At 65.4% G+C, this 56,933-nt stretch carries 52 protein-coding genes and 1 tRNA gene (1 of these 53 running past the window's edge); 38 read left to right on the top strand and 15 right to left on the bottom strand.

Features of this window, described 5'->3' with window-relative positions; all coding sequences use genetic code 11:
- A protein-coding gene (locus Q0O97_RS06070) for an invasion associated locus B family protein (protein ID WP_294926238.1) crosses the window boundary here: on the bottom strand, nucleotides 1-551 show its 5' portion. Its footprint begins 166 nt before the window's first position; 551 of the gene's 717 nt are visible here — the first part of the coding sequence; the start codon lies at nucleotides 549-551; its stop codon lies beyond the left edge, outside the window.
- A gap of 475 nt (nucleotides 552-1,026) precedes the next feature.
- On the opposite strand from Q0O97_RS06070, the gene Q0O97_RS06065 reads away from it, so the two are divergent.
- A complete protein-coding gene (locus Q0O97_RS06065; protein WP_294926235.1) occupies nucleotides 1,027-2,568 on the top strand; it encodes a helicase HerA-like domain-containing protein in 1,542 nt (513 codons plus the stop codon).
- On the opposite strand, the gene Q0O97_RS06060 is transcribed toward Q0O97_RS06065, so the two are convergent.
- Nucleotides 2,531-2,887, bottom strand: a complete 357-nt coding sequence (locus Q0O97_RS06060; protein ID WP_294926233.1) for a DUF6477 family protein — start codon at nucleotides 2,885-2,887, stop codon at nucleotides 2,531-2,533. The two genes, Q0O97_RS06065 and Q0O97_RS06060, sit on opposite strands and share 38 nt — an antisense overlap.
- 220 nt (nucleotides 2,888-3,107) lie before the next feature.
- On the opposite strand from Q0O97_RS06060, the gene Q0O97_RS06055 reads away from it, so the two are divergent.
- The 7 genes from Q0O97_RS06055 (at nucleotide 3,108) to Q0O97_RS06025 (ending at nucleotide 10,399) form a co-directional block, all read left to right on the top strand.
- Complete coding sequence (locus Q0O97_RS06055) at nucleotides 3,108-4,256, top strand: DUF6456 domain-containing protein (RefSeq protein ID WP_294926231.1); 1,149 nt, start codon at nucleotides 3,108-3,110, stop codon at nucleotides 4,254-4,256.
- A 159-nt stretch (nucleotides 4,257-4,415) separates the two neighbouring features.
- On the top strand, nucleotides 4,416-5,363 hold the full coding sequence (lipA, locus tag Q0O97_RS06050; RefSeq protein ID WP_294926229.1) for a lipoyl synthase: 948 nt from the start codon (nucleotides 4,416-4,418) through the stop codon (nucleotides 5,361-5,363).
- A 158-nt stretch (nucleotides 5,364-5,521) separates the two neighbouring features.
- Complete coding sequence (locus tag Q0O97_RS06045; RefSeq protein ID WP_294926227.1) at nucleotides 5,522-8,191, top strand: HAD-IC family P-type ATPase; 2,670 nt, start codon at nucleotides 5,522-5,524, stop codon at nucleotides 8,189-8,191.
- Between the two features lie 63 nt (nucleotides 8,192-8,254).
- Complete coding sequence (locus Q0O97_RS06040; protein ID WP_294926226.1) at nucleotides 8,255-8,629, top strand: hypothetical protein; 375 nt, start codon at nucleotides 8,255-8,257, stop codon at nucleotides 8,627-8,629.
- Nucleotides 8,630-8,721: 92 nt separating this feature from the next.
- The gene (locus tag Q0O97_RS06035; protein WP_294926224.1) at nucleotides 8,722-9,246 is read left to right on the top strand and encodes a copper chaperone PCu(A)C; all 525 of its coding nucleotides are present in this window, start codon (nucleotides 8,722-8,724) and stop codon (nucleotides 9,244-9,246) included.
- Nucleotides 9,247-9,255: 9 nt separating this feature from the next.
- Nucleotides 9,256-9,867, top strand: a complete 612-nt coding sequence (locus Q0O97_RS06030) for an SCO family protein (protein ID WP_294926222.1) — start codon at nucleotides 9,256-9,258, stop codon at nucleotides 9,865-9,867.
- A gap of 181 nt (nucleotides 9,868-10,048) precedes the next feature.
- The gene (locus tag Q0O97_RS06025) at nucleotides 10,049-10,399 is read left to right on the top strand and encodes a hypothetical protein (protein ID WP_294926220.1); all 351 of its coding nucleotides are present in this window, start codon (nucleotides 10,049-10,051) and stop codon (nucleotides 10,397-10,399) included.
- A gap of 219 nt (nucleotides 10,400-10,618) precedes the next feature.
- Here the strand turns inward: Q0O97_RS06025 and Q0O97_RS06020 are convergent, their stop codons facing one another.
- The 3 genes from Q0O97_RS06020 to Q0O97_RS06010 all read right to left on the bottom strand — a co-directional run bounded on the left by Q0O97_RS06020 (nucleotide 10,619) and on the right by Q0O97_RS06010 (nucleotide 14,235).
- Complete coding sequence (locus tag Q0O97_RS06020; protein ID WP_294926218.1) at nucleotides 10,619-12,967, bottom strand: DEAD/DEAH box helicase family protein; 2,349 nt, start codon at nucleotides 12,965-12,967, stop codon at nucleotides 10,619-10,621.
- An 11-nt stretch (nucleotides 12,968-12,978) separates the two neighbouring features.
- Nucleotides 12,979-13,350, bottom strand: coding sequence for a hypothetical protein (locus tag Q0O97_RS06015; RefSeq protein ID WP_294926216.1), 372 nt, complete (start codon nucleotides 13,348-13,350; stop codon nucleotides 12,979-12,981).
- Between the two features lie 207 nt (nucleotides 13,351-13,557).
- Nucleotides 13,558-14,235 carry an FCD domain-containing protein gene (locus Q0O97_RS06010; RefSeq protein WP_294926214.1) on the bottom strand — a complete coding sequence of 226 codons (678 nt, stop codon included), beginning with the start codon at nucleotides 14,233-14,235 and terminating at the stop codon, nucleotides 13,558-13,560.
- A 157-nt stretch (nucleotides 14,236-14,392) separates the two neighbouring features.
- Here Q0O97_RS06010 and Q0O97_RS06005 point away from each other — a divergent pair, with 157 nt between their 5' ends.
- From Q0O97_RS06005 to Q0O97_RS05985, 5 genes are read left to right on the top strand one after another with little or no spacing between them, the layout of a single operon-like run.
- A complete protein-coding gene (locus Q0O97_RS06005; protein WP_294926212.1) occupies nucleotides 14,393-15,880 on the top strand; it encodes an ABC transporter substrate-binding protein in 1,488 nt (495 codons plus the stop codon).
- A 52-nt stretch (nucleotides 15,881-15,932) separates the two neighbouring features.
- A complete protein-coding gene (locus tag Q0O97_RS06000; protein WP_294926277.1) occupies nucleotides 15,933-16,724 on the top strand; it encodes an ABC transporter permease in 792 nt (263 codons plus the stop codon).
- A gap of 3 nt (nucleotides 16,725-16,727) precedes the next feature.
- The gene (locus Q0O97_RS05995; RefSeq protein ID WP_294926210.1) at nucleotides 16,728-17,648 is read left to right on the top strand and encodes an ABC transporter permease; all 921 of its coding nucleotides are present in this window, start codon (nucleotides 16,728-16,730) and stop codon (nucleotides 17,646-17,648) included.
- A complete protein-coding gene (locus tag Q0O97_RS05990) occupies nucleotides 17,645-18,988 on the top strand; it encodes a M20/M25/M40 family metallo-hydrolase (RefSeq protein WP_294926208.1) in 1,344 nt (447 codons plus the stop codon). Before Q0O97_RS05995 ends, Q0O97_RS05990 begins: the two co-directional genes overlap by 4 nt.
- Complete coding sequence (locus Q0O97_RS05985) at nucleotides 18,985-19,932, top strand: hypothetical protein (protein ID WP_294926206.1); 948 nt, start codon at nucleotides 18,985-18,987, stop codon at nucleotides 19,930-19,932. The genes Q0O97_RS05990 and Q0O97_RS05985 overlap by 4 nt, the downstream gene beginning before the upstream one ends.
- Before the next feature lie 13 nt (nucleotides 19,933-19,945).
- On the opposite strand, the gene Q0O97_RS05980 is transcribed toward Q0O97_RS05985, so the two are convergent.
- Complete coding sequence (locus Q0O97_RS05980; protein WP_294926204.1) at nucleotides 19,946-21,772, bottom strand: ABC transporter ATP-binding protein; 1,827 nt, start codon at nucleotides 21,770-21,772, stop codon at nucleotides 19,946-19,948.
- A gap of 177 nt (nucleotides 21,773-21,949) precedes the next feature.
- Between Q0O97_RS05980 and Q0O97_RS05975 the strand changes: the two genes are divergently transcribed.
- Nucleotides 21,950-22,945, top strand: a complete 996-nt coding sequence (locus Q0O97_RS05975) for a D-cysteine desulfhydrase family protein (RefSeq protein WP_294926202.1) — start codon at nucleotides 21,950-21,952, stop codon at nucleotides 22,943-22,945.
- 53 nt (nucleotides 22,946-22,998) lie between these two features.
- Here the strand turns inward: Q0O97_RS05975 and Q0O97_RS05970 are convergent, their stop codons facing one another.
- The 5 genes from Q0O97_RS05970 to Q0O97_RS05950 form a co-directional block, all read right to left on the bottom strand.
- A complete protein-coding gene (locus Q0O97_RS05970; protein WP_294926200.1) occupies nucleotides 22,999-23,826 on the bottom strand; it encodes a rhodanese-like domain-containing protein in 828 nt (275 codons plus the stop codon).
- A 10-nt stretch (nucleotides 23,827-23,836) separates the two neighbouring features.
- Nucleotides 23,837-24,538, bottom strand: a complete 702-nt coding sequence (locus tag Q0O97_RS05965; RefSeq protein WP_294926198.1) for an SDR family NAD(P)-dependent oxidoreductase — start codon at nucleotides 24,536-24,538, stop codon at nucleotides 23,837-23,839.
- 14 nt (nucleotides 24,539-24,552) lie between these two features.
- Complete coding sequence (locus Q0O97_RS05960; protein ID WP_294926196.1) at nucleotides 24,553-25,347, bottom strand: helix-turn-helix domain-containing protein; 795 nt, start codon at nucleotides 25,345-25,347, stop codon at nucleotides 24,553-24,555.
- Nucleotides 25,348-25,411: 64 nt separating this feature from the next.
- Nucleotides 25,412-27,007 (bottom strand): hydantoinase B/oxoprolinase family protein, encoded by a 1,596-nt coding sequence (locus Q0O97_RS05955; RefSeq protein WP_366125241.1) that lies wholly within the window; start codon nucleotides 27,005-27,007, stop codon nucleotides 25,412-25,414.
- A 14-nt stretch (nucleotides 27,008-27,021) separates the two neighbouring features.
- A complete protein-coding gene (locus Q0O97_RS05950; protein ID WP_294926194.1) occupies nucleotides 27,022-29,076 on the bottom strand; it encodes a hydantoinase/oxoprolinase family protein in 2,055 nt (684 codons plus the stop codon).
- A gap of 422 nt (nucleotides 29,077-29,498) precedes the next feature.
- On the opposite strand from Q0O97_RS05950, the gene Q0O97_RS05945 reads away from it, so the two are divergent.
- The 7 genes from Q0O97_RS05945 to dusA all read left to right on the top strand — a co-directional run bounded on the left by Q0O97_RS05945 (nucleotide 29,499) and on the right by dusA (nucleotide 39,020).
- Nucleotides 29,499-31,007 carry an ABC transporter substrate-binding protein gene (locus Q0O97_RS05945; RefSeq protein ID WP_294926192.1) on the top strand — a complete coding sequence of 503 codons (1,509 nt, stop codon included), beginning with the start codon at nucleotides 29,499-29,501 and terminating at the stop codon, nucleotides 31,005-31,007.
- A gap of 64 nt (nucleotides 31,008-31,071) precedes the next feature.
- Entirely contained in the window at nucleotides 31,072-32,019 is a 948-nt protein-coding gene (locus Q0O97_RS05940) for an ABC transporter permease (protein WP_294926190.1), read from the top strand.
- Nucleotides 32,016-32,828 (top strand): ABC transporter permease, encoded by an 813-nt coding sequence (locus tag Q0O97_RS05935; protein WP_294926187.1) that lies wholly within the window; start codon nucleotides 32,016-32,018, stop codon nucleotides 32,826-32,828. The genes Q0O97_RS05940 and Q0O97_RS05935 overlap by 4 nt, the downstream gene beginning before the upstream one ends.
- Nucleotides 32,829-32,845: 17 nt before the next feature.
- Entirely contained in the window at nucleotides 32,846-34,678 is a 1,833-nt protein-coding gene (locus Q0O97_RS05930) for an ABC transporter ATP-binding protein (RefSeq protein WP_294926273.1), read from the top strand.
- Between the two features lie 36 nt (nucleotides 34,679-34,714).
- On the top strand, nucleotides 34,715-36,043 hold the full coding sequence (locus Q0O97_RS05925; RefSeq protein WP_294926185.1) for an FAD-binding oxidoreductase: 1,329 nt from the start codon (nucleotides 34,715-34,717) through the stop codon (nucleotides 36,041-36,043).
- Between the two features lie 33 nt (nucleotides 36,044-36,076).
- Nucleotides 36,077-37,543, top strand: a complete 1,467-nt coding sequence (gene aldA, locus Q0O97_RS05920; RefSeq protein WP_294926183.1) for an aldehyde dehydrogenase — start codon at nucleotides 36,077-36,079, stop codon at nucleotides 37,541-37,543.
- A gap of 502 nt (nucleotides 37,544-38,045) precedes the next feature.
- Nucleotides 38,046-39,020, top strand: a complete 975-nt coding sequence (gene dusA / locus Q0O97_RS05915; RefSeq protein ID WP_294926181.1) for a tRNA dihydrouridine(20/20a) synthase DusA — start codon at nucleotides 38,046-38,048, stop codon at nucleotides 39,018-39,020.
- Nucleotides 39,021-39,407: 387 nt separating this feature from the next.
- On the opposite strand, the gene mazG is transcribed toward dusA, so the two are convergent.
- Complete coding sequence (gene mazG, locus Q0O97_RS05910; protein ID WP_294926179.1) at nucleotides 39,408-40,238, bottom strand: nucleoside triphosphate pyrophosphohydrolase; 831 nt, start codon at nucleotides 40,236-40,238, stop codon at nucleotides 39,408-39,410.
- A gap of 240 nt (nucleotides 40,239-40,478) precedes the next feature.
- Here mazG and yajC point away from each other — a divergent pair, with 240 nt between their 5' ends.
- From yajC to Q0O97_RS05855, 11 genes are all read left to right on the top strand, one after another.
- Entirely contained in the window at nucleotides 40,479-40,805 is a 327-nt protein-coding gene (gene yajC / locus Q0O97_RS05905) for a preprotein translocase subunit YajC (RefSeq protein ID WP_294926177.1), read from the top strand.
- A 16-nt stretch (nucleotides 40,806-40,821) separates the two neighbouring features.
- Nucleotides 40,822-42,486, top strand: a complete 1,665-nt coding sequence (gene secD / locus Q0O97_RS05900) for a protein translocase subunit SecD (protein ID WP_294926175.1) — start codon at nucleotides 40,822-40,824, stop codon at nucleotides 42,484-42,486.
- A gap of 12 nt (nucleotides 42,487-42,498) precedes the next feature.
- Nucleotides 42,499-43,473, top strand: a complete 975-nt coding sequence (gene secF / locus Q0O97_RS05895; protein ID WP_294926173.1) for a protein translocase subunit SecF — start codon at nucleotides 42,499-42,501, stop codon at nucleotides 43,471-43,473.
- A 1-nt stretch (nucleotide 43,474) separates the two neighbouring features.
- Entirely contained in the window at nucleotides 43,475-43,831 is a 357-nt protein-coding gene (locus Q0O97_RS05890) for an Mth938-like domain-containing protein (RefSeq protein WP_294926172.1), read from the top strand.
- Complete coding sequence (ccmA, locus tag Q0O97_RS05885; protein ID WP_294926170.1) at nucleotides 43,828-44,463, top strand: heme ABC exporter ATP-binding protein CcmA; 636 nt, start codon at nucleotides 43,828-43,830, stop codon at nucleotides 44,461-44,463. Before Q0O97_RS05890 ends, ccmA begins: the two co-directional genes overlap by 4 nt.
- The gene (gene ccmB / locus Q0O97_RS05880; RefSeq protein ID WP_294926168.1) at nucleotides 44,460-45,116 is read left to right on the top strand and encodes a heme exporter protein CcmB; all 657 of its coding nucleotides are present in this window, start codon (nucleotides 44,460-44,462) and stop codon (nucleotides 45,114-45,116) included. The genes ccmA and ccmB overlap by 4 nt, the downstream gene beginning before the upstream one ends.
- Nucleotides 45,117-45,167: 51 nt before the next feature.
- A complete protein-coding gene (gene ccmC / locus Q0O97_RS05875; RefSeq protein WP_294926166.1) occupies nucleotides 45,168-45,893 on the top strand; it encodes a heme ABC transporter permease CcmC in 726 nt (241 codons plus the stop codon).
- Nucleotides 45,890-46,033, top strand: coding sequence for a heme exporter protein CcmD (gene ccmD, locus Q0O97_RS05870; RefSeq protein ID WP_294926164.1), 144 nt, complete (start codon nucleotides 45,890-45,892; stop codon nucleotides 46,031-46,033). The genes ccmC and ccmD overlap by 4 nt, the downstream gene beginning before the upstream one ends.
- Entirely contained in the window at nucleotides 46,026-46,568 is a 543-nt protein-coding gene (locus tag Q0O97_RS05865) for a DsbE family thiol:disulfide interchange protein (RefSeq protein WP_294926162.1), read from the top strand. Before ccmD ends, Q0O97_RS05865 begins: the two co-directional genes overlap by 8 nt.
- Nucleotides 46,569-46,670: 102 nt before the next feature.
- Complete coding sequence (gene hisC / locus Q0O97_RS05860; protein WP_294926159.1) at nucleotides 46,671-47,774, top strand: histidinol-phosphate transaminase; 1,104 nt, start codon at nucleotides 46,671-46,673, stop codon at nucleotides 47,772-47,774.
- Nucleotides 47,771-48,715: a prephenate/arogenate dehydrogenase family protein gene (locus Q0O97_RS05855; protein ID WP_294926157.1), complete on the top strand. Its 945-nt coding sequence runs from the start codon at nucleotides 47,771-47,773 to the stop codon at nucleotides 48,713-48,715. The genes hisC and Q0O97_RS05855 overlap by 4 nt, the downstream gene beginning before the upstream one ends.
- Before the next feature lie 100 nt (nucleotides 48,716-48,815).
- Here the strand turns inward: Q0O97_RS05855 and Q0O97_RS05850 are convergent, their stop codons facing one another.
- Entirely contained in the window at nucleotides 48,816-49,835 is a 1,020-nt protein-coding gene (locus tag Q0O97_RS05850; RefSeq protein WP_294926155.1) for a DUF2125 domain-containing protein, read from the bottom strand.
- A 102-nt stretch (nucleotides 49,836-49,937) separates the two neighbouring features.
- On the opposite strand from Q0O97_RS05850, the gene Q0O97_RS05845 reads away from it, so the two are divergent.
- The 4 genes from Q0O97_RS05845 (at nucleotide 49,938) to Q0O97_RS05830 (ending at nucleotide 53,430) form a co-directional block, all read left to right on the top strand.
- Nucleotides 49,938-50,492 carry a gamma-glutamylcyclotransferase gene (locus Q0O97_RS05845; protein ID WP_294926153.1) on the top strand — a complete coding sequence of 185 codons (555 nt, stop codon included), beginning with the start codon at nucleotides 49,938-49,940 and terminating at the stop codon, nucleotides 50,490-50,492.
- 72 nt (nucleotides 50,493-50,564) lie between these two features.
- Entirely contained in the window at nucleotides 50,565-51,893 is a 1,329-nt protein-coding gene (locus Q0O97_RS05840) for a biopolymer transporter ExbB (protein ID WP_294926151.1), read from the top strand.
- Nucleotides 51,883-53,295, top strand: a complete 1,413-nt coding sequence (locus Q0O97_RS05835) for a peptidoglycan -binding protein (protein ID WP_294926149.1) — start codon at nucleotides 51,883-51,885, stop codon at nucleotides 53,293-53,295. The genes Q0O97_RS05840 and Q0O97_RS05835 overlap by 11 nt, the downstream gene beginning before the upstream one ends.
- A gap of 59 nt (nucleotides 53,296-53,354) precedes the next feature.
- Nucleotides 53,355-53,430: transfer RNA gene (locus Q0O97_RS05830), tRNA-Val, on the top strand.
- A gap of 154 nt (nucleotides 53,431-53,584) precedes the next feature.
- Here Q0O97_RS05830 and Q0O97_RS05825 read toward each other — a convergent pair.
- Nucleotides 53,585-53,776 carry a hypothetical protein gene (locus Q0O97_RS05825; RefSeq protein ID WP_294926147.1) on the bottom strand — a complete coding sequence of 64 codons (192 nt, stop codon included), beginning with the start codon at nucleotides 53,774-53,776 and terminating at the stop codon, nucleotides 53,585-53,587.
- A gap of 613 nt (nucleotides 53,777-54,389) precedes the next feature.
- Between Q0O97_RS05825 and Q0O97_RS05820 the strand changes: the two genes are divergently transcribed.
- Together Q0O97_RS05820 and Q0O97_RS05815 are read left to right on the top strand one after the other, a co-directional pair.
- Complete coding sequence (locus Q0O97_RS05820) at nucleotides 54,390-55,382, top strand: AAA family ATPase (protein ID WP_294926145.1); 993 nt, start codon at nucleotides 54,390-54,392, stop codon at nucleotides 55,380-55,382.
- Nucleotides 55,382-56,260, top strand: a complete 879-nt coding sequence (locus Q0O97_RS05815; RefSeq protein ID WP_294926143.1) for an SIR2 family protein — start codon at nucleotides 55,382-55,384, stop codon at nucleotides 56,258-56,260. The genes Q0O97_RS05820 and Q0O97_RS05815 overlap by 1 nt, the downstream gene beginning before the upstream one ends.
- A 263-nt stretch (nucleotides 56,261-56,523) precedes the next feature.
- Here Q0O97_RS05815 and Q0O97_RS05810 read toward each other — a convergent pair.
- A partial coding sequence (locus tag Q0O97_RS05810) for a hypothetical protein (RefSeq protein WP_294926141.1) occupies nucleotides 56,524-56,933 on the bottom strand: 410 nt, incomplete at its 5' end.

The raw sequence follows: 56,933 nt of genomic DNA, 5'->3' as shown, positions 1-56,933 counted from the left end.
GTCAACTGGCCGCTGTTGCCGCGCTTGAAGCCGTTCAGTTCCTCCTCATTCAGCCCGACGCGCGACAGGCAGCCGATCTGCGCGCAGACCATGAAGGGATAGCCGGTCTGTTCGTTCGAATCGATTTGCAGGCGCAGCCCGTGTTGCAGGTCGGTTTCCAGCGGCGCAACGAAGGTCACGATGGCCGAAACCGGACCTTGCACCGGCACGACCGAGGCTTCGGCCACGGCACCGCCGTCGCTGTCGCGCAAAAGCTGGTAAAGCTCGCACGGGTCCTGGTCGTCGGGGGTCTTGACGCAGCGCATCGTCCAGTCGCCAAAGGTTTCGCGGGCATAGCTCTGGCCGGGCTGAGGCTCGGCGTTTTCGTCGGCAGCCGGGGCGGGGGTCTCGACCGCGGATTCGGCAGGGGCTGCGGGCGCGGCTTCCGTCGCGGCCTCGGGTGCGGCTTCGGTGGCCGTCTCGCCGGAAGCATCCTGGGCGGCCGCCATGCCCGCGCTGCCGGCAATGGCGAAGATCGCTGCGATCAGCGCGTTGGAGGTTGTCTTAACCATGATCCTCTTCCTTTGGTCAAACCTTGACCCATGCGCTTATCATGCGGATGCAGGCTTGTCAGGGCGGATGACTGCCCGGCCCATCACAGATTTGCGCGAATGCGGCGAGGGAATGCCGGGGCGGCGATTTGCCGCCAATACAAAGGGGGGGGCGGTTTGGGGGGCGGTTTCGCGAAGGGGAGTTTTGCGAGGTCCGGCATGAACTGCCGGACCCTTGAGCCATCCCTGCCGGACTTCCGGTCTGATTGCCCGAAAGCTAGAATCACTCTGCCACAAGGTCAACTGTCGGAATCGACAGGTCGCAAAAGGGGATCAATGCGAAAAAAAGTCGCGCCCGAGGGCGCGACAGTCCAACAGGGAGGAAGATCCGCCCGCGCATCGCTGCCCGGACGGTAATCCCAGACTGGCACATTCCTGCGCGGTTTGTATTCTATATATGCGCGGTTATGCGCTTTTTTGCCGATGCAGGGGCTTCATGGCTGATATCGTCGATCTGGATCAGGGCACGGTTTTCGTCGGCGGCGGCGGACAGGCCCATGCGGTGCCGCAGCATCTGCTGCTGAAATACGCCAACCGCCACGGGCTGATCGCGGGGGCGACGGGCACCGGCAAGACGGTGACGCTGCAAACCCTGGCCGAATCGTTTTCGCGCGCGGGCATCCCGGTCTTTCTGGCGGACGTAAAGGGCGACGTCGCGGGCATCAGCCAGGCGGGCGGGGGCGACGACAAGCTGCGCGCGGCCTTCGCCAGCCGGGCCGAAACCATCGGGCTGGACCTGGATTTCCAGGCCTTTCCCGTCACCTTCTGGGACATCTGGGGGCAGAAGGGCCACCCGGTGCGCACGACGCCAGCCGAGATGGGGCCTTTGCTTCTGTCGCGCCTGCTGGGGCTGACCGACGCGCAGGAAGGGGTGATGAACATCGCCTTTCGCGTGGCCGATGAGGAAGGGCTGGCCCTGCTGGACATGAAGGACCTGCAAGCGATGCTGGTCTGGATCGGCCAGAACGCGCGGGACCTGGGGCTGCGCTACGGCAATATCGCGGCGGCCTCGGTCGGCGCGATCCAGCGCCGCCTGCTGGTGCTGGAGGGCGAGGGAGGCGACCTGTTGTTTGGCGAACCGGCGCTGGAACTGGCCGACCTGATCCGGCTGGATGCCTCGGGCAAGGGGGTGATCAACATCCTTGCCGCCGAGCGGCTGATGAACGCGCCGCGCCTTTACGCGACCTTCCTGCTGTGGCTGCTCAGCGAACTTTTCGAGCAACTGCCCGAGGTGGGCGACCCCGACAAGCCGCGTCTCGCCTTTTTCTTCGACGAGGCGCATCTGCTGTTCGACGACGCGCCCCCCGCGCTCGTCGCCAAGATCGAGCGGGTGGCGCGGCTGATCCGCTCGAAAGGGGTCAGCATCTGGTTCGTGACGCAAAGCCCGACCGACATTCCCGACAGCGTGCTTGGCCAGATCGGCAACCGTGTCCAGCATGCGCTGCGCGCCTTTACCGCCCGCGACCAGCGCGCGCTGCGTCAGGCGGCGGAAAACTATCGCGCCAACCCCGCCTTCGACACCGCCGATGCGATCCAGCATGTCGGCACGGGCGAGGCGGTGACATCCTTCCTGCAAGCCAAGGGCGTGCCCGGCATGGCCGAGCGGGTGCTGATCCGCCCGCCCCTGGCCAGCCTTGGTCCCATCGGCGAGGAGGCGCGCGCGGCGATCATGGCCGCGTCGCCCATGTCGCTGAAATACGACGAAAGGCTGGACCGCGAATCCGCCTTTGAACTGCTGGCCAAGCGGACCGAGGCTGCCGCGCAGGCCGACCCCGGCCCCGAGGAAAGCCGCGAATACAGCCGCGCCCGGCGGTATGAGCCGGGCGCAGGCCGCCCGGACAGCCCTGCGCGCAGCACGTCGCGCCAAAGCGATTCGATCGCGACCACCTTCGGCAAGAGCCTTGCCCGCCAGCTTGGCACCCGGACCGGACAGGCGCTGGTCAGGGGCGTGCTGGGGTCGCTGCGGCGCGGGCGATAGGCCCGTCCGGCAGATCGCGCGCGCCAAGCAGCCGGGTTTCCGCAAGGATCGCGATGGCCAGCATGACATGGCGCCTGACGTCGTAATCGGCGCCGTCCGACAGGCGGGAGCCGTTCATCCGCGCCTCTTGCTCGCGCAGGGCGGCCAGCGCGCGCTCGGGCGTGGGCAGCGCCTCGCAGCGCAACAGGCGGCGCAGGTCGCGCGTCCGCCGCCAGCCCTGCTGACCCGCCTGCGCGGCCTGCATCAGGATGCGCGGACGCCGCAAGGTGCGGCTTGCGGGTTTGCCCCTGAAGGAAATGACATTCGATCTTCCGGCCATCTTCGCCCCCGTTTCATCTGAACAGCGGCGAAGAAACCACAACCTGCGGCTGTGTTGCGTCACAGCCCGAAGCAGCGTTCGCAATGGCAAGGATTTTTTAGGTTTTGTTAGGAAATATTACGCAATCCATAATTCGCCCGGCATTTTCCGGGGATTTTTCAAACAACTCACGGAAGAGCGTCTGCCCGCTGTTCCGCAGCCATTCAAAAAGGGATTTGTCATGACAGCTTTGACGGGCGGTTTTGCCATCGACGCTTCGGTTTCCGCGCTGCCGGGGGATGCCGATGCGGGGGGCGGGAACCACGCCGGTGAAATCGCCATATCGCCGCGCGAGGCCGAGGACCTGCGGCTGTATCGGCGCCATACCGAGGGGGGCGAATCCATCCGCTCGCTGGCGCGCGAGGCGGGTTGCCACGCCTCGACCATCCTGCGCCGCATCCGCCGGATCGAGGCGCGGCGCGACGATCCGCTGGTCGATGGCGGGATCGAGCGTGACGGCGACGGGCGGGGCTTCAGCCGCAGCGATGCCGAACAGGCGCGGCGCGTCCTGCGGCGGCTGGCCGAATCGGGGGCGGTGCTGGTGCTGGCGCAGGGGATGGAGAAGGCCATCGTGGTGCGCGGCGATATCCGCACCGCGATCCTCGACCGCCGGATCGCCGAGAAGCTGGCGCTGATGGGCTGGGTCGTGCAGCAAAGCGCGGGGCGGCTGGCGCGCTATGCCATCACCGGCGCGGGGCGCGATGCGCTGAAGAAGATGGTCGCCGCCCGGCGTGGGGGGATGCCGCCGCTGTCGGATTTCGCGCAAGGCCAGCCCGTCACGCCCGTCGGCATGGCCGAGGCGTCCGCCCCCTTCGATCACGCTGACCGCCACCGCATCTGGACCGAGCGCGAGATCACCGACCCCGACGACGGCACCCGCCGCCGCGCGCGCTACAACCTTGCCGAAAGCCCCTTGCAGGTGCTGGCGCGCCGCCGCGATGCCAACGGCAAGCCGTTCCTGTCGCCCGAGCTGGTCGAGGCGGGCGAGCGCCTGCGCGAGGATTACGAGCTGTCCCAGCTTGGTCCGCGCGTCGCGCAGAACTGGGACCGCTTCCTGACCTCGGGGGCGGATACGGGGCGCAGCTTCGGCGGGTTCTCGGGCGGATCGGACGGGGCGCGCGACCGCGTGGCCGCCGCGCTGCGCGAGCTTGGCCCCGGCATGGGCGATCTGTGCCTGCGCGTCTGCTGCTTTCTGGACGGGGTCGAGATGACCGAGCGCAGGCTGGGATGGTCCGCGCGCTCGGGCAAGATCGTGCTGCGCCTGGCCCTGATGCGGCTGGAACGCCATTACCGCGAGACATATGGCGCAGGCTCGCCCCTGATCGGTTAGTTTTTTTCCTTATCATCCCCGCTTCAGGCTGCCGGTCCGCCCGGCAGCCTTTTCCATGCCGCGATGCAGCATCGAATTTCCCCGCAAGTGCCGCCCGCTGCCGTTGTTTTCCTGTGCGAAAGGGCCTAATTTCGACGAAACATCATGTAAGGAAGCCACATGGCCGACCAGCCCCCGGTTCTGCGCCACCCGGAAAAGGCACATCGCCCCGATCAGGCTCAGCCCAAGAAACCCACGTGGATCCGGGTCAAGGCCCCCACCAGCGACGGCTACAAGCAGACCCGCGACATCCTGCGCGAGAACCGCCTCTCCACCGTCTGCGAGGAAGCGGGCTGCCCGAACGTCGGCGAATGCTGGAGCCAGGGCCACGCCACCATGATGATCATGGGCGAGATCTGCACGCGCGGCTGTTCCTTCTGCAACGTCCAGACCGGCAAGCCCGATGCGCTGGACGTGTTCGAGCCGGGCCGGGTCGCCCACGCGGTGCAGAAGCTGGGGCTGAACCATGTCGTGCTGACCAGCGTGGACCGCGACGATCTGGACGACGGGGGTGCCGAGCATTTCGCCCAGACCATCCGCGCGATCCGCCACCGCTCGCCCGGTTCCACGATCGAGGTTCTGACCCCCGATTTCCTGAAATCGAAGCCCGGCAGCCTTGAGGCCGTGGTCGAGGCGCGCCCGGACGTCTTCAACCACAACCTGGAAACGGTGCCGGGGCTTTACCCCTCGGTCCGGCCCGGCGCGCGCTATTTCCACAGCCTGCGGCTGTTGCAGCGGGTCAAGGAACTGGACCCGGCCATGTTCACCAAATCCGGCATCATGGTCGGCCTGGGCGAGGACCGTCAGGGCGTCTTGCAGGTCATGGACGACATGCGCGCCGCCGATATCGACTTCATCACCATCGGCCAATACCTGCAACCGACCCCCAAGCATCACCGCGTGGACCGCTTCGTAACGCCCGAGGAATTCGAGGGCTATCAGCGCGCCGCCTATGGCAAGGGTTTCCTGATGGTGTCGGCCACGCCGCTGACGCGCTCCAGCTATCACGCGGGCGACGATTTCGCGCAATTGCGCGAGGCGCGGCTGAAGAAGCTGGGGCTGGGCTGAGCTGCGGGGCGCGCGCGCCCCTGCTGCGACGTGAAGCCTCACGGCTTTTTTTCCTGATTTTCTGGCGCAGCCGGGCGCAAGCGGCTATCACTTTGCTGCAACTGCGAAATGCTGCGCCACGCCTGACGGTGCGGCCCTTTCAGATGGGAAGATGACGCATGAAGGATTCCGCCCTGCCGACCGAAGCCCATTCGCTGCCCGCCCCGCAGGTGCTGGAGGCGCTGGATAGCGCGCCCGGCGGCTTGACTGCGGCCGAGGCGGCAGGGCGGTTGAGGCAGCACGGTCCCAACAGCCTGCCCGAAGCCAAGCCCCGTCCGGCTATCATCCGCTTTCTGCAACAGTTCCACAACGCATTGATCTATTTTCTTTTTGCAGGTGCAGCCGCCGCAGCCGCCCTGTCGCATTGGGTTGATGCGGGCGTCATCCTGGCGGTGGTTCTGGTCAATGCCGTCGTGGGCTTCCTGCAAGAGGGCAAGGCCGAGGATGCGCTGGCCGGGCTGCGCGGCATGATCGCGCCCAAGGCCCATGTGTTGCGCGAAGGCCAGCGGGTCAGCGTGCCCGTGGCCGACCTGGTGCCCGGCGATGTAGTGCTGGTCGAGGCGGGCGACCGCGTGCCCGCCGACCTGCGCCTGCTGCACGCCCGCAACCTGCTGATCGACGAAGCCGCGCTGACCGGCGAATCCGTCGCGGCCTCGAAACTGGTCGATCCGGTGGAACGGGACGCGCCCATCGGCGACCGCAAGCCGATGGCCTATTCGGGCACGCTGGTCGCATCGGGGCAGGGCACGGGCGTCGTCACCGCCACCGGCCAGGCGACCGAGATCGGGCGGATCAGCGAAATGCTGGGCGAGGTGCGCAGCCTGACCACGCCGCTTCTGCGCCAGATCAACGGCTTTGCGCGCCGCTTTACCCTGCTGGGCGTCGTGGGGGCGGTGGTGCTGGTGCTGTTCGCCGTTTATGCGCGCGGCTTTGCCTGGGACGATGCGCTGATGGCCGCCGTCGCCCTGACCGTCGGTCTTGTCCCCGAGGGGCTGCCCGCCGTCATCACGATCACGCTGGCCATCGGCGTGCAGCGCATGGCCGCGCGCAATGCCGTCATCCGCCGCCTGCCCGCGGTGGAAACGCTTGGCGCGACCTCGATCATCTGCTCGGACAAGACGGGAACGCTGACCCGCAACGAAATGACCGTGCGCCGCATCGTCACCGCCGAGGGCGTCACGATGGTCGAGGGTGCGGGCTATGACCCCACCGGCCACGGTTTCGAGGCTGACGGCACCGCCGCCGCGCTGATCCGCGCCGGGATGCTGTGCAACGACGCCCAGTTGAACCCCGGCGACTGGCAGGTCGAGGGTGACCCGATGGAGGGCGCGCTGCTGACCCTTGCGCTCAAGGCTGGGCTGGACAGCGGCGCCGAACGGCAGCGGATGGCCCGGCTGGACGCGATCCCCTTCGATGCCGGGCATCGCTTCATGGCCGTTCTGGTGCGGGCCGCGGATGGCGGTGCGATGGTGCTGGTCAAGGGTGCGCCCGAACGCATCCTTGCGATGTGTGCCGATCAGGCGGGGCCGGACGGCCCGCAGCCGTTGGACGCCGCCCATTGGGACGCCGCCATCGCCGACGCGGGGAACGAGGGTGAGCGTGTGCTGGGCTACGCCATGCGCATCCTGCCCGCCGGGACGCAGGGCATCGACTTTCCCGATGTCGAGGCCGGGCTGACCATGCTGGGCATCACCGGCTTCATCGACCCGCCGCGCCCCGAGGCGATGCGCGCCATCGCCGAATGCCGCAGCGCCGGGATCGAGGTGCGGATGATCACCGGCGACCACGCCGCCACTGCCGCCGCCATCGCCCGCCAGCTTGGGCTGTCCGACGACCCCAGGGTGCTGACCGGGCAGGATCTGGACCAGATGGACGATGCGTCCTTTGGCCCCGCGGTGGCGGATGCGCAGGTCTTTGCCCGCACCAGCCCCGAACACAAGCTGCGCATCGTGCGCGCCTTGCAGGCGCAGGGCCGGGTCGTCGCCATGACGGGGGACGGGGTGAACGACGCGCCTTCGCTGAAACAGGCCGATGTCGGGATCAGCATGGGGATCAAGGGGACCGAGGCGGCGAAAGAGGCCTCGCAGATCGTGCTGCTGGACGACAATTTCGCCTCGATCGTCGCGGCGGTGCATGAGGGGCGGACGGTCCACGACAACATCCGCAAGGTGATCGGCTGGACCCTGCCGACCAACGGCGGCGAGACCCTGACCGTCCTTCTGGCCATCATCCTGAACTTTCACCTGCCGATGACGCCGGTCCAGATCCTGTGGATCAACCTGATCCTTGCCGGCACGCTTGGCCTTGTGCTGGCCTTCGAGCCGTCCGAGCCGGGCGTCATGGCCCGCAAGCCGCGCCGCGCCGATGCCGGGCTGCTGACCCCGTTCATGGTCTGGCGGATCGCGCTGGTATCAGTGCTGTTCATGGCGATCTCGCTTGGCGTCTTCTTCTGGACCCTGGGGCAGGGACAAGAGGTCGAAGTTGCGCGAACAATGGTCGTGAACCAACTGGTCGTGCTTGAGATTTTCTATCTGTTCAGCGTGCGCTACCTGCATATGACCTCGTTCACGCTGACGGGGGTGAAGGGCACCGGCCCGGTGCTTGGCGCCATCGCGGTGGTCGTGGTGGGGCAACTGGCCTTTACCTATCTGCCGGTGATGAACCGCATCTTCGAATCGCGCCCCCTCGGGTTGCTGGACGGGGTGGTGATCATCCTGCTGGGCGTCCTGCTGCTGGCGCTGCTGGAGGTCGAGAAGCATTTCCTGCGCGACCGTTTCCCCGATGACTGATCGCGCATTGGCAAGCGCGGCCGCCGCGCCTATCCTGCGCGGCAGGTCCTGAAGGGGGTGGTCATGCGCGGCCCGGTATCGGCATTGGCGAAAGAGACCGGCATGGCGCTGGCCGTGCTGGCGCTGTGGATGCTGTCGCTGCTTGCCCCGATGCATCAGGGCTCGCGCCTCGTGGCCGAGATGGCGCGGGCGGGGGCCATCGTGGCCGACTGGACGCTGTGCCTTTCTCCGCAGCAGGTCAAGGACGGGACGGGCGCGCCCGTGGCCTTCTGCCCGGCCAAGGGGATCGGCAAGGATGACCTTCATGCGCCGCCGCTTGCCGTCCTGTCCGCCTTGCTGCCGCAGGTTCTGGCCCTTGCCGCGCCGCAACCCGGCGCGCAATGGCACCCCGGCCAGCCGCCACGGACGGGCCAGCCGCGCGCGCCCCCGCTGGCCTGATCCTTTCCGCCCCAGACAACCGGCCGGGGCAGGGCGCATTCGCCCGGCCTGCGCGCTTTTTTCCGAATTTTTCCGTAAGATCAACGGAGTCCATGATGAACACCCGTATCCTTTCCATCCTTGCCGCCGCCTTCCTGCCCGGCCTTGCGCTGGCCCATGATCCTGCGCCCGAACCGCAGGCCCGGCTTGGCGACCTGTCCGTTCAGGGCGCCTTCCTGCGCGCCACGCCTGCCCGCGCGCCGGTGGCGGGCGGCTATCTCGCCATCACCAACGACGGCGCCGATGACGACCGCCTGGTCGCCGTCACCGCCCCCATCGGCGAGCGGGTCGAAATCCATGAGATGGCCGAAGAGGACGGCGTCATGGTCATGCGCGAGATCGAGGGCGGCGTGCCCCTTCCCGCCGGCGAAACCACCCGGCTGCAACCCGGCGGGCTGCATCTGATGGTCCTGGGGCTGGACCAGCAGCTTGCCGAGGGTGAAACGGTCGAGATGGTGCTGACCTTTGAACAGGCGGGCGATCTCAGCCTGCCCTTCGACGTTCTGGCCATCAACGCCCGCCATCATCCCGACATGCCCGCCGGTGACGGCGATGCCGGGCATGACCACCAGCACTAGGGCTGAAGGATGGCAAACACGGCATTGCGCAACTTCCGCCTTACCCTGTGGGTGCTGGTCGCCGTCGCGGGCCTGTCCAGCACCTGGCTTTTCCTGCGCCCCGAACCGCCCGCCGCGCAGCAGGTCGTGACCGACAGTCTTGGGCAGGGCGATTATGAACTGGTCACCCATGACGGCCAGGCGTTCGACCAGTCCAGCCTGGTCGGCCAGCCCTCGCTGGTGTTCTTCGGCTTTACCCATTGCCCCGACGTCTGCCCGACCACGATGGGCGACATCGCGATGTGGGTCGAGGAACTGGGACCGCTGGCCGAACCGCTTCGCGTCTTCATGCTGACCGTCGATCCCGAGCGCGACACGCCCGAGGTTCTGGCCGATTACGTCGGCTGGATCCCCGGCGCGCAGGGCGTCACCGGCCCGCCCCCGGAAATGCGCAAGGCCCTTGCGGCCTTCCGCATCTACGCCAGCCGGGTCGAGTTGGACGAGGGCGGCTATACGATGGACCATTCGGCCTATGTCATGCTGTTCGACAGCCAGGGACGATACGACCAGATCTTCAGCTATCAGCAGGACGACGAAGAGGTGATCGCCCGCCTGCGCACCCTGCTGGAGGCCGAGACCTAGCCCACCGAACCGGGGCCTGGGCATCGCGCCGCGATACCTTATTGCGCATTGCCCGGCCCTCGGGACCAGACAGGACCGCGGATGACCGCGTCCAAGCGCGCGATGTCATGGAATTGCTTGATTTGCCCTCACTTTGGTCACAAGGTTTCCCCAGGTCTTTCGACAGGAGAGGAGAAGGCGAATGGCGCGTTTCATGTTGATGATGATTTCAGCGGTGACCATCGGATCCCTTGCTGGTTGCGATCAGATTGAAGAGAAAATGCTGCCGCCCGCACAGGCACAGCAGGAACATTTCGCGACGGTGCGCAAAGCCATGCTCGACGACCCGAACCTGCGGCAGGTTGTCCGGTCGCAATGCATGGCGGATGCCGCACGGCAAGGTGTGGCCAGGGGCGAGCGGAACGCCATGGGCAGGTATTGCGATGGCCTCGTTCAAGACATCATGAACGGCAAACGCTCTTATCGCGATCCGGCTGCGGCGTCCGCCACGCGCGTAACCCCGACGCTGAGAAGGATGCTCAGCGGGGGCTGAGCGCCCTGACGAACGAGGAAGATGGGCAGGTCTTCACGTCGCTGAAAAAAACCGCGGCCGGTTCGGGCGTTTGTCTTTTCGGCTGCGGCCAGACAAGCCTGCGGTTTTCGCCGCCGTCGTCGAAAAGATCCCCACGCCCGGACCGGGCGCAAACACGCCCTGTCCGCATGATCCGCGCCATTCCGCGCAGCATGGGGCGAGAGGGTGGGCCTGGCTATATCAGCGCCAGCTCAAATGGTTGGCGACATGGCGCGCGTGGCTGGTCAGTCGCGCCGCCTGCAACTCGCCCCGTCCGGCGGGGGTGCGCGTATAGATCAATTCGCCCTGGCCGACGATACCCTGCCAGTTGCGCCAGAAGATTTCGGCGTGCGTCCGGTTTGCGTCGAAACGGCCGGGCACGGCAAAATACTGGAATCTCTTCTGGAACAATCCCGACCGGACGGTGATGATATAGCGCGGATTTCCGACCGGATCGAGGATCTGGCGCAATATGTCGTGAAACAGGCTCTCTTCGAACCGCGTCGCGTGATGAAGGCTGATCTGATAGCCTTGCGGACCGCCGTGAACCTTGGGGCGCGGCTCTTGCAGGGGGGAAAGATCGCCCAGTTCCCGCATGGCCTCGACGACAAGGCGCGCGATGCGTCCCAGGCTGCGCCGGGTTTCCTGGTCCGAAGGGCCTTGACCGAAGATCTCGCGCAATCGCCCAAGCCAGGAAAGGCCGGAAGCGGGCACCATCTGGCGCCGCATTGCGGAACCGATGCCGGTTTCCCGGACCAGCCGAGGCTGGGGGCGATGTTCAAGATGCAAGGCGTTTCGCCAATCCGCCGCCAGGGTATCGTGGCGCCGCGCCATTTCGGCAGTGACCCTGTTGTGTTGTCGCACGTCGCCTTTCGGCGAAAAATGGGAACGGATCTGGCCCGCGTGCCGGTCCAGCCGGGCGAAGCAATCGAAGCGGCGATGCAGGCGCGCGATGTCCTCGCCTTCGATGGCGTCGCCGGGCACGACCGCAAGATGCCAGATGTTCGAGGTCTTTTCGGGGGAGTTGCGGTCGGTGCGCAGCGCCCGGCCACGCAACTGGTTCACCGCGACGAAGCGCGCCAGGTTTGTCCCCAGGATCAGCGAATTCAGCGCCGGCGCGTCCCACCCTTGCCCCAGGAAGGCCTGCGTTCCGACGATGACCCGCACCTTGCCCGTGCCGAAGGCGGCATTGACACGGGCGACGGCCCTGGAAAATTCGGGTCCTGCGATCAGCGCATAATCCGCAAGCCCCGGCACCTCGCGGTGGGGCAGGCCGCCGCAAAGCGCCCGAGGCAGGCAGACGATCTGCCCGGTCAGCAGCGCCAGGTCGCCGCGTGGTTCCGCCAGATGCAGCGCGCGAAAAACCGCGCCGACGTTATATTCCTGCGGATCGTGGTCCAGCTTCAAGGCGACATGCCCGATCCTGTCCATCAGGATCGCCATGCGCAGACCATCCCCGCGACCTTGGCGTTCGAGCCGATGGATATCCAGGGTCGCGGCAAGGCGGGCCTTGTCGTCGAGCAACAGTTCTACCCGGTTGGCGAATCTTGGCGGCGGCAGCATCAGCCGATCGTTGCGCAACGCGCCTGCCGCCTTCAACTGCGCCAGCAAGCCCGCCGGAAGCCCGGTCAGATGCGCCGCCAGGATTATTCCAAGCCATTGCCAGTCGAGCGTCGGCCATTCGGCACCGCCAAGCCGTAGCAATTGCCTGGCATAAGCAGGCACCGGCCGTTGCGCGTCGCGCAGATAGATCAGCATGGCGCTGAACAGTTCGGGGTTGTCCAGGATCTCTTGCGCATGATTGCGGCAATCCGTCATCCACGGCGATTGCGCCAGTATTCCCAGAACGTCAGGATGGGCGCGCAGGGATTGGAACAGTTCCGCCTCGGCCGCGCGGTTCCTGTCATAGCTTCGCCGGTCGGATGCCCGGGCCGCGAAAACCAGGTCCTGATGCGGGCAGAGATCGCCCGTCAGCACAAGTTCGGGCACGGAAATCTCGGCATCGACCGGACCGCAAAGCGCGTTGTAATTGCGCCATTCCCAGCCTTCGGAATCGTAGGGCGGGGTTGCCGTCAGCGACAGCGTGACCGGCTTGTGGGTTTGCTGCAACCGGATCAGGGTCTGCCACCAGGCGCGGCGCAGGTGGTGTGCCTCGTCCAGACAGATCAGGTCGAAGGGCGGCAGGGTCCGGGTGCGGTTCTGGTGGATGTTCTGATAGGTGCCGAACCGCAGCGGCACATCGGCCTGGGGGTCGGTGCTGATCCAGTCGGGCAGTTCGCCATCCAGGAAATCGTCCCGCAATCGCGCGATCCATTGATCGCGCACCAGCAGGCTTGGCGCCAGAACCAGGGTGCGGCGGGCAAGCTTGCGGATGATCTCCAGCCCCAGAACGGTCTTGCCCGCACCCGGTGCGGCGACCAGATGCAGCTTTTCATCGGCGAGATGCGTCTCCATCTCGGCCAGGATGCGCGTCTGGTAGCTGCGCCAATCGTGGCGGAACCGCATCCGGTCGAACGCCTGTCTTGCCGTATCGCCGCTGGGCCGGGACATTCGCGACGCCTTCAGATGGAAAGGCGGCGAAGCTGTTCGTCGAACGCTTCCATCGTCAGGTGAAGGTCGTCGTAGCTTCGCGTGCGGCAAGCGGCGCCGGCCGCCCGGATCAGTTCAAGATAGCCGCGAAAATCGGCGAGGGCGGTTTCGTCGGGTGGGCGAAACGGATCGGTCCGGGATAATTGCGCCCAACGATGGCAAAGATCGGACATCGTCGGCAGATAAAAGAAGATGATACGGCGCAGGGAACCGATGCAGCCCGGATCGGACGCGACCTGTGCGCGCAGGTCGGTGCTTGCGGCGGCAAGGTCCCAGAAAAGCCGCGCCTGGGGCTGAACGGACATCTCGGCTGCAAGGCGGAAACGCTCGGCTGCGCCGTCCACATGCTCCAAGGCCGTTTCGAGGCGCGTCTTCCGTTTCCTTCGGAATATGTTCGCCAAAAAATTCATCAATCAGACCTTGCCGGGCAATGTGCGTGGTCAGGGTAAGGTCAAAGCCGGGTGGAATCAAACGCGATACGAGCGCACGGCTACTGCTGAACCATCAGGCCACGCTGTTCATTTGCATGGGCCGAGCGGGCTTCCTGTCGTTCATGCTTCCTGCCTTTGGCGCAATGCGGACAGCACCTGGTCCGCCCCGTCGTCGATCGCCCGCGTGATGGCGGCGCTTGCTGCCGACGGATCGCGGGCGCGCAGGGCCTGGACAAGATGGGTATAGTTCCGGTGATCCTCTCCGGCGGCGCCGATGCTGCGGGGCAGGTAGGCGAAACCCGGCCCTGCCCGTAGCCAGAGCGTTTCGATGATCTGAAGCAGCACGGGCATTTCCGCGGCCGAGTAGAGGGCGAAGCGCAGTTCCTTGTTGGCCTTCAGGGCCAGGTGCAGGTCGGGTTCGTGGCGCAAGTCGGTATAGGCGGCGATCTGCGCTTCAAGCCTGGCGATGCCTTCTTCGGTGATCCGCTGCGCGGCCATTTCGGCCGCCAGCCCCTCGACACGTTTGCGGATCAGCCTGATTTCCTCGTGTCGCTCCTCGGTCAGCGCCGGAACCCTGAAGGAAGATGCAGGTTCCGCCGCAAGAATCCCCGACGCCGCGAAACGGACCAATGCCTCGCGCGCGGGGGTGATCGAGGTTCCCAGCCGGTCGGCCAGGTCCTTCGTCACCAGGCGCGTGCCGGGGGCCAGCCTGCCCTCGATCAAGGCGTCGCGGATCTGTGCTTCGACATGGGAAACAAGGCTGCGGCGGGGGGCTTGCTCAAATGCTTCGAAGTTCAATGCTGTTCCTCGCGTGACACTGATGCCCATCCTATCAGCACCAGCGGGAAAGTCGTCTGCCATATTAAAATATATGATATATTTTTGCTTGCGCAAAGCCGATTCCGGTTGAATGATGGCAGGCAGCAGGGGGTTGCCAACCAACAGGAGAAATCTGATGCGTCTTCTTTCCGCTCTGACACTGGGGATTGTGCTTGCGGTGCCTGTGGTTCCCGCTTTTGGACAGGATACCGGGCTGGTCGTCGGCCGCTCTGTCTCGACCAATGCGATGGACCCCGGCTTCATGCGCGAAGCGGCCACGATCGTCGACAATATCTTCGATACGCTGGTCATGCGCGATGATCAGATGAACCTTGTTCCCGGTCTGGCCACCGAATGGCGCGCGGTCGACGACCTGACCTGGGAATTCAAGCTGCGCGAAGGCGTCGCCTTCCACAATGGTGAGTCCTTCGACGCCGAGGCGGTCAAGTTCACCATCGACCGCGTGCTGGACCCGCAGGCGAATTCCCCGGCGATTTCCTATATCCGCACCATCGCTTCGGTCGAGGTGGTGGACCCGCTGACCGTGCGTGTGACCACCGCCGAACCCGATCCCCTGCTGCCGACGCGGATGAGCCGCTACCCTGCCTATATCGTGCCGCCCGATTATCTCGCCGAGGTGGGGGACGCGCATTTCGCCTCGAATCCGGTGGGAACCGGCGCTTATCGGTTCGTGGAATTCGTGCCGGATGAACGGGTGGTTCTGGAAGCCAATGAAGAATACTGGCGCGGCAAGCCCACGCTGGACGTGGTGACATGGCGGCCCATTCCCGACAGCACGGCACGGATCACCGCGCTGGTGACGGGTGAGGTGGACCTGATCGAGGATGTGCCGGTGGATCTGGCGCCGATGCTGACCGCCTCGCCGGATGTCGAACTGGTTCAGGTCAAGAACGGCGGCCTGACGATCTATCTGGGCCTGCGCATGGACAAGGAGCCGCTGGACGACGTGCGGGTCCGCCGCGCGCTCGATCACGCCATCGACCGCCAGGCCATCACCGACAACCTTCTGCAAGGCATGGCGACCCCGGTTGGCAGCCAGGTGGGCGAAAGCGATTTCGGTTATCTCGACCTGCCTGTGCCGGCTTACGACCCCGAGCTTTCCCGTCAGCTTCTGGCCGAGGCGGGCTATGCCGACGGTTTCGAAATCACCATGCAATCCTCGTCCCGCTACATGAAGAACAACGAAGTGGCGCAGGCGATTGCGCAGCAGTTTTCCGATGTGGGAATCCGCGTGAACCAGCAGGTTCTGGAGTGGTCGGTCTATACGCAGAAGCAGCCCTTCGATGGACCGATCTACATGCTGGGCTGGGGTTCGACGCAGACGCTTGACGCGGATGCAGCGGTTTATGCCATCATGCGCTCGGGCGAGCCGTATTCCGGCGCGAATCTTCCCGAACTGGACGAGTTGCTGGACGAAAGCCGCCGCATCGTCGATCCCGCCGCGCGCGAGCAGGTGCTGCATCAGGTTCAGCAGCTTGCCGCGGAAGAAGTGCCGCTGATCTCGCTTTACCGCGAGGACGCGCTTCTGGGCCGTGCTTCGGACGTCCGTTTCGAGGGCCGCCCGGATGCGCGCATCGTGCTGTTCGACATCACGAGGGACTGACCGGATGCCGATCCCAGCCAGATTGCGGGGAAACGAGGATGCCTTGCTTGCAGTGTTTCTGATCGTCGCGGCCGTGGCGGTCAGCATCCTGGTGCCGCTGTTCTGGCCTGCCGATCCGCTGCGCGGGACACTGACCGCCACCTTCAAGCCGCCGATGACGGTGACCGAGGCGGGCCTGCATCCGCTGGGCACCGATCAGCTTGGCCGGGACCTTCTGGCCCGGCTGGGGCTGGGAACTCTGATTTCATTGGGGATCGTGTTGTCCTCGGCGGCGATTTCCGTGGTTCTGGGCACGGTTTTGGGCATGATCGCGGGATATTTCGGCGGCTGGGTGGATGTGGTCATCATGCGGCTGGTCGATATCCAGCTGGCGATCCCCTTCATCCTGCTGATCCTGCTGTTCGTGGCGATCCTTGGACCCAGCATCACCAATCTGGTCGCGATCCTTGGACTGACCGGATGGGCGGTGTTCGCGCGCGTCGCACGGGGTCAGACCCTGGCGGTGCGCGAACTTGAATATGTCGAGGCTGCCCGCGCCATCGGCCAGCGCGATGGCACCATCATCCTGCGTCACGTCCTGCCCAATATCGTCGGGCCGCTGACCGTGCTGCTGACGCTGGACCTGCCGCGGCTGATCATCCTCGAAGCCTCGGTCGGTTTTCTGGGCCTTGGGGTGCAACCGCCCTGGCCGACGCTTGGCAACCTGATCGGCGAGGGGCGGGCCTTCATCCTGGTGGCGGACTGGCTGGTGCTTTATCCGGGCCTGATGATCGGCGCGGTGGTGATCGGCTGCAACCTGCTGGGCGACTGGCTGGTCCGCCGGGCCGACATGAAGGTGTCCTAGACCATGAAGGGATTGCGTTTCCTGCTTTCGCGCGCGTTCCAGGGGTTGCTGGTCATGCTGGGGGTGTCGGCGCTGGTCTTCTTCGCGCTGTTCCTGACCGGCGATCCCGCCGCGCTGATGATGTCGCCCGACGCCAGCCAGGCCGAGATCGAGGCCTTCCGCCGGGCGATGGGCTTCGACGATCCGATCTGGCTGCAATACCTGCGCTTCCTGGGCAACCTGCTGCAAGGCGACCTGGGGTTGTCCCTGCGCTATCAGCGGCCCGCGATGGACCTGTTGTCCGAGCGGTTGCCGGCGACCGCGCTGCTTGCGCTGTCGGCGCTGGTCTGGTCCTCGGCCATCGGGCTGGTGCTGGGGATCGTGTCGGCGGTGCGCAAGAATTCCGGGCTGGATTTCGTCATCCGCGTCATCGCCCTGCTGGGGCAGGCGGTGCCGGTCTTCTGGCTGGCGCTGCTGATGATCCTGTTCTTCTCGTTGCACCTGCGCTGGCTGCCGTCGTCGGGCATGGGGGGCTGGCAGCATCTGGTCATGCCGTCGCTGGCGCTGGGGGCCTATTACGTCTCGGCCATGACCCGGCTGGTGCGGGCCTCGCTGATCGAGGTGCTGGGCCAGAACTATATCCGCACCGCTCGCGCCAAGGGGCTGGGCCAGTGGCGGATCGTCGTGCGTCACGGGCTGCGCAATGCCCTGATCCCGGTGATCACGGTGCAGGGCATGTATTTCGCGGCGCTTCTGGGCGGGGCGCTGGTGACCGAGATCGTCTTCGCATGGCCCGGCATCGGGCGGCTGGCGGTCGAGGCGATCCAGAACCGCGACTTTCCCGTGGTGCAGGCGGTGGTGCTGTTCACCGCGGCCGTCTTCGTCGTCACCAATTTCCTGGTCGATGTGGCCTATACCTGGCTCAACCCCCGGATCCGGCTGTGAGCGCGCTGGACGACGCCCTTGCCCTGGCGGCGCGCTGGTGCGCGATCCCGTCGCATGCGGGCGATCCCGCTGCCCAGATGCGGCAGGCCGGGGACCTTCGGGCTTGGCTGTCCGGGGAACTTGGTGCCGTGCTGCTGTCCCCCGCGCCGTCCGCCGCCGACCCGGCCCCCGTGATCCATGCGCGGATCGACGGCGGGGCGTCCCGGACGGTGCTGCTTTACAATATGTATGACGTCATGCCCGCGACCGCCGAAGGCTGGCTGCACGATCCCTGGACGGGCGGCATATCCGAGATGCCCGGCATCGGCCGCGTGTTCGTGGCGCGCGGGGCCGAGAACAACAAGGGACCGCTGGCCGGGATGCTCGTGGCCTTGCGCGACCTCAAGCGCCTTGGGCGGTTGAGGGTGAATGTCGAGATCCTGCTGGACGGGCAGGAAGAGCGCGCCTCGCCCGCGTTGCGCCGCTGGCTGGCGGCGAGGGACTGCCCGCTGCGGCCCGCTGCGGGGGCGTTGTTCCCGTCCTTTTGCGAATATGGCGGCGGGCCGCCCCGGCTGTATCTGGGCTTTTCCGGCATGGCCAAGGGCAGGCTGGAGGTGCGGGCAGGAAGGTGGGGCGGGCCCGCGCGGGCCGTCCATTCCTCGAATGCGCCGTGGATCGCCAATCCCGCGCGGGTTCTGGTCGATGCGCTGGCCCGCATCGGCGGGCCGGAAACCGGAGAGCTTGCGCGGATCGAACCGGATGCCGATGCGGCGCGGCTGATCGCAGCCTTGGCCCGAGATTTCGATCCCGAGGCCGAGCTGCGCTTTCGCAACGCGGCCCGATTTGCGCGCCCCCGGCAGGGCTGCCTCGACCCCGAGGCCCTGTTGCGCCATGTCCTGACGACGGCCTCGTTCAATATCGCGGCACTGGTGACCGACCCCATCGCGGGGGATGCGGTGATTCCCGCAGCGGCTGCGGCGGATTTCGATCTGCGCAGCCCGCCCGGCCTTGCGCCGGATGCGCTTGTCGTGGGCATCCGCGACATGCTGGCCACCGAGCCTGCCTTCGTCGGGGCCGCATTGCAGGTCGCCGACAGCTATCCCGGCGCGCGAGTGGTCGAGCAGGCCGCTGGTGTCCGTGCCTTGCGCGATGCCTATGCCCAAGGGCCGGCCCCACAGGTCTGGCCCTGGGCCATCGGGGCCGCGCCTGCCTATGCCTTCGGCCCCCATGCCGAAAGCTTCCTGATCGGCGGCGCGGGGCGGGGTGGTAATGCGCATGGCGTCAACGAATTCCTGCAAATCGAAGGGTTCGGGCGTTTCATCGCCTCGGTCTCGCATTGGATCGAGGGGATGGCGGCATGATCTGGCTGGGACGCGAGGATGTGCTGCGCGCCGGTGCGCTGGACTGGCAGGCCGCGATGGAAGACGTGGCCGAGGCGGTGCGGCTGCTGCGCAGGGGCGATGCCGAGATGACCGCCGAATCCGTCCTGCCGCTTGGTGACGATCCGCGCGCCAAGGGATATGGGCTGCCTGCCCGGCTTGGGGGCCGCTTTGCCGCCGCCGGGATCAAATGGACGGTGCATCGGCCCGCCGCGCCCAAGGACGGTGAGGCCATCACCTCGACCACGCTGATCGAGGATCTGGCCACCGCCCGCCCCCTTGGCATGGTCGAGGCGGCGCTGCTGACGCGGGTGCGCACGGCGGCGGTCTCGGCCCATGTGTTGCGCGCGTTCCGGCCAAGCCTGCGGCGGGTCGCCCTGCTGGGTGCGGGGGCGCAGGCCCGGACCCATCTTGCCATGCTGCGCGCCCTGTTCCCGGACCTCGATCAGGTCACGGTCTGGAGCCGGTCCGGGCATGAGGCCGAAAGGCTGGGACCGGGGGTTGTCACCCGCCCCGATCCGCAGGCGGCGATCGCGGATGCCGAGGCGGTGCTGCTGTGCAGTTCCGCACCGCAGCCCTTCCTTGGACCCGAGGCGGCGACGGGGGGCCGTCTGGTCCTTCAGATCGGCTTTCACGAAATGAGTTTCGCGGGCATTGCAGCCTTCGACCGCATTACCTGCGACCTTTGGGGTGATTTTGCGCGGACCAGCGCCAAGAGCCTGTTCCAGATGTATCGCGCGGGGCAGTTCGATCCCGCGCAGGTCGCGGCGGACCTGCCGGCCATCCTGTGCGACGGCTGGCGGCCCGCGCCGGGCGAGTCGGTCTATTTCTCAAGCTTCGGGCTGAACCTCTTCGATATCGCGCTGGCGGCGCGGCTGCTGCGCGCGGCGGCCGGGCAGGGGATCGGCACGCACCTTCCCGGCTGATCGGCCCGGCCGCTTACGCGGCCTGCCATTCAGGGCCGGCGACCTGCACCAGATGACCGGGCGAGACTTCGCGCCATTCCCGTGCAGGTGGTTGATAACCTACCGGATGCAGCGGGCTTTTCAGCTCGCGCAACTCGCCGGCGGGGCGGCTGCCGCGAAGGGCGGGATCGGGCACCGGGATCGCCTGAAGCAGCCGCCGGGTATAGGGATGCGCGGGCGCGCCGAAGATCGCCTCGCGCGGGCCGATCTCGACGATTTCGCCCAGATACATGACGCCGACGCAATGGCTGATCCGTTCCACGACAGCCATATCATGGCTGATGAACAGGTAGGAAAGACCCATTTCCGCCTGAAGATCCATCATCAGGTTTACCACCTGCGCCTTGACCGTTACGTCAAGCGCCGAGACGGCTTCATCCGCCACGATCAGCCGGGGTGCGATGCCAAGGGCGCGGGCGATGCAGATGCGCTGCCTTTGCCCGCCCGAAAACTCGTTCGGAAAACGCCGCGCCATGTCGGGGGAAAGCCCGACCTTCGTCAGCAGGTCAGCGACCCTGTCTGTCAGTTCGGATCCCCGCGCCAAGCCATGCGTCACCATCGGCTCGGCAATGGCGTCGCCGACCCGGTGGCGGGGGTCCAGACTCGCGAAAGGGTCCTGGAAGATCATCTGCATCTGCCGCCGCATCCGGCGCAGGGCCGGGCGGTCGAGGTCGAGAATCTCGGTGCCGTCCAGCTTGACCGAACCCGAATCGGGCTGGGTAAGCCGCAGGATCGACCGCCCGGTCGAGGATTTGCCGCAGCCCGATTCACCCACCAGCGCCAGCGTCTCGCCCTGCCGGATATCGAATGAGACGTTTTCGACCGCATGCACCCGCGTCTGTGTCCGGCCTAGAAAATCGGTGCCCGCGTCGTAGCGCGTGGTCAGGTTCCGCACCTCCAGCAGCGGGGCATCGCCATGCACGGAATCGGGCAGTTCGGCGGCGGGGCTGGCCCTGCCGGTCGCGGCGTCGATCAACGGGAAACGCGCTGGCCGGGTTGTCCCGGTCATGGACCCGAGCCGGGGCACCGCCGCCAGAAGCGCGCGGGTATAGGGCTGCCGGGGATCGGCGAATATCCCGGTGGTCCGCCCCTGTTCGACGGCATCGCCGCGCAGCATGACGACGGTGCGGTCGGCCATCTCGGCCACCACCCCCATGTCGTGGGTGATGAACAGGACGGCCATCCTTTCCTCGGCCTGCAATTCGCGGATCAGTTCCAGGATCTGCGCCTGCACCGTCACGTCCAGCGCGGTGGTCGGCTCGTCCGCGATCAGCAGCCGCGGGCGGCAGGCCAGCGCCATCGCGATCATGAACCGCTGCCGCATCCCGCCCGAGGACTGGTGTGGATATTCCAGCATCCGCCGCCCGGCTGCCGGGATGCGCACACGTTCCAGCAGCCGAAGGGTTTCCGTCATCGCCGTCTTGCGCTCCATGCCGCGATGGGTCGTCAGGACTTCGGCGATCTGTTCGCCGATCTTCATCGACGGGTTGAGCGAGGTCATCGGTTCCTGGAAGATCATCGCGATCCGGTTGCCCCGGATGCGGCGCATCGCGCGCTCGGACTGGTCAAGCAGCTCCAGCCCCTCCAGCCTGACCGAGCCGGTGATGCGGCTGGAAGCCGGGTCAAGAAGCCGCATCATGGCAAGCGAGGTCACGCTTTTGCCCGACCCGCTTTCGCCGACCAGCGCCACCGTTTCGGCGGGGGCGATGTCGAAATCCAGGCCATGAACGACCTCGCTCCAATTGCGGCGGCTGCGAAAGGCGACCCGCAGGTCGCTGACGGACAGCACAGGATCGGTCATCGGTATCCTCGCATCAACTGACTTGGCCCCTGCGATGATGGCCAGAGCGGCTTGCCAACATCAATATATGATATATCTTCATATTTGGGCGGGACAATGCAAGGTTTTTCGGCTTCCGGCGTTTCGCCGCATCTGCGTTCCCGCAAGAAAGCGCAACCCGCATAAGATGAGGGCACTATGAAACTTGGAGATATCCCGAAGGTCCCGCTTGCATTCGGGCCGACGCCGGTGGAACGGCTGATGCGGCTGGGGTCCGAACTGGGGATCGAGCTGTTCGTCAAGCGTGACGACTATACCGGCTTTGGCGGCGGTGGGAACAAGGTGCGCAAGCTGGAGTTCCTGATGGCAGATGCCGTGGCGCGCGGGGTGAAGGTTCTGATCACCACGGGCGGGCATCAGTCGAACCATGCGCGCATGACGGCGGCGGCGGCGCGGCATTTCGGCATGCATCCGATCCTCGTGCTGCGCGGAAACGAACCCGACGGCTTTCAGGGAAACCTGCTGCTGGACCGGCTGTTCGGGGCCGAGATCGAATTCCTGGACCCCGATGCCTATTTCGACCTGATCGGTCCGCGCATGCAAGCCCATGCCGATCACGCCCGCGAACGGGGGCTTGAGCCTTACATCATGCCGGTCGGCGGTGCGACGCCGCTTGGGGCGCTGGGCTATGCCGACGCCGTTCAGGAACTGGCCGCGCAATTCGCCGCGCTGGCGCTGCCTGCACCCGACGTCATCGTGACCGCCGTGGGTTCGGGTGGAACGCTGGCCGGGATCGAAATCGGACTGACGCAATATTGGCCCGGCACGAAGGCCATCGGCATCGCCGTTTCGGGTTCGGCCGTGCCTTTCCCTGACCGGATTGCGCCGATGGCGACCGAAGGGGGGCGGCTGGTCGGGCTGGACCGGGTCTGGCGGCCCGAAGATATCCATGTCGAGACCGGCTATTTCGGCGAGGCCTATGCAGTGCCCTCTGCGGCGGGCAATGCCGCGATCAAGCGGCTGGCCATGCAAGAGGGGTTGCTGCTGGACCCGGTCTATACCGGCAAGGGTATGGCGGGCCTGCTGGGGCTGGTCGAGGACGGCACGATTCCGAAAGGCGCACGGGTGCTGTTCCTGCACACCGGCGGCTCGCCCGCGCTTTATCCCCATGCCGGGCAGCTTGTGGCGCTGTAGCCTGTCGTTCGGGCAAGGCCCCGTCCTGTCGGGGCCTTGCCTGTTTCTACGGCCTAGCGATGAACAAAGGTGCCGGGGCCTTCGACGGCAGGCAGATCCGCCTCACCCGCCCATTCGTGCCAACTGCCGGGATGGATGGCCAGATTGTCGAAACCCGCCGACCGCAGCCCATAAAGCGCGGTCGCGGCGCGTGCGCCGCGGTGGCAATAGGTGACGATGCGCTGAGCGGGGGTAAAGCCCGCCTCGGCGGCGATCCGGCGGATTTCCTGCGGGCTGCGATACCGGCCATCCTGCAACAGGTCTTCGTAGAACAGCAGGTCTGCGCCGGGGATACGGCCCGCGCGGGCACAGCAGGCGTGAACATAGCTGCCATCCCATTCGGCGGGGCGGCGTGCGTCCAGGATATGCAGGTTCGGCGCGCGGGGTTCCAGCAATTCCGCCGTGGTGGCGACCATTTCGCGGCGAAAGCTGCCCGCCTGCGCGGGGTCGCCATCGGCGATGGCGCCGGTCGCGCCCGATCCGGGGGCGGTTGCGCCGCCCGCCGCCTGCCATGCAACCAGCCCGCCGTCGAGTATGCGACCGCCATCCAATCCGCACAGTTCATGGAACCACAAGCCACGGGGCGAGCGCATCCCCGTCGCGTCTTCGAAGAAGACGACCAGGGGCGCGCGGTCAAGCCCAAGCTGCCGGAACGCCGCACGTGCGCCCGCCACCATTGCGGCGATGCCGTCCTCGTCGCTGCGGCGGATGAAATAGTCATAGACGTTCAGGCTGATCGCGCCGGGAATCGTTGTCTTTGCCCAATCCTCTTGCGGGCGGGTATCGACGAAGACGGTGCCCTGGGGCGCGGCTATCGCCTCGGAGGCGGAAATCAAGGTCATGGCTGCGTCCTCAATAGCAATCCTCGACCGACCAATGAACGGGAATATCGCTGATCGAGGCGGTGGGCGGCAGGCCAAGGACGGTTTCGACGATTGCGGCGATATCTTCGGGCTGCGTCAGTTCGGCGGTATCTCCGGCGATGCCCGCCGCCATGTCGGTCGCAACGAAGCTGGGACAGATCGCGGTGGTCCGCACGCGGCTGTCGCGCCCGCATTGCCGCAGGCCCTGCGCCAGCCCCATCAACGCGAATTTCGAGATGCCGTAAAGGCCCGACCCGGCGGATTTCACGCGCTTGCCCGACAGCGAGGACATCAGCACGACCCGGCCCGGATGCCGCTTGCCGTCCGGCAGGGCCTCAAGATGGGGCCAGGCAAGCTGTGCCAGCCGCATCGGCGATTTGACGTTCACCGCCATCAGGCGGTCGAATTCGTCGTCCGCGGCCTCCAGCACGGTGGCGCGGCTGTGGATGCCTGCGTTCAGCACCAGCCCGTCCAGCCGTCCGAAGCGCGCGATGGTGGCCTGGGTCCAGTCGTGTTCCGAGGCCGGGTCCAGCGCGTCGTAGCGGCAGGCAAGCCGCTGCGCCGTGTCGGGACCTGCCGTTTCGGGCTGGCGCAGCCCCAGGCTGACATTCCAGCCCGCCGCCTGCATCCGCGCGGCGATTGCGGCGCCGATTCCGCGCGAGGCGCCGGAAATCATTACGGTTCGGGTCATGCCTGTGCCTTTCGTCATGTGCCGGCGGTGTCCTCGTTGCCGGCAGTGGAACGGGCTTGCCGTTCCGCTGCCAGAATGGCGTTGCGCATGATCGTGACGGCCTTTTTTTCATCCGCCGCCTCAAGGATGTTCAACGGTGCCAGCAACGAGATCGCGGTTTCCATACCGCGCAGGCGGTCGTTGGTGATCGGCAGGGTCAGGGTCAGGCTTTCGATGCCTGCGCTGCGCCGGATGCCGCGCATGAAGCCAAGGCGCTGGAACTCGGCGATTTCGGCCTCGATCTCGGGGCGGGACAGATCCCACTCGGCCAGGCGCGGCTCCAGCAGGTCAAGGGACCGGGCGCGGCTGCGCGCATCCATCATGCCAAGGATGCACACGCCCGAGATGCCCGCCCCCATCGGAACCCGCCCACCGATGCCCGAGACATAGGGCTGGGCGGCAATCTGGCCCATCTGGTAGTCGAGGCAGATCGTATCCAGCCCCGACCGCGCCATCAGATAGGTCGAAAACCGGGTGCGCGCCGTGATGTCGATCAGGGCAGGGCGGTAGGTGGCGACGACCTCGTTCACGCCAAGGCTGCGATGGGCCAGTGCATAGGCCGCAGGTCCCAGCATGTAATTGCCGCGATTGCCGTTCTGCACGACCAGCCCGTATTCGGCCAGCGCGACCAGCGTGCGGTGGACCGAGGATTTCGCCTCGCCGGTCGCCTCTGCCAGTGCGGCCAGTGCCATGCCCTTGCGGTCGGCTTGTCCCAAGAGGATCAGGACTTCCGCCGCCCGCCCGGCATTCGAGGAAGATTGTCTGGCCAAATGTCGCTCCTGCAAAGGTCTGCCCGCCTCACGGGTTTGGCCGGAAAGGCGGGCGAGTCAAGCGTCAGGTCCCATGCGCCAGGCGATTTTCGCGCAGGTCGCGGTCGCGGGCCGCCGCATCGCGCCGCGCCGGGTCGCCATATCCGCCGGCTCCGGGGGTCACGATTTCCAGGATGTCGCCGGGCACCAGATCGACCGGCGCACGTTCGAACCCGTTGCGTTTCCCGTTCAGCGAGAAATAGCCGCTTGCCCCCGGCTTGCCCCCGTCCAGCCCCCAGGGTTGCGAAGACAGGCGCGCGCCCATCACCTGCACGCGGCAGGGCTTTTCGGCGCGATAGACCCGGCGCAGGCCCATGCCGCCGACGAATTGCCCGTCGCCGCCCGAGCCGTCCACCAGTTCATAGCGGCGCAGCGTGATGGGATATTCGTTTTCCAGCGCCTCGACCGGCAGGTTCGAGGTGTTGGTCATATGCACATGCACCCCGTCCAGCCCGTCCTTGTCGTGGCGCGCACCGAAACCGCCGCCGATGGTCTCCAGATAGACCCAGAGCGAGCCGTCCTCGCGCCGCCCGTCGAAGCTGGCCACCGCGACCGAGCCGTTCGAGGCCGCGGTGACGCGATGGGGCACCACCTGGGCCAGCGCGCCGTGGATCAGGTCCACGACCCGCTGGCAGGCGGTGATGCGGCCATCGACCGCCGCGGGGTGGGCGCAGCGCAGAAGCGTGCCTTCCTGCGCGGTCACGGTGATCGGCCGCGCGAGGCCCGCGTTCGGCAGAACGGTCGGGTCCACGACGGTCTTGACCGCGTAATAGACGGTCGCCAGCAGCGCCGTATAGACGACGTTCAACCCGGCGCGGACCTGCGGCGGGCTGGTGAAGTCCAGCGCGATTTCGTCGCCCCTGACCTCGATCGTCACGGACAGGTCCAGCGGCACCTCCAGCGATTCGCTGTCGAACACGTCGCGGAATTCATAGCGCCCGTCCGGTATCGCAGCGATCCCGGCGCGCATCTTGCGCTCGGCGTAGTTCATCAGTTCGGACCCCGCGGCCAGCACGGTGTCCAGCCCGTATTTGGCGCAAAGCTCGGTCATGCGGATGTTGCCCAGCCGGTTCGCGGCCAGTTGCGCCCGCAGGTCCGAGATGCGCTCGGCCGGAACCTGGCAGTTCAGCAGGAACATGCGCTGGATGTCCTCTTGCAACTCGCCCTGCCGGTAAAGCTTCACCGGCGGAATGCGCAGCCCTTCCTGATAGATATGCGCATGGCCGCGATCCGCGAAATCCGAATGATGCGCGGTGTTGATCGCCCATGCGACCAGCTTGCCTTCGACGAAGATCGGCTCGGCCAGGACAATGTCGGGCAGGTGGGTGCCGCCCCCTTCATAGGCGTCGTTGCCCATGAACACGTCGCCCGGCTGGATCCCGTCTTGCCCGAAATGGCGCAGGACATAGGGGACGAAGCCGATGAAGCTGCCCAGGTGCATCGGGATATGCTCGGCCTGGCACAGCATCCTGCCCTCGGCGTCGAACAGCGCGGTCGAACAGTCGCGCCGTTCCTTGATGTTGGTGGAATAGGAGGCGCGCACCAGCGCCTCGCCCATTTCCTCGACGGTCGAGGCGAAGGCCGAACCGATGACCTCGACCGTGATCGGGTTCAGTTTCACTTGCGGGATCATGTTCACTGGGCTGCCTCCAGGATGAGGTTCAGATAGGGATCGACGGTCGCGGCCATGCCGGGGGGAACGACCGTGGTGCTGTCCATCTGGTCGATGATCGCGGGGCCGGGAACGACATTTCCCGCCTTCAGAAGCGCGCGGTCGTAAAGCGTTGCCTCGACGAAATCGCGCGCCTCGACCATCCAGACCGGGCGCGCGCCGGTAACGGCGGCGCCGGCGTCGGCGCCTTCCAGCGGCTGGGGCGCGAAATCGGCCTTTTGCACCAGCCCGCTGGCGGCGGCGCGGAAGGTGACAAGCTGCATCGGCTCGCCCTCGGCCACGAAGCCGTAAAGCTGGCGATGTGCGGCCAGGAAACCCTCGCGAATGGTGTCGAAGGTTTCGGTGGTGACGGGGCCGTCGGGAATGGCCACGGCGATCTCATAGTTCTGCCCGGCATAGCGCACGTCGACCGCAAGATTCAGGGCGCGGGCAGGGGGGGCGATATCCTCGGCCTCGAACCAGGCGGCGGCGCGGTTGCGCAGGTCGGTGAAGATCGCCTCGACCTGTTCGGGGGTCGCCTGATCCAGCCGCATCAGGCTGGTGGCCGAAAAGTCGCTGCGCAGGTCGGTCATCAGCAGCCCCAACGCGCACAGCACGCCGGGGGTGCGCGGAACCAGCACCCGGCTCATGCCCAGTTCCCGCGCCAGACGCGCGGCCTGGACCGGCCCGGCCCCCCCGAAGGCCACCAGCGTATAGTCGCGCGGATCGTGGCCGCGCTGGACCGAGATCACCCGGATCGCCTTGGCCATGTTGGCCACTACGATGTCGAGGATGCCGTTCGCGGTCTCCAGCATCTCCATGCCCAGCCTGTCGGCCAGCTTCTGGATCGCGGCCACGGACAGGTCGCGGTCGATCTTCATCCGCCCGTTCAGTAGATATTCGGGGTTCTGCGTTTGCAGGACCACGTTGGCGTCGGTGACAGTGGGTTCGTCATTGCCAAGCCCGTAGCAGGCCGGGCCGGGATTGGCGCCCGCGCTGCGCGGGCCGACCTTCAGCAGTCCGCCGTTGTCGACATAGGCGATCGAGCCGCCGCCCGCGCCGACCGTGTGGATGTCCAGCATCGGCACCTTCAGCGGATAGCCGTGGACAACGGCCTCGTTGACGACCCGGCATTCGCCGCCCGACAGCAGCGCGACGTCCGAGCTGGTGCCGCCCATGTCGAAGGTGATGAGGTTTTCGATGCCGGTCATCCGCCCGATGGCCTGCGCGGCCACCACGCCCGTCGAGGGACCGGAAAGCACCGTGCGCACCGGCATTTCCGCAGCCGTGTCGAAGGCGATGACGCCGCCGTTCGACTGGGTCAGCTGCGGCGCGACCTTCAGGCCCAGGTCGGTCAGCTTCTTCTTCAGCGCGCGGACATAGCCCTGCATCACCGGTCCCAGATAGGCGTTGACGACCGTGGTGGACAGGCGTTCGTATTCGCGGAACTCGGGCGCGATATCGGATGAGATCGCGGTGAAGGCCTCGGGGAATTCCTCGGCGATGATCCGGGCCGCGCGGCGTTCATGCGCGTCGTTGAGAAAGCTGTAGAGGAAGGACACCGCGACCGATTCGACCCCTTGCGCCTTCAGGTCCCGCACGGCTTCGCGGAAGGCGTCTTCGTCCAGCGCCTCTTCGACCGAGCCGTCGGTCCGCACACGCTCGACCACGCCCAGCCGCAGGTCGCGCGGAACCAGCGTTTCGGGCTTGTCGGCTTGCAGGTCGTAAAGATCGGGGCGTTTCTGGCGGCCGATCTCCAGCAGGTCGCGAAAGCCGTCGGTGGTGATCAGGCCGGTCTTGACCCCGCGGCCCTGGATCAGCGCGTTGGTGGCGACGGTCGTGCCATGTCCAAGGAAGCTGATCGCCCCGGCGTCGGTCGATACCTGTTCAAGCCCCTCGGCCACCCCTTGCGTAATGCCGCGCGACGGGTCGTCCGGGGTAGAGGGGACCTTCCAGATCGTCACCTCGCCCGAGGTGTCATCGAACAGGCAGACATCCGTGAAGGTGCCGCCCGAATCCACGCCGATACGCCAAGTCATAGTTTTCCCTGCGTTTGCTGCTAGGGCATCCATGCGCGGCGGCCCTGTGCCGCCTGCCGTCCGCCCGGTTTGATCTGGCTACATATCAGGCTAAGGAACCGTTCATGGTCAATCATATTCTTAAAACAGGGATAATAAATCTAACTAAGTTCCTTTTATAAGAATAAAAGCGAGATTCGCGAAGTTACCTGCCTAGAAAATAAGCAAAAAACGCCTATTGTATTCTTATTATCGGATTACATATGTATTTGTTATCCGATAAATAGAATTTTCTTGACCGCGGAAAAAATGAATCGTTACCTTCCTGAAAGTGAAAGCCGACCGGACGGTGCTGTAGCAGACCCGGACGAAGCTTCGGAAAACCGCCCCGCCAACCGGGCGACAGCAGGGAAAGCAATGTCATGCAGTTGAACAGACGGAACTTGTTAAAGATCGCTACCATGTCCGGCGCCGCGCTGGCCCTTGGCGGGCGTTTTGCCCAGGCGCAAGGGGCGCAGACGTTGCGTATCGGGCTTTCGACCTATCCGCCGCATCTTCGTCCCTGGGTGAACATCGGCTATTCGGGATATCTGGTCGGTTCGCTGCTCAATCGCACCTTGATCAGCTATGACGAGCAAGGGCAGCTTACCAGCGATCTGGCGGAAAGCTGGCAGAACGAAACGCCCGAAACCTGGCGCTTCACCCTGCGCGAGGCGCATTTCCACGATGGCAGCCCGGTCACGGCGCAGGACGTTGAATGGACCTTCGAGCAGATCCGGGCGGATGGTTCGGGCGCTTACATGTATGATGCGTTTCGCCCGATCACCGGTTTCGAGGTCGTGGACGAGCGCAATTTCCGGCTGACCACGGATGCGCCTTTGGCTACGCTGCCGGCGCTGATGACCTTTCCCTTCCTGTCGATCCTCAAGGCCGGATCGACCGATTCCGAAGAGCATGGAATCGGCGCGGGACCCTATCGCATCGCCTATGCGGAAAAGGGCGTCTCGATCGAGTTGGAGCCGAATGAACATTACTACAAGCCGGAGCTGCCCACGCTGGCCGGTATCGTCATCACGCCCTATGTCGACGAAAGCGCGCGCGTCGCGGCGCTGAGTGCGGGTGATGTCGACCTGATCGACTATGTGCCGTGGTCGTCGATGGCCTCGATCGAAAGCGACCCGGCACTGGCGTTGCACAAGGTGGATGCGGGCGCCTTCATGTATCTCAGCTTCAACGGCACCGGTGCCTTTGCCGATCCGCGCCTTCGGCAGGCCGTGGCCTTTGGCCTGCGTCGCAACGAATTCGTCGAATCGATCTTCTTCGGCTTCGGGGCCGAGATGACGGGGTTGCCGCGACCGGCGGGCAGTCCCTTCCGCCACGACGATCAGGCCGGGTTCTGGAACTATGATCCCGAACGCGCCAAGGCACTGTTGAAAGACGCGGGGTATGAGGACGGGCTGACGGTCTCGCTGCTCGCGACCTCGCAATATTCGATGCATCGCGACACGGCGGTTCTGGTGCAGGCGCAACTGGCCGAGATCGGCATCACCGTCAACCTGACCATGCCGGACTGGGCGACGCGGGTGAATCTTGGCAATCAGGGTGCGGGCGATTTCGCGGTGCAGGGCATCGGCCTGGACAACCTGGATCCCGACGCCGTGACCACGCTTGTCGATCCCTCGCTGTCGCCCGTCTTTACCCGCAGCCGCGGCTTCGAGGCCGAGGGGCTGAGCGATCTTCTGGCGCAGGGCCGTGCCGAGATGGACGAGGCCAAACGGGTCGAGATCTACAGGCAGGTGGACCAGACGGTGCTGGATACCACGACCTTTTGCGGGCTGTGCTATCGCGCGACGGGCTTTGCCACCAGGGCCGGGGTCGAGGATCTGGCAATGCTGCCCGATCAGCTTTCGCCCTATTCGCCGGTGCTGTTCGACAGGCTGAAGCTGGCCTGAGCCATCCGGCCGGGCGCGGATTGCCCGTCCGGCATTTCCCGACAACCAGACGAAAGGCTGTTCGATGGGGTGGTTTGTCCGACGCGTGATCCAAAGCCTCTTCATGCTTTGGGTGGTCGTTTCCCTGGTCTTCCTGTCCATCCATTTCGTGCCGGGCGATCCGGCGGAACTTTTGCTGTCACAAGACGGCGGAGCGCCCGATCCCCTGATGGTCGAGATGCTGCGCGAACAGCTTGGCCTGAACCGCCCGCTGGTCGAACAATACGCGCATAATGTCGCGGGGATCATGCGCGGCGATCTGGGCACCTCGATGGTCGATGGCAGTTCGGTCAGTGCCGAGGTCATGCGCCGACTGCCGCGCACGCTGGAACTGATCGCGGCGGCCGGCATCCTCAGCCTGCTGATCGGCATTCCCGCAGGAGTCCTGTCGGCGCTGCGCCCCAGGGGCCGCTTCTCGCGCGGTGCGGCGCTGGCGGCGGGAACGGCACAATCGGTGCCGGTCTTCGTGCTTGGCACATTGCTGGTGATCCTGTTCGCGCAGGTGTTGGGCTGGCTGCCCGCCGGGGGCTTCACGCCGTTTTCGCGCGATCCGGGCAAGCATCTGCAATTGCTGATCCTGCCCGCCGCGACCATCGCCATCGGATTGTCCGCCATCGTCTTTCGCATCACCCGCGCCTCGATGCTGGACGTGCTGCCGCTGGACTTCATCCGCACGGCGCGGGCCAAGGGCGTTCCCGCCCGGCGCGTCGTCATCCGCCATGCCCTGCGCAATGCGCTGATGCCCGTCATCACCGTCTTTGCGCTGCAACTGGGCGGGCTGCTGGCGGGCACGGTGCTGGTCGAAACGGTGTTCAACTGGCCCGGCCTGTCGGGAATGCTGGTCGCGGGGGTGAACGCGCGCGACTACCCGGTGGTGACCGGCGTGCTGGTCGTCGTCTCGGCCTTTTATATCGGGCTGAACCTGCTGGTTGACATCATTTACGGTATCACCGACCCGAGGGTGCGCAAATGAGACAGGCTTTCCAAAGCCCATCGGGCATCCTGCTGGCGCTGATCCTGGCGATTGCCTTTATCGGGCCGCTGCTGCCCTTGGCCGATCCGCTGGCGATGGACGTGGCCGCGCGGTTCGCCGGACCTTCGATCACCCATCCGCTGGGGCAGGACGAATACGGGCGCGACCTCATGTCGCGGCTGGTCCACGCGCTGCGCTCGGCCATCCTGATCTCGGGCGGGGCGGCGATGATCTCGGCGATGATCGGCATTTCTATCGGCGTGATCGCGGGATATGTCCGCGGCTTTTCCGAGGCGCTGTCGATGCGCGTCATGGATGTGATCCTGTGCTTTCCGCCGCTGCTGCTGGCGATGCTGGCCGCGACGCTTTACGGGGCCGGCCCGTCCACGCTGGTGCCGGTGCTGGCGCTGGTCTTCGTGCCCAGCTTCACCCGCGTCGCCCATGCCAGCGTGATGACCGTGCGCGGGCAGGATTACGTGGATGCCACGCGGCTGATGGGGGCGTCAGTGCCGCGCATCATCTTTCGCACGATCCTGCCCAATATCGTCGGGCCGCTGTTCGTGCAGTTCAGCTTTGTCGTCGTGATGTCGGTGATCCTGGAATCCGGCCTGTCGTTCCTGGGCCTTGGCGTGTTGCCGCCGCAGCCTTCGCTGGGGATGATGATCGGCGCCGCCCGGTCCACCTTCGCGCAGGAACCGTGGCTGCTGCTGGCGCCGTGCCTGTCGCTGATCGTGCTGGTGCTGGTGCTGAACGCCTTTTGCGACCACCTGCGGCAGCTTTTCGATCCCAGGCGGGAATCGGGCGCATGAGCCGCAATCGGGGGAATATGACCGTGACGCAACCCGCAGAACATCCGCTGTTGCAGGTCCAGGGCCTGACCGTGGGCTTTCGCCGCGGTGGCCAATGGAACGATGTCGTCCGCGACATGGGCTTTTCGGTCGGCGGGGGCGAGACGCTGGCCATCGTGGGCGAATCCGGTTCGGGCAAAAGCGTCACCTCGATGGCGCTGATGCAACTGCTGCCGCGCGACAATGCGCGCATTTCGGGGCAGGCGCTGTTCCGGGGCACCGATCTGCTGCAACTGGACGAACGCCAGATCGAGCGTATCCGGGGCGACCGTATCTCGATGATCTTCCAAGAGCCGATGACCTCGCTCAATCCGGTGATGACCATCGGCGCGCAGATCGCGGAATCGATCCTGACCCATCGCCGCGTCACCAGGGCCGAGGCCCGGGCCGAGGCGCTCGCGATGATGGACCGGGTGCGCATTCCCTCGGCCCGCAGCCGTTACGACGATTTCCCCCACCAGTTTTCCGGCGGGATGCGGCAGCGGGTGATGATCGCCGCCGCACTGGCCTGCCAGCCCGACCTGCTGATCGCCGATGAGCCGACGACCGCGCTGGACGTGACGATTCAGGCGCAGGTGCTGGACCTGATCAAGGAATTGCAGGCCGAAAGCGGCATGGGCGTGATCTTCATCACCCATGACATGGGCGTCGTGGCCGAGGTCTCGGACCGCACGCTGGTCATGTATCATGGCGATGTCGTCGAAGCCGGCACGACCGGGCAGATCTTCCGCCAGCCGGCGCGGACCTATACCAGCGCGCTGCTGTCCGCCGTGCCCCGCTTGGGCTCGATGACCGGGAACGCCGCGCCATTGCCCTATCCGGTCTTCGATATCGACAGCGGCAAGCTGCGCGAACCCGCGCCGCGCCCCGACACGCTGCGAGAGGATGCGCCCTGTCTGCTGGAGGTCAGCGACCTTTCCAAGCGCTTCACCGTCCAGAGCAAGCTGCTCAAGCGCACCATCGCCCGCGTTCATGCGGTCGAGGGTGTCAGCTTTACCCTGCGGCAGGGCGAGACGCTGTCCATCGTGGGCGAATCCGGTTGCGGGAAATCGACCACGGGCAAGCTGATCACCGGGCTGCATCCGCGCGACGAAGGCCGGGTCCTGCTGGCCGGGCGCGAGTTGGGCGATATCCCGGCGGCCGAGCGCGCCCATGACATCCAGATGATCTTTCAGGATCCCTATGCCAGCCTGAACCCCCGCCTGCGTGTCGGCGAGGCGATCACCGAGCCGTTGCGCATCCACGGCAAGGCAAGCGATGCCGAAAGGCGCGAGATCGCCGCATCGCTGCTGACCCGCGTCGGATTGCTGCCGGACATGGCCGGGCGTTATCCGCATGAATTCTCGGGCGGCCAGCGTCAGCGCATCTGCGTCGCCCGCGCGCTGGTGATGAAGCCCAAGGTCATCGTGGCCGACGAGGCGGTCTCGGCGCTGGACGTGACGATGAAGACGCAGGTCGTCAACCTGATGATGGACTTGCAGCAGGACATGGGCCTGGGCTTCGTCTTCATCAGCCACGACATGGCGGTGGTCGAGCGCATCAGCCACCGGATCGCGGTGATGTATCTGGGCGAGATCGTCGAGATCGGCCCGCGCGCGGCCATCTTCGGAAATCCGCGCCACCCCTATACGCAAAGGTTGCTGGGCGCGGTGCCGGTGCCCGACCCCGCCCGGCGCCACCAGCGCGGCGCGGTCGCGGTGACCGAATTGCGCAGCCCCGTCCGCCCGCCGGACTATTGCCGCCCCGATCGGCGCTATCTTGAAATCTCGGACGGTCATTTCGTCCTGGACACCGGGGAAGACTGGCAATGACGCCAGCCCCCATTCTGACGATGCGAGCCAAGATCCATGTCCACGCTTTCCATCCCCGTCGCCCCCTTTACGGGTGACGATACGCTTCCCGCCTCGGTCGACGTGGTGATCGTCGGCGGGGGAATCGTCGGCGTCACCACCGCGCTTGAACTGGCCGAGCGCGGGATATCGGTCGCGGTCTGCGAAAAGGGCGTGATCGCGGGCGAACAGTCCAGCCGCAACTGGGGCTGGACGCGGCAGATGGGCCGGGACGAACGCGAGTTGCCGCTGTGCATGCATTCGGTGCAGATGTGGTCGCGGATGAACGACCGCATCGGGCGCGACACCGGCTGGCGCCGCACCGGCATCAGCTACCTGTCCTACAACCGGCGCGACCTGAAGGGCTGGCTGGAATGGGAAGAGATCGGCCGCCGTCACGGGCTGGACGCGCGGATGCTGTCGCAGGCCGAGATCGCGGACAAGCTGCCGGGCAATAATGGCGGCATCCTGGGCGTGCTGCATACCGCCTCGGACGGGCGGGCCGAGCCTTGGATCGCAGTTCCCGCCATTGCCGAGGCCGCGCGCGAAAAGGGCGCGCATATCCTGACCGGCTGCGCCGTGCGCGCGGTCGAAACCTCGGCCGGGCGCGTCAGCGCGGTGGTGACCGAACGCGGCACGATCCGCTGCCAGGCGGCGGTGGTCGCGGGCGGGATCTGGTCGCGGCTGTTTCTTGGCAATATGGGGCTGGATTTCCCGCAACTGAAGGTCATCGGCCCTGTGGCCAGCGTGGACGGGGTCGAGGGGCTGACGGACATGCCGGTGGGCGCGGGGGACTTTGCCTATCGCAAACGGCTGGATGGCGGTTTCACCGTGGCGGTCAGGAACAGGAACCTCGCCCCGCTGACGCCGGATCATTTCCGGCTGCTGACCGAATTCTTCCCGACCTTCCTGACCACATGGCGCGAGTTGAGCCTGCGCCTGAACGGCACCTTCCTGCAAGAGCTGATGACGCGGCGGTCCTGGCGCGCGGACGAGGCGACCCCGTTCGAGGCCTGCCGGGTCATGGACCCGCCCGCCGTTCCCGGCTTTACCCGCAAGGCGCTGCGCAACCTGACCCGCGCCTTTCCCGGCTTCGCGAATGCCCGCATCCGCCACGAATGGGCGGGCGTCATGGACGCGACGCCCGACGCGATCCCGGTCATCAGCCCCGTCCATACCGTCCCCGGCCTGCATGTCGCCTCGGGCTTTTCGGGGCACGGCTTCGGCATCGGCCCCGGTGCGGGCCAGTTGATGGCCGACCTGATCACGGGCGACCCGACCCGCGTCGATGCCAAGGTTTTCGACATCGCCCGCCTGCGCCCGCGTTACGGCGCGGCGGCTGCCTGACCCGTTTCACGACTTTCGGAGGAGAAACCCCAAATGACCCGCATTCCCGCCAAGGCTTTCGAGGGAAAGCCGCAGGACTACCGCAACTATATCGACGGCGCGTTCGTGGAAAACGGTGCCGCGATGATCGAGGTGCTGAACCCCGCCAACGGCCAGCTTCTGGGCCGCATTCCCGAAACCGGCGCGGATCAGGTCGATGCCGCCGTCAAGGCCGCGCGCCGCGCGCAAGGGGATTGGGAAAAGCTGCCCGCCATCGAGCGCGCGGGCTATCTGCGCAAGATCTCGGCCAAGCTGCGCGAACATCGCCTTGAACTGGCCGATGTCATCGTCAAGGAACAGGGCAAGGTGCGCGCGCTGGCCCAGATCGAGGCCGATTTCACCGCCGATTACATCGATTACATGGCCGAATGGGCCCGCCGGATCGAGGGCGAGGTGCTGACCAGCGACCGCCCGGATGAGACCATGCTGCTGCTGCGCAAGCCCATCGGCGTGGTCGCGGGCGTGCTGCCGTGGAATTTCCCGTTCTTCCTGATCGCGCGCAAGATGGCGCCGGCGCTGGTCACCGGCAACACCATCGTCATCAAGCCCAGCGAGGAAACGCCCCTGAACGCCTATCTGTTCGCGGAACTGCTGGCGGAAACCGATCTGCCGAAGGGGGTCTTCAACCTGATCGGCGGCCGGGGTGCAACGGCGGGCGAGGCGCTGGTCACCCATCCCGGCATCGACCTGATCACCTTTACCGGCAGCGTGGCCACCGGGTCGCACATCATGCAGGCGGCGGGCCGGAACCTGACCAAGGTGAACCTGGAACTGGGCGGCAAGGCCCCGGCCATCGTGCTGAAGGACGCCGATCTGGACCTTGCCGCGCAGGCGATCCATGCCTCGCGCGTGATCAACACCGGGCAGGTCTGCAACTGCGCCGAGCGCGTCTATGTCGAACGTCCGGTCCACGACGCGCTGGTCGAAAAGCTGGCGGTCTTGTTCAATGCCACGCGCTATGGCGATCCTTCGGCTGCGGACGATCTGGACATGGGGCCGCTGATCAACCGCGCGGGGCTGGACAAGGTGGCGGGCGCCGTCGATCTGGCCTGCCAGCAGGGCGCGACCGTGGTGACCGGCGGCAAGATCGCCGACCTGCCCGAGGGCTTCCACTATGAGCCTACGCTGCTGACCGGGGTGAATGCCGGGATGGACATCATGCGCCGCGAGACCTTCGGCCCGGTCCTGCCGATCCAGCCGGTCGACAGCCTCGACGAAGCCATTGCATTGGCCAATGACAGCGAATACGGGCTGACCTCATCTATCTACACCCGCGATCTGAATGCCGCGATGAAAGCCGCGCGTGAGTTGAAATTCGGCGAGACCTATATCAACCGCGAGAATTTCGAGGCCATGCAGGGCTTCCACGCCGGGCGCCGCAAATCCGGCATCGGCGGGGCGGATGGCAAGCACGGGCTGTATGAGTTCACGGTGACCCATACCGTCTATATCAAGGGATAAGCCCGCCCGCTTGCTGCCGTGGCGTTCCGCCGATGTTTCGGATGTTCATCCCTGTGCCGGCGGGGGCGGTCTGGTAACTCAGGCCCAACCCGCCGCCCATCAGCCCGGCATGGGTATGCGCTCGCCTCAGGGGCTGCCCGTGCGGTTGTCGCACGGGCCTTTTGTTCCTGCCGCCCCCACAGGGGTGTTGCGGCCATACCCGGCCCGTGAAGGCACATGGGAACGCGACTATTCCACCACTCGGATGGGCAACGTCGTTTCCGTGAGTGCCTTGCTGCGCCGGGGTGGTTTCCCTACTGCGAACATCTCAGTTATATGGGGCGCATTCAGGTCACCGAATATGTGAAGGCGCGCCATGCATGATCGGTTGGGCAGCGGCCCTTTCGTCTGATCGTGTGTATCATGAGGACAGTGAAACGTCGCAAAAGGGAAAATTCGGGGATATCCGGGCGTTGTCCAGAGCAGGAGCAGAACTTATCAACGGATCGAACGTAACTTGAGAATGCAGATAAATAAAACGCATAGTCTGTCCATCGCGCCGATGATGGACTGGACCGATTCGAACTGCCGGCGCTTTCACCGGCTGCTCAGCCGCCGCAGCCTGCTTTACACGGAAATGGTGACCGCCGCGGCCATCGTGCATGGCGACCGGGGCAAGCTGCTGGACCATGACGCCGCCGAGCATCCGGTGGCGCTGCAACTGGGCGGCTCGGACCCCGCGCAACTGCGCGAGGCGACCCGAATCGCGGCGGATTGGGGCTATGACGAGATCAACCTGAATGTCGGCTGCCCCAGCGATCGTGTGCAATCGGGCTGTTTCGGCGCGGTGCTGATGACGCAACCCGCGCTGGTTGCCGATTGCGTGGCCGCGATGATTGCCGCCAGCCCGGTCGAGGTCACGGTCAAATGCCGTATCGGCGTCGATGACCAGATCCCCGAAGATGTGCTGCCCGCCTTCATCGCCACCATGCGCGCGGCGGGGGTCCGGCGCATGACGATCCACGCGCGCAAGGCCTGGCTTCAGGGCCTGTCACCGCGCGAGAATCGAGAGATCCCGCCGCTGGACCATGCGCTGGTCCACCGCATGAAGGATGCCTTTCCCGACATGGACCTGTCGGTCAACGGCGGCATCGGCTCGATGGCGGAAATACGCGATCACCTGCGGGTGATGGACGGGGTCATGGTCGGGCGCGCGGCCTATCATCAGCCCTGGGACATCCTGGGGGGCGCGGACGCGCTGTGGGACGCGGCCCCGCCCTTTGCCGATCCGGGCGAGGCGGCAGAGGCGATGCGCCCGATGATCCTCGATCACCTGCAGGGGGGCGGGCGGCTGCACCAGTTCACGCGGCACATGCTGGGCCTGTTTCACGGCAGGCCCGGCGCGCGGCAATGGCGGCGGGTGCTGTCCGAGGGTGCCTCGACCGGCGGAATCGAGGTCTACGACGCCGCCCTGAGCCGCACCCGCCCCGAGCAGTGATCGCCCTGCCGGTGCATGGCCCGTGCCGGCGTGCGGCGTGCCCATTGTCTATGGCTGTCCGAGATGGAAATCCGTCAAAAGCTTGCCGAAGGCGAGGATATTGGCCTGATTCTCTGAATTAAGATCAGGAACAGATATTATTTATTTGAAATAAAAAGATATACTTAAAGAATTGTTCTGACCGGGGCCGTTGTTTGGTGGCTTTCCAGCCAGGCAGCGGGACCGATCCCGGGCCTTTCCATCTTGGTAGCGGGTCAGGCGCCTGCCCGTCAGGAACAGGTGGCCGGATGTGAAATCCACCCATGTCCGGCGGGTGCCGCGCGAACCTTTTGCGCCGCCAAGGTCAGCAGCGCAAGCCGGGCGGCGATCAGGCCGGGTTCGTCCGGCTCATGCCTTTTCGCGTGCCTTGGCGGCGTTCCACAGCGCGTCCATCTGTTCCAGGGTGCTGTCCTGGGGGCGCTGTCCCTGTTTGGCAAGTTCGGCCTCGATCATATTGAAGCGTCGGGTGAATTTTTCGTTGGCGCTGCGCAGCGCCTGTTCGGGGTCGATGTCCAGATGACGCGCCAGGTTGGCCATGACGAACAGCAGGTCGCCGAATTCCTCGGCCATGTCCTCGGGGGTCTTGTGGTCGCGGGCCTCGACCAGTTCGGCGGTTTCCTCGGCCAGCTTGTCCAGCACCTTGCCCGCATCGGGCCAGTCGAAGCCGACGCGGGCGGCGCGGTTTTGCAGCTTGATCGCGCGGGTCAGGGCGGGCAGGCCAAGCGCCACGCCGTCCAGCACACCCTTTTCCGCCTTGGCGGCGCGTTCCTGCGCCTTGATCGCCTCCCAGTCGCTGACCTGCTGGCGCGCCGATTTGTCGCGGTTCTCGTTGCCGAAGACATGGGGATGGCGCGCGATCAGCTTGTCGCAGACCTGTCGGGCGACCTCGTCGAAGTCGAACATCCCGGCCTCTTGCGCCATCTGGGCGTGAAAGACCACCTGCAACAGCAGATCGCCCAGTTCCGAGGGCAATTCGTCCCATGCCTCGCGCGTGATGGCGTCGGCGACCTCATAGGCTTCCTCGATGGTATAGGGTGCGATCGAGGCGAAATCCTGCTCGATGTCCCAGGGACAGCCGCAAGCGGGATCTCGCAGCGCGGCCATGATCGCGCGCAGGCGGTGGACCTGGTCTGGGTGCTGCGGAACGGGCAGGGGCGTCGCGGGGGCGGAAGTGGTCACGGTGTTCTCGCTCTGCTGTCGGTCTCTGGCGGCAAGCCATAGCATCCGCCTGCGCGGAATTCGAGCGGTTCCGCCCCCCTTGCCCCCCTGCCTCGCCCCCAGCCGCCCCCACGACAAGGTGACCTGGCCGCGGTTGTGCGACGGCAAGCAGTTTCTTGCCTTCCCCCTTTCCGCCCGATAGGTTGCGCGCCAATTCGGGCCGAACCTTGCGCCCCCCTGCAATCCATAAGGGAACCATCCATGCTTGTGACCCCAGCCTATGCCCAAGGCGCCGCCCCTGCCGGTGGAGGCCTCGAGTCCTTCCTGATCCTGATTCCGCTTTTCCTGATCATGTATTTCCTGATCATCCGCCCCCAGCAAAAGCGGATGAAGGAACACCGCGCCCTGGTCGAGGCCCTGAAGAAGGGCGACGAGATCGTGACCCAGGGCGGCATCATCGGCAAGATCACCGCCGTCCGCGACAATGAGCTGGAGGTCGAGATCGCGCAGGGCGTCAAGGTCCGCATCATCCGTTCGACGGTTGCCTCGGTCGTGAACCGCACGGCGCCCGTGGCTGCGAACAACTGAGGGAACACCCCTTTACATGTTGCAGATACCGCTCTGGAAGCGTCTCGCCATTCTCGGGCTGGTGTGTTTCGGCCTGCTGCTGGCGCTGCCCAACCTGTTCTACAACCGCGTGGAACAGCATAACGATGCGCTGGCGCGGGTCGAGCAGACCGGCGTCACGACGCCCGAGGATGCCGCGCTGATCGCGGGTTGGCCAAGCTGGATGCCGTCGCGCATCATGGCGCTTGGGCTTGACCTGCGGGGGGGTGCGCATCTGCTGGGCCAGATCCACCTCGAGGACATCTATCGCGCACGGATGACCGCGCTCTGGCCCGATATCCGCGACCAGTTGGCGTCCGAGCGCGAACAGATCGGCGCGGTCCGCCGCGTCACCGGCGGCGACGACCAGTTGATCATCGAGATCGGCAATCCCGCCGGCCTGTCCCGCGCGGTCGAGATCGCCCGGCAATTCGCCACCCCCGTCACCACCTTCACCGGCGCGGGGCAGAGCGACCTGAACGTGACGGGCTCGGGCAATCGCGTCACGATCACCATCACCGACGCCGAGAAATCCGCGATGGCCGACCGCACCGTCCAGCAGACGCTGGAAATCGTGCGCCGCCGGGTGGACGAGGTCGGCACGCGCGAACCCACCATCATGCGGCAGGGCGCCGACCGGGTGCTGATCCAGGTGCCCGGCATCGGTTCGGCCGAAGAGTTGAAGGCGCTGATCGGCACCACCGCGCGGCTGACCTTCAACCCGGTCGTCAGCCGCGTCGCCGATCCCCAGACCCGGCCCGGTTCGGGCAATATGCTGGTCCCCTCGATGGACGAGCCGGGCATCTTCTATGTGCTGGAAGAACGCCCCGTCGTCACCGGCGAGGACCTGACCGACGCCCGCCCCGCCTTCGATCAGGCCGGGCTGCCCGCCGTCGATTTCCGCTTTGGCCCGCAGGGCGCGCGGCGGTTCGGCGCCTTCACCTCGGCCAATATCAACCAGCCCTTCGCCATCGTGCTGGACGATCAGGTGATCTCGGCCCCGATCATCCGGCAGCCGATCACCACCGGCTCGGGCCAGATCTCGGGTGCGATGAATATCGAGCAATCGACCCAGCTTGCGGTGCTTTTGCGCGCGGGCGCATTGCCTGCCGAGATGACCTTCCTGGAAGAACGCACCATCGGTCCCGAACTGGGGCAGGACAGCATCGACGCGGGCCGGCTGGCCTCGATTATCGGGACGGTCGCGGTCGTGGCCTACATGATTGCCAGCTACGGGCTGTTCGGGACATTCGCCTCGATCGCGGTGCTGACCAACATCGCCATCATCATCGGGGTGATGTCGGTCATGGGCGCGACCCTGACCCTGCCGGGCATCGCCGGGATCGTGCTGACCGTCGGCACGGCGGTGGATGCCAACGTCATCATCTATGAACGCATCCGCGAGGAGTTGCGACGAGGCAGCCGCGTCGTCAAGGCCATCGATTCGGGCTTCAAGGACGCGATGAGCGCGATCATCGACGCCAACGTGACGACCTTCATCGCGGCGCTGGTGATGTTCTTCCTCGGCTCGGGTCCGGTCAAGGGGTTCGCGGTGACGCTGACCATCGGTATCGCCACCTCGGTCTTTACGGCCATCTTCTTCACGCGGTTGATGATCGTGTGGTGGGTGGAATGGCGCAAACCCAAAGAACTGATCCTGTAAGGGGGTGAACTCATGGCATTCCGGCTGAAACTCGTCCCCGATGAAACCCATATCAACTGGTTCAGGGTGCAATGGCTGACCTTCGGGATCTCGGCCGTGCTGATGGTGGCTTCGGTCATCGTGACCATCGTGATGGGGCTGAACTTCGGGATCGACTTCCGCGGCGGCACGACCATCCGGGCCGAGACCTCGACCACCATCGACGTCGGCGAATACCGTTCGGCGATGGGCACGCTCGGCCTTGACGACGTCGCCATCACCGAGGTCTTCGACCCGACCTTCGGTCCCGACCGCCACGTCGCCCAGATCCGCCTTGCCGCGGGCGAGGGCGACGCCGCCGTCACCCCCGAGGAGTTGAGGCGGATCGAGACCGCGCTGAAGGCCGTCGATCCCGACGTGCGCTTCACCGCCGTCGAATCGGTCGGCCCGAAGGTGTCGGCGGAACTGATCAAGACGGCCATCTATGCGGTTGCGGCGGCGACCTTCGGGATCATGGTCTATATCTGGCTGCGATTCGAATGGCAGTTCGCCATCGGCGCGGTGGTCGCGCTGATCCACGACGTGCTGCTGACCGTCGGGCTGTTTTCGCTGTTCCAGATCAGGTTCGACCTGTCCACCATCGCGGCGCTGCTGACCATCGTGGGCTATTCGATCAATGACACGGTGGTGGTTTTCGACCGATGCCGGGAAAACCTGATCAAATACAAGAATATGCCGCTGATCGACATCATGAACCTGACCGTGAACGAAACGCTGTCGCGCACGGTGATGACCGCGGTCACCACGATCCTTGCCCTTGGGGCGCTGATGATCTGGGGCGGCGACGTGATCCGCGCCTTCGTCTTTGCCATGCTGTGGGGGGTGACGGTGGGCTGCTACTCGACGCTTTACATGGCCAAGAACATCGTGCTGTGGCTGGGCGTCAAGCGCGACTGGTCCAAGCCCGACAAGGACAAGCTGCCCGACGCCTTCCGGGAAGCCCCCTGAGATGGTGGGGATGGAGCCCAGCGAATTTCACGGGGCCGTGCCGGTGGACGGCTACGGCCCCGGCTTTTTCAGGGTGGGCGGCAAGGTCAGCCACGGCGCGCTGATCGTTGCCGGCGACGGTCCGCGTTCGTGGGGCGGGCTGGACGATCTGGCCGGGCTGCTGGCGCTGGCGGGCCAGGTCGATGTGCTGTTCCTAGGGCTTGGTCCCGACATGGCGCCCACCCCGCCGGGACTGGCCGCCCGGCTTTCCGCCGCCGGAATCATGGTCGAGCCGATGTCCACCCCAAGCGCCGCGCGCAGCTACAACGTCACCCTGTCCGAAGGCCGCCGCGTCGCCTGCGCGCTGATACCCGTATGAATCCGCTGGTCGCCGTTCAGGGCCTTGCCGTCGCGCGGGGCGGGCTGCGCGCGTTGGAAGGCGTCTCGTTCACGCTGTCCGCCGGGCAGGCGCTGGTCCTGCGCGGTCCGAACGGCATCGGCAAGACCACGCTGCTGCGCTGCCTTGCCGGGCTGCAACCCGTCATCGAGGGCGATATCGCCGCCGCGCCCGAAAGCCACGCCTATGCGGGCCACCTGGACGGGCTGAAACCCGCGCTGACCGTGACCGAGAACCTGCGCTTCTGGGCCAGCGTCTTCGGGCAAGGCGGCGTGGGCGATGCGATCGCGCGGATGAACCTTGGCCCCCTTGCCGCGCGGCCCGCGCATATGCTGTCGGCGGGGCAGAAGCGCAGGCTGGGGCTTGCGCGGCTGTTGGTCACGGGGCGCCCGGTCTGGCTGCTGGACGAACCCACCGTGTCGCTCGACAGCGCATCGGTCGCGCTGTTCGCGGATGTGCTGCGCGGGCATCTGGCGGCGGGTGGCGCGGCGGTCATTGCGACCCATATCGACCTTGGCCTGCCCGAGGCGCAGCTGCTGGACCTGGCCCCCTTCCGCGCAGGTCCCACCCGGCGCGGCACCCGCGCCGCCGGTTTCAACGAGGCTTTCGCATGATCGCCCTGCTGATGCGCGACCTGCGGCTTGCGACCCGCGCGGGCGGAGGATTCGGGCTGGCGCTGGCCTTCTTCCTGATCGTCGTTTCGCTGGTGCCCTTCGGCATCGGCCCGCAGGGGGGCACGCTGTCGTTGATCGCGCCGGGCATCCTGTGGGTGGGTGCGCTGCTGTCGTGCCTCTTGTCGCTGGACCGCATCTTCGCGCTGGATCACGAGGACGGCTCACTGGACCTGATCGCGACCTCGCCCCTGCCGCTCGAAGGGGTGGTGGCGATCAAGTCGCTGGCCCATTGGCTGACGACCGGGCTGCCGCTGGTGCTGGCCGCGCCGGTCTTCGGGCTGCTGCTGCACCTGCCGGGGCAGGCCTACGGGACCCTGATGCTGTCCCTGCTGATCGGCACGCCCGCGCTGTCGATGCTGGGCGCCTTCGGGGCCGCCGTCACGGTCGGGCTGCGCCGGGGCGGGCTGCTTTTGTCGCTGCTGGTCCTGCCGCTTTACATCCCCACCCTGATCTTCGGGGCCGAGGCGGTGCGTCGCAGTGTCGCGGGCGGGGCGATCGCGACTCCGCTTGTCTTTCAGGCCGCGATAACGCTTGGAGTTCTGGCGCTTGTCCCCTTCGCCGCCGCCGGGGCGCTGCGCATCAATCTGCGGTGACCGTGCCTTGGCGGGCTTGAGCCGCGCCGGGGCGCAGGATAGGAAAACCCCATGTCGATCTGGGAATATGCAAATCCGACCAAGTTCATGCGCACATCCGGGGCGGTGCTGCCCTGGGTCGTGACCCTGGCCGTCCTGTGCTGCGTGACCGGCATCGCCTGGGGGTTCCTGACGCCCGAGGACTACCGGCAGGGTTCGACCGTCAAGATCATCTTCCTGCATGTCCCCGCCGCGCTGATGGCGATCAACATCTGGCTGATGATGCTGGCCGCCTCGCTGATCTGGCTGGTCCGGCGCCACCATGTCAGTGCGCTGGCCGCCAAGGCCGCCGCCCCCATCGGCGCGGTGATGACGCTGATCGCGCTGGTCACGGGCGCCGTCTGGGGCCAGCCGATGTGGGGGACGTGGTGGGAATGGGACCCGCGGCTGACCTCGTTTCTGGTGCTGTTCTTCTTCTACCTTGGCTATATCGCCCTCTGGTCCGCCTTCGAGGATGCCGACAGCGCCGCCGACCTGACGGGCGTGCTGTGCCTTGTCGGTTCGGTCTTTGCGCTGCTGTCGCGCTATGCCGCCTTCTTCTGGAACCAGGGGCTGCATCAGGGCGCCTCGCTTTCCGTGCAATCGGGCGAGCGGATGTCGGCCGTCTACCGCTATCCGCTTTACCTGTGCATGCTGGGCTTCTTCCTGCTGTTCCTTGCGCTGCTTCTGATCCGCACCCGCACCGAAATCCGCCGCCGCCGTCTGGCGGCGCTTCTGGCCCGTGAGAATCGCACATGATCGAGCTTGGCAAATACGCAACCACCGTCCTGATGGCCTATGGCATCTCGGGCCTGCTGCTGGCGGGCATCATCGCGCAAAGCGTGATCGCCAATGCCCGCGCCCGCCGCGCGTTGGAGGCGCATGAGAAGAATGGCTAGGATCTCACCCCTCATGGCCGTGCCGCTGGTCGCCTTCCTGGGTTTCGCCGGGATGGCGGGATGGGCGCTTCTGCGCGACGATCCCACGGCGCTGCCCACCGCGCTGGCCGAACGCGAGGCGCCGCCGGTTGGCGCGACGACCCTGCCCGGCAAGACCCAGTTGACGGATGAGATGCTGCGCGAGCCCGGTGTCAAGCTGGTGAATTTCTGGGCAAGCTGGTGCCCGCCCTGCCGCGCCGAACATCCCACCATCGCCGAGCTGGCCGAGCGTATCCCGGTCTATGGCGTCAACCTCAAGGACCCCGAATCCAACGCGCTGGCATTCCTGCGCGACGAGGGCGATTCCTATCATGCCATCGCCACGGACCCGCGCGGACGCATCGCCATCGACTGGGGCGTCTCTGCCCCGCCCGAGACCTTCATCATCGACGGCCAGGGCCGCATCCTCTACCGTTTTGCCGGCCCGCTGATCCGCGACGATTACGCCAACCGCTTCCTGCCCGAACTGGAAAAGGCGATCGCGGCGGAAAACTGATCGGTTCTTAAGGGATTGCGGCCCGCCGCGTCGCGCTGCCCTCTTGTTCTTGTCATGGGCGCGGGGCTATGACGGTCGGGCACTTTATCGCAGCAGGACATCATGGCACAGAATATTGCCCCGCAACCCGGCATCATGGAAATCTCGCTCTATCAGGGCGGGGCCTCGCATGTCGCCGGGCGGACCGATGCGATCAAGCTGTCGTCGAACGAAAACCCCTTTGGCCCCTCGGATCGCGCGCGCGAGGCCGTCATCCGCGCCGCCCACAACCTGCACCGCTATCCCGGCACCGATCACGCCGGACTGCGCGCCGCCATCGGCGAGGTTCACGGGCTGGACCCCGAACGCATCCTCTGCGGGGTCGGCAGCGACGAGATCATCCATATGCTGTGCCAGGCCTATGCCGGGCCGGAAACCGAGGTGCTGTTCACCGAACACGGCTTTCTGATGTATCGCATCAGCGCCCATGCGGCGGGCGCCACCCCGGTCCAGGTGCCCGAGCGTGAGCGGGTGACCGACGTGGACGCCCTGATCGCGGCGGCGACGGATCGCACCCGGCTGATCTTCGTGGCCAACCCCAACAACCCGACCGGCACCATGATCGAACTGGCCGAACTGGAGCGCCTTGCCCTCGCCGTTCCGCAGGCCATCCTCGTGATCGACGCGGCCTATGCCGAATATGCCGATGGCTACGACGGCGGGGCGGAATTGGCCACACGTCTGCCCAATGTCGTGATGACGCGGACCTTTTCCAAGATCTACGGCCTTGGCGGGCTGCGGGTGGGCTGGGGCTATGGGCCGCGTGAAATCGTCGATGTGCTGAACCGCGTGCGCGGTCCCTTCAACCTCTCGCAACCCGCGCTGGACGGGGCCGAGGCGGCGGTGCGCGACCGTGACCACATCGCCCGCTGCCGGGCCGAGAACAGCCGGATGCGCGCATGGCTGGCGGAATCGCTGGCGGAAAAGGGCGTGCCTGCGGACCCGTCCTTCGCGAATTTCATCCTTGCCCGTTTCGCGGATGAGGAAACGGCCACCGCCTGCGACCGGCGGCTGAAGAACGAAGGGGTGATCGTGCGGCAGGTCGGCGGCTACGGCCTGCCCCATTGCCTGCGCATCACCGTGGGGGACGAGGCGTCCTGCCGCCGCGTGGCCCATGTGATCGGCCTGTTCATGGCCGAGCGCGCAGCAAGCGGGCAGGGCGCATGAGCGTGATCTACGACCGCGTGGCGCTGGTCGGGCTTGGCCTGATCGCCGGCTCGATGTCGTTGGCCATGCGCGAGAACGGGCTGGCGGGCGAGGTCGTGGGCTATGCCCGCAGCGCCGACACCCGCCGCATCGCGCAGGAAATCGGGCTGGTCGACCGGGTGGCCGATGATCTGGCCGAGGCGGTGGCGGGCGCCGATCTTGTGGTTCTGGCCGTGCCCGTGGGCGCGATGGGTGCGATCGCCGCGCAGATCGCGCCGCATCTGAAGCCCGGCGCGGTGGTGACGGACGTGGGTTCGGTCAAGCAGGCCGTGGTCGAGGCGGTCGCCCCCCATATCCCCCAAGACGTCCATTTCATCCCCGGCCACCCGCTTGCCGGGACGGAACATTCGGGGCCTCGGTCCGGGTTCGCCACGCTTTTCGTCAATCGCTGGTGGCTGCTGACGCCGGATGAGGGCGCCGATCCCGAACAGGTCGCCCGCCTGACCCGGCTGATCCGGGGCATGGGCGCCAGCGTTGAAATCATGGATGCCGCGCGCCACGACCTGGTGCTGGCCGTGACCAGCCACACCCCGCACCTGATCGCCTACACGATGGTGGGCGTCGCCGATCACCTCAAGCGCGTCACGCAATCCGAGGTGGTCAAATATTCCGCCGCCGGTTTTCGCGACTTCACCCGCATCGCGGCCTCGGACCCGGTGATGTGGCGCGACGTGTTCCTGCAAAACAAAGAGGCGGTGCTGGATATCCTCGGCCGTTTCGCCGAAGAGCTTTTCGTGCTGCAACGCGCTATCCGCATGGAGGACGGCGAACATTTGCAGGAATATTTCACCCGCACCCGCGCCATTCGCCGGGGCATCATCGAGGCCGGGCAGGACACCGCCGCCCCCGACTTTGGCCGCTCGTCCGCCGCCGAAAAGCCCTTGGCCCCGCCCGAGGAATAGGCGCTTCGATCCGCCTGCGGTATTCTGCCAGTATCCGCGCTGTTGTCTGGCCCGCAGTTGTTTGGCCCATTGTCTGGGCACGTCCCTTGCGGACAGCCGGTCAGGGTGCGCCGATCAGCAGGGGTGCCTCGGCCACGGGGACGCCGCCGAACAGGACCTGGCCATCGGCAAAGACCAGCGGCAGGCGGATTTCATCACCCTGCGCCGGGCGAAAATCCACCGTGGCGGGCATCGGGTTTTCTGCCGCGCCGCGCATCATGGCTTGCAGCATCAGGACCGCGTTCTGCGGGATCAGCCCCAGGGCGGCCAGCGTTTCGACGATGGGCTGGGCGTCGGCGGTGTAAAGCACTGCGATGCCCTCGGCCCGGCCCTGCGCATCCGGCCGTAGCCGCGCGGCGAGGGATGCCGACATATGCCCCACTGTCAGCCGTGTCTCGGCCAGTTCCAACGCGACGGGCCGGGGGGGCTGCCCGCCGCTTGCGGCCTGCGGATCGACCAGCCGGTCCAGCCAGACCCGGCCCTGGCCCTGCGCGGTGATCCGCCCTTCGGGCCAGCCTTCGGGCGGGGTGAAACCGGGCAGGGCGGCGGGGTCCAACGCCTCGACATGCAGGCCGACGTCATAGGCCGAGCGGGCGCCTTCCGGCCAGTCGCCGTCCGGCGCGACCGGCTGCAACGACAGGCGCAGCGGCGCGGCCAGCGGCTTGCCGTTCAGCGTCACGGCCTCGGCCCCGATGCGCAGATGCCCCAGCGTCATCTGGCGCAGCGAGGCAAGGCTGAACGTCGCCTGGGGCGCGGTCAGGCCAAGGTCGAAGGACTGGCCCAGGTGGCGGATCTCGATCCGCTGGGGCAGGTCGGCCACGAAATGGTTGGGCCGCAGGCTGCGCGCGGACAGGTCCAGCCGGGGCAGGGCGATCCGGGTGCCGGGCAGGGTCGCCTCGATCCCCGTCAGTCTTGCGCCGATCCGCGCGGGATTGCGCAGCGGTGCGGTCTCGGCCACCCGGATGTCGGGCTGTCCGGCAAGGCCGGTGCGCAACTCGCGCGCGACGAAGGTTTCGGCCAGCGCCCAAAGCACTGCCAGGACGACAAGGATCAACGTCAGGAAAATCAGCAGGCGGCGCATCGGGGACAGGTCTTGCAGCTTATCCGTCTTGGAACGACGCGCATCGTGGCCTAAGTTTTTCCCGAACGAAAGGCTTGCAGGCAGGGATCGGCGGATTCGCGAATGACGGCTGAGGAACAGCGGCAATATTGGGTCTTTGCCTATGGCTCGTTGATCTGGGATCCGGGCTTCGACGCCGCCGAAAGCGTCGAGGCACGGCTGGACGGCTTTTCGCGCAGCTTCTGCATGGAATCGGTTGTCTATCGCGGCACGGTGGAACGGCCCGGACTGGTTCTTGCGCTGGACGCGGACCCGCTGGCCCATTGCCGCGGGCTGGCCCTGCGCGTGGCCGCCGTCCATTGGCCCGAGACGCTGGCCGCCCTGCGCGAACGCGAACTGACGACCGGCGCCTATCGCGAGGAACTGGTGCCGCTGGACCTGGCCGATGGCCGCCGCGTTCAGGCCGTGACCTACATCATGCGGCGCGAACATGTGCAATATGTCGGCGGCCTTACCGTCGAGGAACAGGCCCGCATCATCGCTGCCGCGACCGGCGGGCGCGGGCCGAACCGCGACTATCTGTTCAATACCGCCCGCCATCTTGCCCAGATCGGGCTGCGCGATCCCGCGCTGGATGAATTGTCGCGCCGGGTTCAGGCGCTGATCGCCGCGAACTAGGGCGATCCGCTTGCTTGGCACGGCTGTCATATCTGCCTAAACTCGGCTCGAAATCACCAAGGGGACAGGATCATGTCTGACGCCGACGACAGCGGATCGCGCGACCCCGCAGGGGGCGACCGCCGCATCAGGGCCGTGCGCAGCGACGCGGCCAGACCGGCGCCCGCCAGCCATCCGCATTTCTCGCAGCCGGTGCGTCAGATCGTCCTGATGCTGATCGCGCTGGCTCTGGTCGGGGCGAGCGGCTGGTATGCCTATGGGCGGATCATGTCGATCTTCCTGACCAACCCGATCCTGAACGGGGTGATCTTCGGCGTTTTCGTGCTTGGGGTGCTGACATGTTTCTGGCAGGTCGCGCAGCTTATCACCTCGGTCAGCTGGATCGAGGGATTCGCCCGCCGCCGCCGCCGCGCCATCGAGGGCGGGGCTTCGGCCCCCGCCCTGGACGAAGAGGGCGCGCCGAGGTTGCTCGCGCCCCTGGCGGCGCTTCTGGGCACGCTTGGGCCTGCGGGCGGGACGATTTCGACCGCTTCGTCCCAGTCGATCCAGGATTCGGTCGCCGCGCGTATCGACGAACAGCGCGATATCACCCGCTACATGACCAACCTGCTGATCTTCCTTGGCCTTTTGGGAACCTTCTACGGGCTGGCGATCACCGTCCCGGCGGTGGTCGAGACGATCCGTGCGCTGTCGCCGCAGGAAGGCGAAAGCGGCTTGCAGGTCTTCGACCGGCTGATGGAGGGGCTGGAGGACCAGCTTGGCGGCATGGGCACGGCCTTTTCAAGCTCGCTTCTCGGGCTTGCGGGGTCGCTGGTCGTGGGCCTGCTGGAACTGTTCGTGACCCACGGCCAGAACCGTTTCTACCGCGAGTTGGAAGAGTGGATGAGCGGTTTCACCCGCGTCGATATCGGCGGGGCGGGGGCGGCTGGCACGGGCGGCGATGCGTCGGCCCTGCAAGGTTTCCTGGATCAGTTCGAGGCACGGCTTGCCGATCAGGTTGCGGGCCTTCGCGACGACCGCCATCAACGCGACGAGGCGCAGGCCCGCCAGGCGCAGGCATCGCAAGACCAGGTCCGCCAGTTGGCCGCCGGGATCGAGGGGCTTGGCGAACGCATCCTTGCCGCGAACCAGTCCCTGACCCAGGCGCTGGCCCGCATGGCCGAGGGGCAGGATCGCCTGGTCGCCCTCGCGCAGCAGGCCGCAGCCGATCAGCCCGCTTCCGCGCAAGAGGAATCCGACATGATCGAGGCGCGGATGCATCTGCGCTCGCTCGACTATCAGCTTTCCCGGCTGATCGAGGAAATGGCCTCGGGCCGCGCCGACATGGTCGCCGACCTGCGCGAGGACATGGCCGCCCTGACCCGCGCCATCCGCCGGCTGGAGCGCGGCGATGAGGTTTAACCGCAGCAGCACCAACCGCTTCAGCACCAGCATCTGGCCGGGCTATGTCGATGCGGTGACCTCGCTTCTGATGGTCATCATGTTCGCCCTGACCATCGCGATGGTGGTGCAGGCGGTGCTGCGCGAACGCATCGACAGCCAGGACAGCGAACTGGACCAGCTTGGCCTTCAGATCAGCCAGATCGCGCAGGCCCTGTCGGCCTCCGAAGCCCGAGAGGCCGCGCTGGACCGCGACCTTGCCGCCGAGCGTGATCGGCTGGCCGCCGCCGCCGCCGAAATCGCCCGCACGCGGGACGAGATCGACGCGCAGGCCGAAGAAGCCCGCCTTGCCGCCGCCCGGCGCGAGGCGCTGGAGGCTCTGCTGGCCGACCTGCGCCGCAGCAATGCCGAAACCACGACCCGGCTTGAAGAGACACAGGCCCGGCTTTCCGATGCCGAGGCCGCCCGCCTGACGGATGCCGCCGCCGCCGCCGCCCTGCGCGAAAGGCTGGAAAATTCGCAGGCCGAACTGACGGCCATGACGCTGCAACTGGAATCCGCGCGGCAAGAGGCCGAGGACACCCTGACCCTGCTGGCCGCCGCCGAATCAGCGCGCGAGGAACTGGCGCGGCAATCCCGTGAACAGGTGGGCGAGGCCGAACGCCAGGCCGCCCTGCTTGCGCTGGCCAACGAACGGCTGGCCGAACAGCAGGCGGGCGCCACCCAGGACCAGCGCCGCGTCGCCGCCCTGACCCAGCAGGTCGCCCAGTTGAACGCGCAGCTTGCCAATCTGCAAGCCGTGCTGAACATCACCGATGAGGGCCAGCGCGAGGCCGCGCTGGAGGTCGAGAACCTCGGCCAGCAACTCAACGCCGCCCTTCTGCGCGCCGCCGAGGAAGAACGCCGCCGCGTGGAACTGGAGCGCGAGGCCCGCGAACGCGCCGAGGCCGAGGCTGCCGATCTCAGCCGCTATCGCTCCGAGTTCTTCGGCAGGCTGTCGCGCATCCTCGAAGGGCGCGAAGGGGTGCAGGTCGTGGGTGATCGCTTCGTCTTTTCCTCGGAAGTGCTGTTCCCGGCGGGCGAGGCGACGCTGGCCTTGGCCGGGCGCGACCAGATCCGCAACGTGACGGCGATGCTCGAACAGATCTCGGACGAGATGCCGGGCGACATCGACTGGATCATCCGCGTGGACGGCCATACCGACAGCCAGCCCCTGTCAGGCCTTGGCCGCTATCGCGACAACTGGGAACTCAGCCAGGCGCGTGCGCTGGCGGTGGTGCGCTACATGATCGACGACCTGGGCTTTCCGCCCGACCGGGTGGCCGCGACGGGTTTCGCCGACACCCGCCCCGTCGATCCCGCCGACACGCCCGAGGCCCGCGCCCTGAACCGCCGGATCGAGTTGAAGCTGACCGAACGCTGACCTCCCGAACACCGACCCCTTGCCAAGCACTACCGCGCCGGTCTAAGAGCCTGCCCCAAGGGTGGTTAGCTCAGTTGGTAGAGCGCTTCGTTTACACCGAAGATGTCGGGGGTTCGAGTCCCTCACCACCCACCATGCCTCTGTGCCGTTTTCTGCATGTTCCTGAGTGCCTTAAACGGCATTCTTGAAGTCTGCGGACATCTTGTCATCATATCCGAAGATGTCCGCGGTCACTCCTGTGTCACCTGGAATCCGGGCAGGATGTCACGGGAAATACATGACCATCCCGTCATAACGACACGACGAGGTTGAGGCGAAGGACGGCCTCACGACCCTCGCGCGCCGTTACCAAGGCCGCCACGAACTCCTTCAGGCTGCGGCCCTCATGGTGCTCGCCATCCCCTTCGATCTGCCATTCGAGCAGTTGCGGCATGGCCATCGTGATCGTCCCCCAGACTGCGCCGCTCTTGTTCTGTTGCATGTATCTTGCTCCTCATGTGTTGGTAGGAATCAGGATAGCAAGACCAGGAGCACGGCACAAAATGGACGGAACAGGTTCAGAGCGGGAATGTGGCAACAGAGATACAACCGGCTGTGAGCAGTCCAAGGCCCAACACGATAAAAGGCCGCTTATTGCCGCCGTTCCCGCTGATCGCAGCGAATCGTTACTCTGAGCCCATCAGCGACATTCGATCAGACCGTAGCAAGGCAGGCCGTTCGCTTGTGCAGCGGAAAACACGGCCCATTGTCGCCGCTCGACCTCCAAATATGCTGCTTTTCCGCATTCCCAGGAGCTGCAGGTCGTCTTGCTCCGCAGCGAACACTTAGCCCGCATGGTAGCGGGCAGCTCATGGCCGTCAGTCGTCGCAATCAGTGGCGACCAGACAATGTATCCGAACCGCATGCTCGCGTTGCGGCGGCATAACTGCTACGGCATGGTCGCGACCGGGACAAAGCCGAAGTCCGCTGAGGGAAGGAGCGGGGACTTGCGAGAGTTTTGCCCGTTTGGGTTTTGTGCGCTCTTGATACATAAAAGTTGCGCAAGTTCATCTAATACATTATAAAAAAATAACCCTGATTTCTGAGGTGTCTGGATGGCTGTTTCTATTTCATTCTTCAACAACAAAGGCGGCGTTGGCAAAACAACTTTGCTTTGCAATGTCGCGGCTTTCGCTGCGGAGGAATATAATTTAAGTGTCCTCGTCATTGACGCCGATCCACAGTGCAACGCCACTCAGTATATGTTCGAAGATAAAAAACTTTCTTATTTTTACGAAGAGACCTCTTCTTTTACTATCTACGACATAATTCGCCCGCTTTCTCTCGGGAAAGGGTACAGCAAGGACCTCAAAGTTACAAAAAGTGCACGTTTTGGCGTTGATGTTGTTCCTGGAGATCCTCGCTTGGCGCTCACCGAAGATTTGCTGGCGAAAGATTGGGGGTCCGCGATCGGCGGTGATTCTCGAGGTATGAGAACGACTCTGATGTTCGCGGAGTTGATGAAACGCTGCGATGATTATGACTTGGTCCTCTTCGATGTCGGACCTTCTTTGGGGTCCATAAATAGAGCCGTTCTACTAGCTAGTAATTATTTCGTTGCGCCGATGTCGATAGACATATTTAGCGTTAAAGCCATAGACAATATTTCCGCATGGATGTCGAAGTGGAGCAAGCAATGGGAAGTTGGAGTGACTAATGTTGATGATCCTGACGAAGTAGATACCGATTTAGCTCGGAGCTTGGGTTTTCTCGGTTATGCATCACAGCACTATATTGCCAAGGCAGATTCCACGGGAACAAAACGGGCCGTAAATGCCTATGAAAAAATAATGAAGCAATTTGAAGGTATCGTGAGCGCGGAGCTGTCCCGCATCGCCCCTCCCCCGAGGGGCGTCAAAAAACTCTCTCTTGGGGCTATCCCAAATTTGCACAGTCTAGTTCCAATGTCTCAATCGGCTCGTGCTCCCGTGTTTGCCTTGAAAGCTGCTGATGGAGTTCGGGGTGCACATTTTACAAAGGTCAAAGATGCTCGAAAAACCTTCGGGGTGGTCGCCGATGCGATACTTAACCGTGCGGGGCTGATTTGATGATTGACTGGCCCGATCAGCTTAAAATTGATTTGTTGTCGCGGCGTGTGGTTGTGTTTTTCGGGAGCGGTATATCGAAAAGCTCCACCGGCAGAGACGGCGTAACTCGCCCTCCTCTCTGGAGTGAATTTCTCAGCCGAGGGTTGGAGAAAGCTGGCACTAAAGGCACTTCACACATCAAGAAAGCGATCTCTCAGAATGATCTTTTGCACGCATGTGAGTGGTTAAAGAAAAAATTGGACGACGACTGGGAGCCATTCCTTCGGGAGTGCTTTATAGATCCCGACTACTCTGCGAGTGAAACTCACAAAGCCATATTCAATTTGGATCAAAGGATTTACATAACCCCAAATTTCGATCAGATATTTGAAACTTTTGTTATATCTGAAACTGGAGGTCGAGTCACGGTTAAACGCTACTGCGATCAAGATGTCCATAATTTCTTACGTGAAGACAGAACTCATGTGATAAAGCTCCATGGCACAATTGACTCACCAAATGAGCTTATCTTTACAAATCATGATTATGCTCAGGCTCGGGTAAAACATTCCGCTTTTTACGACGTGTTGGATGCATGCCTCCTATCCCATACGTTTCTGATATTGGGCTGCGGCATATCCGATCCCGATATTACTCTTCTACTCGAGAACCAGAGATTTAACTTCCCAAATTCTAGGCCGCACTACTTCGTTACTTCTTCGAAGATGCCTGATGACCTGAAGAGGTCATTGAGAAAGAACAGAAATCTCAAGTGCCTCACATATGACCCCAGAGAAAATCATTCTACACTGTTGCAATCTCTAAAGAATCTTGCAGAAACTATGAATGACGCACCGTTGCTGCCCGTAGAATTAAGTGGCAATGATTCAGCTCAGTAGTACAATTGACAGGCCGTTTATGAGGGGTGGTCAGCGCCGGCGTTCATTCATCGATATCCGATCACACTCGACGGCAGTGCAGTCTACCGATTTGGCTCTGACTTTTATGTCCCCGGATTGCCCAAAACCGGAGCTGATTACGAATGTCCGGGTCGGGGTTTTCCCGTCTGAGGAATTGGGATGGCAATAGGGTAGGCAAGCAATTGCCTTGCTCTGTCGCTTCAGCCGCGCCGCAGTGCCTGCGTCGGTTAGCTTTCGGCCCCTTAGGGTGGAAGCGACAGTGACTTCGCTGCGGTCAGCCCGAACGGCTGCTTCATGAGGTTGCTGCGACAGCCATGCCGCGCTGTCGTCAGGTTGCTTTTCGCCCTACGGATGGGACCTGAGGCGATGCTGGGCTTGGTCGCGCGCACCTGCGAATGGCAGCTTCGTCTCGCATAGCGGAAGTTGATTTCTGCTTCAGCAAACGACAGCTTGGGCGGCTTGGCGTCGTGGAACAGCCGGACCGCTTCCCCGTCGTCGGTGTTCGCCGTGACTTGGAAGCCGTCCGCCTCGATCAGGCTCAGGGCCGGATATTCGGCGATCAGGAGGGCCTCGAAGATCGCGGCGTCGAGGGCGATCGGTGTGAACCGGCATGGAAAACTGACCCCGTAACGGGGTGATCGGCTTCCAAAAC

Source organism: uncultured Paracoccus sp., assembly GCF_945915435.1.
Classification (GTDB): Bacteria; Pseudomonadota; Alphaproteobacteria; order Rhodobacterales; family Rhodobacteraceae; genus Paracoccus.
This window is presented reverse-complemented; position numbering and strand designations above follow the sequence as displayed.

Coding starts and splice junctions, on each gene's coding strand:
- ccmC (WP_294926166.1), top strand. CDS start 45,168: ATGTCGATCTGGGAATATGCAAATCCGACCAAGTTCATGCGCACATCC.
- Q0O97_RS05855 (WP_294926157.1), top strand. CDS start 47,771: ATGAGCGTGATCTACGACCGCGTGGCGCTGGTCGGGCTTGGCCTGATC.
- dusA (WP_294926181.1), top strand. CDS start 38,046: ATGCAGATAAATAAAACGCATAGTCTGTCCATCGCGCCGATGATGGAC.
- lipA (WP_294926229.1), top strand. CDS start 4,416: ATGGCCGACCAGCCCCCGGTTCTGCGCCACCCGGAAAAGGCACATCGC.
- Q0O97_RS05865 (WP_294926162.1), top strand. CDS start 46,026: ATGGCTAGGATCTCACCCCTCATGGCCGTGCCGCTGGTCGCCTTCCTG.
- aldA (WP_294926183.1), top strand. CDS start 36,077: ATGACCCGCATTCCCGCCAAGGCTTTCGAGGGAAAGCCGCAGGACTAC.
- Q0O97_RS06005 (WP_294926212.1), top strand. CDS start 14,393: ATGCGTCTTCTTTCCGCTCTGACACTGGGGATTGTGCTTGCGGTGCCT.
- Q0O97_RS06035 (WP_294926224.1), top strand. CDS start 8,722: ATGATGAACACCCGTATCCTTTCCATCCTTGCCGCCGCCTTCCTGCCC.
- Q0O97_RS05980 (WP_294926204.1), bottom strand. CDS start 21,772: ATGACCGATCCTGTGCTGTCCGTCAGCGACCTGCGGGTCGCCTTTCGC.
- Q0O97_RS05820 (WP_294926145.1), top strand. CDS start 54,390: ATGGCTGTTTCTATTTCATTCTTCAACAACAAAGGCGGCGTTGGCAAA.
- Q0O97_RS05995 (WP_294926210.1), top strand. CDS start 16,728: ATGAAGGGATTGCGTTTCCTGCTTTCGCGCGCGTTCCAGGGGTTGCTG.
- hisC (WP_294926159.1), top strand. CDS start 46,671: ATGGCACAGAATATTGCCCCGCAACCCGGCATCATGGAAATCTCGCTC.
- Q0O97_RS05835 (WP_294926149.1), top strand. CDS start 51,883: ATGAGGTTTAACCGCAGCAGCACCAACCGCTTCAGCACCAGCATCTGG.
- Q0O97_RS06055 (WP_294926231.1), top strand. CDS start 3,108: ATGACAGCTTTGACGGGCGGTTTTGCCATCGACGCTTCGGTTTCCGCG.
- Q0O97_RS06030 (WP_294926222.1), top strand. CDS start 9,256: ATGGCAAACACGGCATTGCGCAACTTCCGCCTTACCCTGTGGGTGCTG.
- Q0O97_RS05985 (WP_294926206.1), top strand. CDS start 18,985: ATGATCTGGCTGGGACGCGAGGATGTGCTGCGCGCCGGTGCGCTGGAC.
- Q0O97_RS05890 (WP_294926172.1), top strand. CDS start 43,475: ATGGTGGGGATGGAGCCCAGCGAATTTCACGGGGCCGTGCCGGTGGAC.
- ccmD (WP_294926164.1), top strand. CDS start 45,890: ATGATCGAGCTTGGCAAATACGCAACCACCGTCCTGATGGCCTATGGC.
- Q0O97_RS05950 (WP_294926194.1), bottom strand. CDS start 29,076: ATGACTTGGCGTATCGGCGTGGATTCGGGCGGCACCTTCACGGATGTC.
- Q0O97_RS06040 (WP_294926226.1), top strand. CDS start 8,255: ATGCGCGGCCCGGTATCGGCATTGGCGAAAGAGACCGGCATGGCGCTG.
- Q0O97_RS05840 (WP_294926151.1), top strand. CDS start 50,565: ATGTCTGACGCCGACGACAGCGGATCGCGCGACCCCGCAGGGGGCGAC.
- Q0O97_RS06025 (WP_294926220.1), top strand. CDS start 10,049: ATGGCGCGTTTCATGTTGATGATGATTTCAGCGGTGACCATCGGATCC.
- Q0O97_RS05935 (WP_294926187.1), top strand. CDS start 32,016: ATGAGACAGGCTTTCCAAAGCCCATCGGGCATCCTGCTGGCGCTGATC.
- Q0O97_RS05850 (WP_294926155.1), bottom strand. CDS start 49,835: ATGCGCCGCCTGCTGATTTTCCTGACGTTGATCCTTGTCGTCCTGGCA.
- ccmA (WP_294926170.1), top strand. CDS start 43,828: ATGAATCCGCTGGTCGCCGTTCAGGGCCTTGCCGTCGCGCGGGGCGGG.
- ccmB (WP_294926168.1), top strand. CDS start 44,460: ATGATCGCCCTGCTGATGCGCGACCTGCGGCTTGCGACCCGCGCGGGC.
- Q0O97_RS05940 (WP_294926190.1), top strand. CDS start 31,072: ATGGGGTGGTTTGTCCGACGCGTGATCCAAAGCCTCTTCATGCTTTGG.
- yajC (WP_294926177.1), top strand. CDS start 40,479: ATGCTTGTGACCCCAGCCTATGCCCAAGGCGCCGCCCCTGCCGGTGGA.
- Q0O97_RS05815 (WP_294926143.1), top strand. CDS start 55,382: ATGATTGACTGGCCCGATCAGCTTAAAATTGATTTGTTGTCGCGGCGT.
- Q0O97_RS05965 (WP_294926198.1), bottom strand. CDS start 24,538: ATGACCCGAACCGTAATGATTTCCGGCGCCTCGCGCGGAATCGGCGCC.
- Q0O97_RS05825 (WP_294926147.1), bottom strand. CDS start 53,776: ATGCAACAGAACAAGAGCGGCGCAGTCTGGGGGACGATCACGATGGCC.
- Q0O97_RS05975 (WP_294926202.1), top strand. CDS start 21,950: ATGAAACTTGGAGATATCCCGAAGGTCCCGCTTGCATTCGGGCCGACG.
- secD (WP_294926175.1), top strand. CDS start 40,822: ATGTTGCAGATACCGCTCTGGAAGCGTCTCGCCATTCTCGGGCTGGTG.
- Q0O97_RS06065 (WP_294926235.1), top strand. CDS start 1,027: ATGGCTGATATCGTCGATCTGGATCAGGGCACGGTTTTCGTCGGCGGC.
- Q0O97_RS06060 (WP_294926233.1), bottom strand. CDS start 2,887: ATGGCCGGAAGATCGAATGTCATTTCCTTCAGGGGCAAACCCGCAAGC.
- Q0O97_RS05925 (WP_294926185.1), top strand. CDS start 34,715: ATGTCCACGCTTTCCATCCCCGTCGCCCCCTTTACGGGTGACGATACG.
- Q0O97_RS05970 (WP_294926200.1), bottom strand. CDS start 23,826: ATGACCTTGATTTCCGCCTCCGAGGCGATAGCCGCGCCCCAGGGCACC.
- Q0O97_RS05845 (WP_294926153.1), top strand. CDS start 49,938: ATGACGGCTGAGGAACAGCGGCAATATTGGGTCTTTGCCTATGGCTCG.
- Q0O97_RS06045 (WP_294926227.1), top strand. CDS start 5,522: ATGAAGGATTCCGCCCTGCCGACCGAAGCCCATTCGCTGCCCGCCCCG.
- Q0O97_RS05930 (WP_294926273.1), top strand. CDS start 32,846: ATGACCGTGACGCAACCCGCAGAACATCCGCTGTTGCAGGTCCAGGGC.
- Q0O97_RS06020 (WP_294926218.1), bottom strand. CDS start 12,967: ATGTCCCGGCCCAGCGGCGATACGGCAAGACAGGCGTTCGACCGGATG.
- secF (WP_294926173.1), top strand. CDS start 42,499: ATGGCATTCCGGCTGAAACTCGTCCCCGATGAAACCCATATCAACTGG.